Consider the following 56262-nt stretch of genomic DNA (forward strand, 5'->3'; position numbering starts at 1 on the left):
GATCGCGGTCGCCTCTTCGCTATCATGTTAGCGCTAACGTCGCAACCCGTTCTCTTTGTCGATTATCTGGGGCAGAGCGGGGATGCGGCAAGCGCGAGGGCTTTCGCGCACCGCCGCTTGGCGCTAGGAAGGCGGCGCTTGAGACAGCGCGCGCAAGGAGCATCCGATGAGCCAGTCCGAAGACACCGCCACCCGCCCGACCGTCCGGCTGCGCCCGAAGGCCGAGGCCCGCGCGATCCGCCACGGCTTTCCTTGGGTCTATGCCGATGAGCTGGTGACGGACCGGCGCACCAAGGCGCTGGCGCCCGGCACGATCGCGACGTTGGAGGATGGCGAGCGCCGTCCGCTGGCTACGGTGACGGTCAACCCGAACTCCAAGATCATCGGTCGTGTGATGAGCCGCGACGCGGAGGCGGTGATTGACCGCGACTGGATCGCGGCGAAGCTGTCCCGCGCGTTGGAGATGCGTGCGCGGTTGTTCGATGCGCCGTTCTATCGTCTGGTCCATGCCGAGGCGGACGGGCTGCCCGGCGTCATTATTGACCGTTTCGGCGATGCGGCGGTGATCCAGCCGAATGCGGCATGGTCGGAAATAATGATCGCCGATCTTGAGGCCGCGCTGGCCGAGGTCACGGGCGTCACGACGATCATCAAGAACGCGGCGGGGCGGGCGCGCACGCTCGAAGGGCTGGACGAGGAAATGGTCACGCTGCGTGGCGGTATCGAGGCGCCGGTCGAGGTGCCGATGAACGGCGCGATCTATCTTGCCGATCTGATGGGCGGGCAGAAGACGGGCCTGTTCTATGACCAGCGCCCGAACCACGCTTTTGCCGCAAGGCTGGCGGAGGGCGCGCGGGTCCTCGACGTGTTCTCCCATGTGGGCGGCTTCGCGCTGGCCGCGCTGGCAGGAGGTGCGACGTCGGCGCTGTCGGTCGATGCCTCGGCCCCGGCGCTGGATCTTGCGACCAAGGGCGCGGCCGCGATGGGCATGGCGGACCGCTTCGCCACGCGTCAGGGCGATGCCTTCGACACGCTTGATGCTTTGGGCCGGGAAGGGGAGCGCTTCGATCTGGTGATCTGCGATCCGCCCGCATTCGCGCCCGCCAAGCCCGCGCTGCAGGCGGGGCTGCGCGCGTATGAGCGGATCGCGCGGATGGCCGCGCCGCTGGTCGAGCCGGGCGGTTATCTGGTGCTGTGCTCCTGCTCGCATGCCGCCGATCTGTCGCAATTCCGCGCAGCCTGCACCCGCGGAATCGGCAAGGCAGGGCGGTCCGCGCAGCTTATCCACACTGGCTATGCCGGGCCCGATCACCCGATGCTGCCGCAGCTGGCGGAATCGGGCTATCTGAAATCGCTGTTCTTCCGGCTCGACTGATGCGGGTCGTGCTCGATGCCTGCGTGCTCTACCCGACGGTGCTGCGCGAGATCCTGATCGGGGCGGCCAAGGCGGGGCTCTACCGTCCGCTCTGGTCGGCGCGCATCCTGGAGGAATGGGCGCGCGCCGCAGCCCGCCGCGCGCCTGCCGACGAGGCCATCGCGCGCGGCGAGATCGCGCTCTTGCGCGCGGGGTTCCCGAAGGCCGAGATTTCCGCTCAGCCGGGGATCGAGGCGCGGCTGGTGCTCCCCGACGAGAATGACCTCCATGTTCTGGCGGTGGCGATTGCGGGCAGTGCCGATGCGATCCTGACCTTCAATGCGCAGGATTTTCCGCGCGGGACCTTGGCGGGCGAGGGGCTGGAGCGGCGCGATCCGGACGGCTTCCTCTGGCAGCTTCTCTCCGAGCATCCCGTGCAGATGGGCGCCATCACCGAGGCCGTGCGCGCCGAGGCCGAGCGCCTCTCGGGCGAGCCGCAGCCGATCCGGGCGCTGATGAAACGCGCGCGTCTGCCGCGCTTCGGCAAGGCACTGGCGGCGTGATCTCGCGCTGCCTGTCCGGGTGTCGCCCCTTGACCGCCCGCGAAAGCCTCGCCAAACAGGCGCAATGATCGGGTTCATCACATGCCAAGAGCGCGGCGCGGCCGACAAGCTCCTTGCCCAGCTCGCCGAAAGGCTGCTGTCGCAAGGGCGCGACGTGATCGGCATGGTGCGCGCCGAGGTGCCGCAGCGCTTCGAATGCGAGATGCATCTGCGCCTTTTGCCCGAGGGCGAAACCCGCACGATCTCGCAGGATCTGGGGCAGGGCGCGGGGGCCTGTTCGCTCGATGCGGGCGCGCTCGAAGAGGTCGTCGCCCAGGTCGGTCATGCGCTCGAAACGGCGCCACCGGGCGCCATCGTGATCCTCAACAAATTCGGCAAACAGGAGGCCGCAGGGCGCGGGTGTCGCGACCTGATCGCGCAGGCGATGGCCTCCGATTTTCCGGTCCTTCTGTCCGTTCCGCCCGAAACGCGAGCCGATTTCGCGATTTTCGCAGATGGTATGGCCGAAGAAATCGTGCCGGAAATTCAGGCGCTTGAGGCGTTTCTTTCGCGTGAGAGCGCTTAATCCGCGCCCTCGCGTTGTCTCGTGTCGCTCCCATGCTAGACTTGTTCAGGTAAGGTGAGTAAAAGGGGGTCGTTAGCGCTAACGGACCCCAAACACGGAGCAGCCCATGGTTTCGCGCGTCATTCCCGTCGATCGTTTCGACTTGGTGATTTTCGGCGCCACTGGCGACCTCGCCAATCGCAAAATTCTCCCCGGCCTGTTTCGTCGCTATTGCGCCGGTCAAATTCCCGAAGGATCCACCATTATCGGGGCCGCGCGCTCGGAGATGACCCCCGAGGAGTTCCGCGACCAGACCCGCGCCGCGATCGCCGAATTCGGCGGCAATAAATGCGACGACGAAGGCGCGCTGGACGGCTTCCTGCCGATGCTCGACTATGTCGCGATCGACGCGAAAGGCGATGGCGGCTGGGACGATCTGAAGTCGAAAGTGCGCGACGACACCGTCAATGCGTTCTACTTCTCGGTGGCACCGGCGCTGTTCGGCGATCTGGCCGAGCGCCTTCACACGCGCGGCATCGCGGGGCCGGAGGCGCGGATCGTGGTCGAGAAACCGTTCGGGCGCGACCTCGCCTCGGCCAAGGCGCTCAACGCGGCGCTGGCGGAGTATTTCGACGAAACGCAGATCTACCGGATCGACCATTACCTCGGCAAAGAGACCGTGCAGAACCTGATGGCGGTGCGCTTCGCCAACATCCTGTTCGAGCCGCTCTGGAACAGCCAATTTGTTGATCATGTGCAAATTACCGTGGCCGAAACGGTCGGTGTGGGCGGTCGCGGGTCGTATTATGACAAGTCGGGCGCGATGCGCGACATGGTTCAGAACCACATGATGCAGCTTCTGTGCCTGATCGCGATGGAGCCGCCCTACCACTTCGATCCAGACGCGGTGCGCGACGAGAAGCTCAAGGTGATCCGCGCGCTCCAGCCCGTTCAGCCCGCCGATATCGTGCGTGGCCAGTACGCGGCCAGCAAGGATGCGCCCGGCTATCTCGAAGATGCTGAGGATCCGGAGTCGACGACCGAGAGCTATATCGCGATGAAATGCCATGTCGCGAACTGGCGCTGGGTGAACACGCCCTTCTATCTGCGCACCGGCAAGCGGCTGCGCGCGCGCACCTCCGAGATCGCGATCACCTTCAAAGAGCCGCCGCACCAGATCTTCGACGAAGCCGAAGGCGAGTGGCGCGAGAACGTGCTGGTGATCCGGCTGCAGCCCAATGAGGGCATGAACCTGAAGATGATGATCAAGGAGCCGGGGCCGGGCGGGATGCGCCTCGTGCAGGTGCCGCTCGACATGTCCTTCGCGGAAGCTCTGGGCGACGAGGCCGACATCACCGACGCCTATGAACGCCTGATCATGGACGTGATCCGGGGCAACCAGACGCTGTTCATGCGCGGCGACGAGGTCGAGGCGGCCTGGGCCTGGACCGACCCGATCATCGAGGGTTGGGAGGCGCGTGGCGACAAACCTCAAACCTATGACAGCGGCGCGTCGGGGCCGGATGACGCGCTGATGCTGATGCATCGCGACGGACGCCGCTGGCGGGAGATTCGTGAATGAATTTTGAGAGTTATCCCGATCGCGAGATGCTGATGATGGGGCTTGCGGACCGCATCGCGAGCCAGTTGCGCGCGTCGATCAACAACGAGGGCCGCGCGACCTTGTCGGTGCCCGGCGGCTCCACACCCGGTCCGATCTTCGACATTCTTTCCGACATTGATCTGGACTGGTCCAAGGTCGCGGTGCTCCTCAATGACGAGCGTTGGGTGCCCGAGACCTCGGAGCGGTCGAACACGCGCCTGATCCGTGCGCGGCTCCTGAAGGGCCGCGCGGCGGCGGCGACATTGGTGCCCCTTTATGCCGAGGCGGAGCGCCCCGAGGACAAGATGGAAGAACTGGCCGAGGGCATCGCGCCGCATCTGCCGATCTCCGTCCTGCTTCTGGGCATGGGTGCGGATATGCACACGGCGAGCCTGTTCCCGGGCGCCGACCGGCTGAAAGAGGCGCTGTCGAACGATGCGCCGATCTTGCTGCCGATGCGGGCCGAAGCTGCGGGCGAGCCGCGTATCACACTGTCCGCACCCGTGCTGCGCGACGCGATGTATACGCATATCCTGATCACCGGCGCGGAGAAGCGCGCGGCGATCGAAGCGGCCGAGAAGCTCCCCGTGGAACAGGCGCCGGTGCGCGCCGTTCTCAAGGACGCGACCGTTCACTGGGCTGAATAACTGGGCAGAGCAAGCGATGACCATCTGGCAAGACCTCCTCGACAAGGCGCAATCCGTACAATCCCGCGGAATCGGAGAATTGTTCGAAAAGGACAATCGCGCAGGCGGTTTCAGCCGCGAAACCGGGCCGTTTCTGTTCGATTTCTCCAAGACCAATATCGATGTGGAGACGCTCGATCTGCTGGTGAAACTGGCCGAGGTGAAGGATGTCGCGGCCCGCGCCGAGGCGATGTTCACCGGTGAGAAGATCAACGACACCGAGGGTCGCGCGGTGCTGCATACCGCGCTGCGCAATCTCGACACGGATGTGTTCGTCGATGGCGAGAACGTCATGCCCGAGGTCCGCGCGACCTATGCCCGGATGGAAGCGTTTGCGCGCGATGTCCGCGAGGGCAAGTTCACGGGGCAGGGCGGCGAGATCACCGATGTGGTCAATATCGGCATCGGCGGCTCTGATCTGGGCCCGGCGATGGCGACGCTCGCGCTCGCGCCCTATCACGACGGGCCGCGCTGCCATTTCGTCTCCAACGTGGACGGGGCGCATATCCATGACACGCTGGCCGGTCTGAACCCGGAAACGACGCTGGTGATCGTCGCCTCCAAGACCTTCACCACGATCGAGACGATGACCAATGCCGAGACCGCGAAGCGGTGGATGGCCGAGAAGGTCTCGGACCCGGCGCAGCAATTCGCGGCGCTCTCGACCTCGGCTGAGAAGACCGCCGCCTTCGGGATCGATCAGGCCCGCGTCTTCGGCTTCGCCGATTGGGTCGGCGGGCGCTATTCGATGTGGGGGCCGATCGGGCTGTCGCTGATGATCGCGATCGGGCCGGAGGGTTTCGCGGGTTTCCTCAAGGGCGCCGCCACGATGGACGCGCATTTCCGCGAGGCCGAATTCAAGGACAACCTGCCGGTGCTGCTGGCGCTGGTCGGTATCTGGCACAACCAGTTCTGCGACTATGCTACGCGCGCAGTTCTGCCTTACGATCAACGGCTTGCGCGTCTGCCGGCCTACCTCCAGCAGCTGGAGATGGAAAGCAACGGCAAGCGCGTCAGCATGGATGGCAAGGATCTGCCCTACAATTCCGGCCCCGTCGTCTGGGGCGAGCCGGGCACCAACGGCCAGCACGCGTTCTATCAGCTGATCCACCAGGGCACGCGGGTCATTCCGTGCGAATTCATGGTCGCCGCCGAGGGGCACGAGCCCGATCTGGCGCATCAGCATACGCTGCTCGTGGCCAACTGTCTGGCGCAATCCGAGGCGCTGATGCGCGGGCGCTCGCTGGCTGAAGCGACTGAGATCATGCGCAAGAAGGGCTTCGAGGGAGACGAGCTGGACCGTCAGGCGCGGCACCGCGTCTTCCCGGGCTCGCGCCCGTCGACCACGCTGCTTTATCCGAAACTGACCCCCGAGGTCTTCGGCGGTATCGTCGCGCTTTACGAGCACCGCGTCTTCGTCGAGGGCGTGATCCTCGGTATCAACAGCTTCGACCAATGGGGCGTGGAACTGGGCAAGGAGCTGGCGCTGGCGCTGGCGCCGGTGCTGAAGGGCGAGGATGCGGGCGAGGGCAAGGACGGCTCCACCCGGCAGCTTGTCGCGCGGGTGCAATCGCTGCGCGGCTGAGCTTGCCACGTGGTAACGGTGTGGTAACGGTCGCGCCTGTGGCCGGAACCGCGCCGATCATCCTTCCGTTCAGCTTATAGGCGGGGCGCAGCGCCTCGCCTTTTGGTGTTCGAACAAAGGAATTCCACGATGATCGAGTCGATGGAGAAAAGCCCCGCAGGTGTGGTCGGTCTGATCGCCTCCGGCACTGTTCTTAAACATGATGTGACCGAGGCGATGCGCCTCGTCGGGGCCGCGGATCGGATGATGGTGGTCGTCGCGCCGCGCTTCGATGGCTACATGGCGGAACTGATCGGCGGGCTGCGTCAAAGCTGCGAAGACGGTCAGGCTGGGCGCTGTGCGCTGGTCGTGCCGGAGGATATGCGCTCCGAGGCGAGCATGCAGGGCGAGGGCGGCGCATTTCGCATCTTCACCGCGCAAGGAGAGGCGGAAAGCTGGCTCGCCTCTTAACGCAGGCCGATCTCGGACAGTGCCACGGCAAGCTCGCGGGGCAGGGCCTCTTCGCGGTCGCGACCTTTGGGCAGGTCGCGGGGCGCATCATCGGGGCTCAGGTAGCGCCAGCCCTGGAACGGGCGGCGCGACAGGGCCTCGGTGCGGACAACCTCGCGGTCGAGCACGATCGCGCAGCGCGCGATCCCGTCCGCGCCCATCACTTCGGACAGTTCCAGAATGCGTTGACGTGCCAGCACCGCGCCCTTGAAGACCCAGTATAGCGACCCGCCGTTCAGGATCTCGTCCGCGCGCTTCGGCCACATGCGCGTCACATGCATGGCCGGGCCTTTGCCATAGCGGCTGGCCTGCCACGCGATCAGGTCCTCGACCTTCTCGGCGCCGACGCACAGTTTGATCAGATTCACCACTTTGTCACCCATGCCCCTTAATTAGGTTTTCGGTCCCGCGACGGCAATGTCCGATTTGCGTCTGGTCATGCGAAGAGGCCTTAGGTATAGTGTCAGCCCGCCCCCGACGCACGATATGCGGAGGGGGCGCTCGATTTTTACCTCACTCGAACTGCTGCCAACGAGGACCTCATGAGCCGTTTTGCCGCCCCGATTGCCGAACAGATCTGGGACATGAAATACCGTCTGAAGGAACAGGACGGGACCCCGATCGACGCGACCGTCGAGGATAGCTGGCGTCGGATCGCGCGCGCCTTGGCCGAGGTCGAGGATAAGCCCGCGAAATGGGAAGAGAAATTCTACGGCGCGCTGGAAGATTTCAAATATCTCCCCGCAGGCCGGATCGCCGCAGGTGCCGGCACCGGCCGCGCGGTGACGCTGTTCAACTGCTTCGTCATGGGCACGATCCCTGACAACATGGGCGGCATCTTCGACATGCTGAAGGAAGCCGCGCTGACGATGCAGCAGGGCGGGGGAATCGGTTACGATTTCTCGACCATCCGTCCGCGTGGCGCCGAAGTGAAGGGCGTCGCTGCCGATGCGTCCGGCCCTCTGAGCTTCATGGACGTCTGGGACGCGATGTGCCGCACAATCATGTCGGCGGGTTCGCGTCGCGGCGCGATGATGGCGACGATGCGCTGCGATCACCCCGATATCGAGAGCTTCATCACCGCCAAGCAGGATTCGGCCCGTCTGCGGATGTTCAACCTGTCCGTGCTGGTGACCGACGCGTTCATGGAGGCCGTGAAGGCCGATGGTCCGTGGGATCTGAAATATGGCGACAAGGTCTATCACACGCTGAACGCCCGCGATCTGTGGAACAAGATCATGCGCGCGACCTATGACTACGCCGAGCCGGGCGTGATCTTCATCGACCGCATCAACAAGATGAACAACCTCAACTATGTCGAGCAGATCGCCGCGACCAACCCCTGCGGCGAGCAGCCCCTGCCGCCCTATGGCGCGTGCCTGCTGGGCTCGATCAATCTCGCGCGGCTCGTGACGAACCCGTTCGAGGCCGATGCGGGTCTGGACCCGGAGCAGCTCGACGAGATGGTGCGCCTAGCCATCCGCATGATGGATAACGTGGTCGATGCCTCGCGCTTCCCGCTGGAGCAGCAGCGCGAAGAGGCGCAGAACAAGCGTCGCATCGGTCTGGGCGTGACCGGTCTCGCCGACGCGCTTCTGATGCTGGGCCTGCGCTACGGCTCGGAAGAAGCGGCGGCGCAGACCGAAGCCTGGATGAAGCAGATCGCGCGGGCGAGCTATCTCGCGTCGGTCGATCTGGCCAAGGAAAAGGGGCCGTTCCCGCTCTTCGACGCAGAGAAATACCTCGCCTCGGGCAACATGATGCAGATGGACGATGACGTCCGCGAGGCGATCCGCGAGCACGGTATCCGCAATGCGCTGCTGACCTCCATCGCACCGACCGGGACGATCTCGCTTTACGCGGGCAACGTCTCCAGCGGTATCGAGCCGGTCTTCGCCTATGCCTACAAGCGCAAGGTGCTGCAGCCCGACGGCTCGCGCACCGAGGAAGAGGTTGTCGATTACGCGGTGCAGATGTGGCGCGACAAGTTCGGGGACAAACCGCTGCCCGACTATTTCGTCAACGCCCAGACCCTCGCGCCGATGGATCACGTCCGGATGCAGGCCGCTGCGCAGAAATGGATCGACAGCTCGATCTCCAAGACGATCAACTGCCCCGAGGACATCCCCTTCGAGGCGTTCAAGTCGGTCTATATGGAAGCCTGGGACACCGGCTGCAAAGGCTGCACCACCTACCGTCCGAACGACGTGACGGGCTCGGTTCTCAGCGTTTCCGAGAAGTCCGAAGACGCGCCGGAAGTCGATGAGGGCGCCGATGTGGTCTACCTGACCGAGCCGCTGGACCGTCCCGCGGCGCTGGAAGGCTCGACCTACAAGATCAAATGGCCGGGTTCGGAGCACGCGATCTACATCACGATCAACGACATCGTCCAAGGCGGCCACCGCCGTCCCTTCGAGGTCTTCATCAACTCGAAGAACATGGAGCATTTCGCCTGGACCGTGGCGCTGACCCGGATGATCTCGGCGGTGTTCCGGCGCGGCGGCGATGTGTCCTTCGTGGTCGAGGAGCTCAAAGCTGTGTTCGATCCGCGCGGCGGGGCCTGGATGCAGGGCAAATACATCCCCTCCATCCTCGCGGCGATCGGCGGCGTGATCGAGCGGCACATGATCTCGATCGGCTTCCTCGAAGGCGAAGGGCTGGGCCTGAAATCCGACCCCGAGGCCGACCGCATGGCCATCGGCGAAGCCCCCCGCGGCAAAGCCTGCCCGTCCTGCGGCTCCTACGCCCTGCGGATGGTCGAAGGCTGTATGACCTGCGCCGATTGCGGCCACTCCAAATGCGGCTGAGCCGGGTGAGTTGAAGCCAAAAAAAGTAAATGACTGCGCAGGCGAAAGCATAAGCCTGCCCACGGGCCGCCCAAGCTGGTCAATGAATGATCCCAGGGCGTCAGGCTGAAACAGGAACGGGGCGAGGATGCACATCCTCGCCCCGTTTGGTTTTCGCTTGTCTCCTGCGTCAGAACTGCTTGGACAGTCTCAGCGAGATACTGTTGCTGTGGCTGTTCGACCCCGAGGTGTTGCGCAGGTCGATGCTGAGCTGCGTGCCCCCCTCGAAGGCGATATTCGTGCCCAGCCCGATCGTCAGCAGGTCCTCATCGGATTGCGGCAGGTTCAGCACATATTGCGAGCCGTTCACCAGATCCGCATAGCTCATCCCCGCGGCGATATCGCGGTTCAGCACCCGGTTATATTCCAGCCGGAAGTTCGGCGAGACCGTCCCGAAGCTCGTTTTTCGGGTGAAGCCGCCGCGCAGGCCGAAGTCGAGCTGGGTCGAGCCGAAGCTTTGACGGTCGAAGCTCAGCGCATCGGCCGGGTCCGCAGTGCGCTCGGTAAAGGCATTCAGATGCCCCGAGATCACCTGCATCCCCGCATAGGGTGAGAGCATCCAGTTATCCTGCCGGAACTCCATCCCGGTGCGAACCTGTGCGAAGACCTGAGAACCCTCGCGCGAACCATAGGCCATATCCGGCCCGCCCGAGATCGCGCGGCGGCTGTCGAAGCCCAGCGTGCCATAGCCCGCCAGCACATCGACAAAGCCGCGTTCGCCGGTGCGGAAGGTCCCGTAGACCACCGCGTTCACGCTATGCCCGCTGGTCTTCGAGCCATCGCTGCCGATATCCGAACGCCCGTTGCCATAGCCAAGCCCGAGCCCGAGGATCGCGTCCGCGCTGGGTTGGTAGTCGAGACCCGCGCTGAGCCCGTTGCTATGGAGGTCGATCGCGCCGTCCTTCGTCAGGTTCAGCGTGCCCGCCGTCCAGATCGCGGTTTGCGGGCCGAACAGGTTTTCGGAGGTGCCGCTGGTCGAGACGGATGGGGTCGGCGTAGCAGCTGCGCCACGCGTAGCCCCTCGACTCGGCGCGGGCGTACCGCCCGTCTGGGTCTCGAACGGATCGACCGGGTCGGCAAAACCGCGCGCGCGGGTCACGCTGGGAATGCCGAGACGCGCGCCGAAACTGTCGCGCAGGCCATTGCCGTCGCGCAGCGCTTCGAGATGCGAGGAGAAGTTCCCGATCTGCGTGCGGGCGAATTGCATCGCCATCGTGTTCTGCGCGGTCACGATCCCGATCACATCCGGATCCTGTGTCGGATCGGGGGCCACCTCGACCAGAACCGTCAGCGTGGCGCTGCCCGGCGCGTAGCTCGCATTGCCGGCGGTCGTGCCGGTGATCTGGCAGCTACCCGCCGCGACCGGCGTGACCACGGCGCCGCTAAGCGTGCAGACCGAAGGTGTCGCGTTGCTCAGCGTCACGGTCAGGCCGGAGCTCGCCGTCGCGGTGGCTGCGAAAGGCGCACTGCCGATCCGCACCGGAGAGCTGACCGGGGCGAAGGTGATCGTATCGGTCTGGCGCGCCACGGTGGCGGTGATGGTGTAGCTTTGCGTCGCGATCCCATCGGCTGCGGTGGCTACCACGGTGATCGTGTTCGCCCCCGTCGCCAGCGAGACCGGCGCCGAGGCGCTGCCCGAGGCGGTCGCATTGCCGTTCACGGTGAGGCTCGCGCCGCTATCCGTGGCCGTCGGCGTGACGGTTATCGAGCCCGTGCCATAGGGCAGGTCCACCGAATAGCCGCTCGTGCCCGAACTGAACACGGGGCTCAACGTGCCCTGGCTCACGCTCAGCGCCGAGAGCGTCGCGACATTTGACAGATAGGCGAACTGATCCGCGCTGGTGGCGCTCGAGGTGCCGCCCGGCGCGGTCACGCTTACATGCACCGTGCCGGTGCCCGAAGGCGCGGTCGCGGTGATCTGGCTGTCGGAATTGACGGTGAAGCCGCTCGCGGCCTTCCCCCCGAAGCTGACCGCCGTCGCGCCGGTGAAATCGCTCCCCGTCAGCGTGACGGAGGTGCCGCCGCTGGCCGACCCCTGTGCCGGGCTGATCGCGGTGATCGTGGGGGCGGCGCGCTGGATCGCGATGGTGATCGTGGCGCTTTGGAAGCTCGCATTCGGTGTGCTTGAATCATGGCCGCTTACGGTGAAGCTGTAGCTGCCATTGGCGCTGGGCGTGCCGCTGAGCGTGCCGGTGGATGAGAGCGATAGCCCCGGCGGGAACGAGCCGGTCTTCGCGGCTGTGTCGAACGTGTAGGGCCCGGTGCCGCCCGAGACGCTCAGCGTGGCCGAGTAGCTCGTGCCGACCTGCCCATCCGACAGCGCGCCCGAGGTCACGGTGAAGGTGGGCGCCGAGACGGTGATCGTGACCGTCGCAGGGGCGGAGGTGCCCGTCGCGTTCGTGCCGGTATAGGTGAAGCTGTCCGCGCCGTGATAGCCCGCCGTGGGCGTATAGCTGATCGTGGTGCCGCTCACCTTGGTCGAGCCGTGGCTGGGCCCCGAGGCGACCGTGACCGATGTCGCCGCGCCGCCGGAGAAATTCAGCGGCACCGCGGTGTCGGTCGAGCCATATCCTACGGTGAGGCTCACGGCATTCGCGGTCGGCGCCGCCAGCGGCGAGACGCTGTTCGACGCGGCCGAGGCCGAGCCGGTGCCTGCAGAGTTGGTCGCGGTGACGGTGAAGCTGTAGCTAGTGCCGTTCGTGAGGCCCGACACGGTAATCGGCGAGCCGGTCCCGGTTCCGGTGAGCCCGCCCGGCGTGGAGGTCACGGTGTATCCGGTGATCGTCGCGCCGCCGTCGGAACCGGGTGGGGTGAAGCTGACCTCGGCTTGACTATCGCCCGCCTTCGCGGTGCCGATCGTCGGCGCGCCCGGTACGACCGCGTTCACGGCGAAGTTCTGCGTGACGGTCGGGGCGGGATTATAGGTGCTGTCGCCCGCCTGATCGGCGTCGATCGAGCAGGTGCCCCCTGAGACGAAGGTCAGCGCGCCACCTGCGGTGATCGTGCAGACTCCGGCGGTGGTCGAAGAGAAGCTGACCGGCAGGCCGGAGGACGCGGTTGCGCTCAGCGTCGGCGAGGTGCCGTAATCCTGCGCGCCCGGATTGGCGAAGGTGATGGTTTGGCCCGCCGTCGGCGTGACGCTGTTCGAGGGCGCTGAGAACCCGGCCGATCCGTAGCCGTTATCGGCGCTGACCGTGAACGTATAAGCCGTACCGGCGGTCAATCCGTTGACGGTGATCGACGTGCTGGTGCCATTCGCGGTTTTGTTTCCAGGTGAAGACACCACCGTGTAATCCAGGATCGGCGCGCCCCCGCTGTCGGTGGGTGGGGTGAAGCTGACGGTGGCGCTCTCGACGCCGGCGACGGCTGTGACATTCGTCGGCGGAGGGGTCGTGGTCGGGTTGACCGTGAAACTCTGCGTGACGGTTTGCGCCGCAAGATAGCTGCCATTGCCCGCCTGATCGGCGTCGATCGAGCAGGTGCCCGCCGAGACGAATGTCAGCGCACCGCCCGAGGTGATCGTGCAGACGCCGGTGGTGGTCGAAGAGAAGCTGACCGTCAGGCCGGACGAAGCGGTTGCGCTCAGCGTCGGCGAGGTGCCGTAGGTCCGCGCGCCCGGATTGGCGAAGGTGATCGTCTGCGCGGCCTTCGGGGTCACCGCGTTCGAGGCGCTGGAGGCCGGGCTCGTCCCGACGGAGTTCGCCGCTGTGACGGTGAAGGTATAGCTGGTGCCGTTCGCGAGGCCCGTTACCGTAATCGGCGAGCTAGCCCCGGTTCCGGTGAACCCGCCCTGCGTGGAGGTCACGGTGTATCCGGTGATCGTCGCGCCGCCGTCGGAGGCGGGCGGGGTGAAGCTGACCTCGGCTTGGCTATCGCCTGCCGTCGCGGTGCCGATTGTGGGTGCGCTTGGCACGACCGCGTTCACGGCGAAGCTCTGCGTGACGGTCGGGGCGGCGTTATAGGCGTTATTGCCCGCCTGATCTGCATCGACCGAGCAGGTGCCCGCCGAGACGAATGTCAGTGCACCGCCCGAGGTGATCGTGCAGACACCAGTGGTGGTCGACGAGAAGCTGACCGTCAGGCTGGACGAGGCGGTTGCGCTCAGCGTCGGCGAGGTGCCGTAGGTCCGCGCGCCCGGATTGGCGAAGGTGATCGTCTGCGCGGCCTTCGGGGTCACCGCGTTCGAGGCGCTGGAGGCCGGGCTCGTCCCGACGGAGTTCGCCGCTGTGACGGTGAAGGTATAGCTGGTGCCGTTCGCGAGGCCCGTTACCGTAATCGGCGAGCTAGCCCCGGTTCCGGTGAACCCGCCCTGCGTGGAGGTCACGGTGTATCCGGTGATCGTCGCGCCGCCGTCGGAGGCGGGCGGGGTGAAGCTGACCTCGGCTTGGCTATCGCCTGCCGTCGCGGTGCCGATTGTGGGTGCGCTTGGCACGACCGCGTTCACGGCGAAGCTCTGCGTGACGGTCGGGGCGGCGTTATAGGCGCCATTGCCCGCCTGATCTGCATCGACCGAGCAGGTGCCCGCCGAGACGAATGTCAGTGCGCCGCCCGAGGTGATCGTGCAGACGCTCGTCGTAGAGGACGTGAAGCTGACCGTCAGGCCGGACGAGGCGGTTGCGCTCAGCGTCGGCGAAGTGCCGTAGGTCTGAGCGCCCGGATTGGCAAAGGTGATTGTCTGCGCGGCCTTCGGCGTTACTGCGTTCGAGGGGTTCGAGGCTGGGCTCGTCCCGAAGTTATTCGTCGCGGTGACGGTGAAGGTATAGCTGGTGCCGTTGGTGAGGCCGTTCACCGTGATCGGGGAGGCGGTCGTGCCAGTGCCGGTCAACCCGCCCGGCGAGGAGGTCGCGGTATAGCCGGTGATCGGGTCGCCGCCATTCGAGGCCGGGGCAGAGAAGCTGACCTGCGCGCTGCTATCGCCGGCCGTGGCCGAGACATTCGTTGGCGCATCCGGCGCGGTCGCGGGGGCCGGGAAGGTGAAGGTGACGGTGTAGGTGGTATCGGTTGTGGTATTTCCGCCCGACGAGACGCCCGATGCATAATAGAGCGTGACCGGAACTCCGCTGGCCGGATAGGTCGTGGGGGGCGTGTCCAGAGTGACAGAGTAGGTGTTGAACACCAGATTGCCACCGAGGCTCGGATCGCTTGAAGAGGGGCCGGGAGTGATCGTGATCTTCGCCCCTGAGGCCGGATCCGAAAAGGTTTTAGGGGTTGGGCTATTGCCCGCCGCGATGGGTTGGGCCGTAATTGGGTAGAGGTTCGCGTTGAGGCCGCTGGCGTCGAACAGGCCCCAGCGGACATCGCCGCATTCCGCACTCACGTCGAGCGTCTTTGTCGAACCCTGCCCGCCATCCAATAACAGCGTCGTGCCGGTGCCGCAGGCGGCCAGAGAGGCGCTCGCCCCGGCGGTTGTCAGAAGCACGCCTGCCAGAAGTCGCAAAATGAAAATCCGGAGGGTCGAAATTCGCGTTATGCGAGAAAATCGGTTGGATGCCTGATTGACGGCGCATGCAATGCGACCGCTCAGCGTCAATGCCCTGAACATATCTTGTTGTCCCCACTGAAATTGCAGCGTGGCCCGGACGCATCAATGCAAATCGTCTGAAAATCCCCGTGGGGCAATTGGTAAAATAATGCGCGAGTCTCTGCTCCCTGATGTTGACGCTATGTCGCGTATTAATTTTCGTCAATCTTTAGCGCGTATTGCCGAGATCTTGCCGAAATGTGCCGACAGGGCTGTGGCGCGAAGAGCGCAGTCGCCGGGTGGCCAGGGACGCCATCTGCAGCGCTCTCGCGCGCGCATCGCGAGCTCCCGTTTGGGTAATTTGTCAATATAGGAACACAACACATAGTTGTAAGTTGTCGCAGGACATGTTCGCCCGTAGCCTCGCCTTAGAGGAGAATTCAAGGGAACAGTTCGATGGAACCATTTCTGGGCATGATCATGCCCGTAGCCTTCGATTTCGCGCCGCAGGGCTGGGCGTTGTGTAATGGACAGTTGATGAGCATCGCGCAGTATTCTGCGCTTTTCTCGCTTCTCGGGACCGAGTTCGGCGGGGACGGGCGGACCACGTTCGGCCTCCCGGATCTTCGTGGGCGCAGCCCGCGCGGTGCCACCATGCAGGCGCGCGGGCAAAAACTGGGAAGCGAGGCGGTCACGCTCACGGACGCCACGATGCCCAGCCACAGCCACCCTTTCGTGGCCTCGCAGCTGGCGATCGCGGGACGCGCGCCGATTGCGCCCGACGACATGGTGATCGCTTCGGGCAATATCCCCGCTGGCAATCTCTATGGCAGCGCCGAGGCGCCGGTCGCGCTGGCGCAGACCAATATCGGTCACACGGGCGGCGGCATCGCGCATCCCAACATTCAGCCCTCGCTTTGCGTCAATTACGTCATCGCCCTCCAGGGCATCTTCCCGCAGCGCGCGTAAAGCGCGCAACGGATCCGCCGGAACGGAGAGGATATATTCATGGACCCCATTGTCGGACAAATCACGCTGTTTGCCTTCCCGCGCACGCCGCGCGGCTGGCTCAGCTGTCAGGGGCAGTTGTTGCCCATCAACCAATATCAGATGCTGTTCTCGCTTATCGGAACCCAATATGGCGGCGACGGCGTCACGACTTTCGGCGTGCCGGATCTGCGCGGGCGTATTCCGCTCGGCATGGGACACGCGCCGGGGCTCTCGGTCTACAAGGTCGGCGACAAGGTCGGGGAGGAGACGGTCACGCTGAGCGTCGCGGAGATGCCGTCGCATTCCCACGCGATCCAGGCCTCGAGCCAGAGCCCGGCAGCCAACGCGACCGCCGTGCCCGGCCCGGAGGTCGAGTTCGCGACCGCAGATGGCACGGGTGTCACGCGCTACTCGGCCCAGCCCGGTGGCGCGCCCGCAACGCTGAATCCGGCCTCGATCGGGTCGAGCGGTGCGTCCCACCCGCACCAGAACATGATGCCGACCACGGTGATGAACTACTGCATCGCCTATGACGGTATTTACCCGCCGCGCTCGTAAGCGCGCCCGGTCTTTTCGGAAAGGACAGGATATGGAACCCATTCTTTGCACGGTTATGCCATTTCCCTACAACTTCATCCCTCAGGGCTGGATGCCGTGTGACGGTCAGCTTTTGCCGATTTCGCAATACCCGCCCGTGTTCTCGTTGATCGGGACGACCTATGGCGGGGACGGGCGCACGACCTTCGGGCTGCCCAATCTCAACGGAGGCAGTGGTTCGCCGTTGAGCGTTGTTGCCGGGCAGGGCGCAGGGCCGGGGCTTACCCCTCGCGCGCTCGGCCAGCATTTCGGCAGCGATACGGTGACGCTGACCGAAGCCGATCTGCCGCCGCATTCGCATTCGCTTTCGGTGTTTCCCGAAGGCGCGGATGCGAGTGCCGCGCCGACTGCGGGCGATACGTGGATCTCGACGGGGGCCAATGGCTATACCGGCACGCCGATCCAGGATGCGACCAGCTTCGCGCCCGGCGCGATCGCACCCACTGGCGGCAGCCAGCCGCATGAGAACGACCAGCCGACGCTAGGGCTCGTCTATTGCATCGCCATGCAGGGAATCTACCCGAGCTTCGACTGAAAACGCCGCGCGCCCCGCGAGGCGCGCGACCTGCAATTCAAAGGGGCGGCCGCAGCGCGGCGCGCCCCTTTTTGCTGGGATCAGGTGCCGTGAGAAATCGCGACGCGCTCCGACCTGATCCGAACCCCTTGCCGAAGCGGCTCAATCCAGCGTCTGCCGGTAGCGCAGCATCGAGATCAGCATGATCGCCGCGCCGATGATGAGGATCGCCCGCAAGTCGCCGGTAATGTCGGCCAGATGGGCGCCTTTGAGCATCACCTTGCGCACGATGCGCAGGAAATGCGTGGCGGGGATCGCCGAGCCGATCACCTGCGCCCAGCCGGGCATGCCGGCGTAGGGGAACATGAAACCCGAGAGCAGGATGGTGGGCAGGATTGTCATGAAGCTCGCCTGCATCGCTTGCATCTGGGTGCGCACGAGGGTCGAGATCAGGAAGCCGAGGGCGAGGTTCACCACTATATAGAGGTTGAAGCCGATGAAGAAGGCCAGCCCCGATCCGAGGAACGGCACCCCGAACAGAAGCTTCCCGGCGATCAGGAACACGACGGTCTGGATGTAACCGATCACGACATAGGGCAGGATCTTGCCCAGCATCACCTCGAGCGGCCGGACCGGCGTGGCGATCAGGGTTTCCATCGTGCCGCGCTCTGTCTCGCGCACGATCGCGATTGCGGTGATCAGCACCATCGTCATCGCGAGGATCACGGCGATCAGGCCGGGCACGATGTTCAGCGAGGTCTTGCTCGCCGGGTTGAATTGCTTGTGCACCACGACCGAGAAGGGCGGGGGCTGGCCTGCGACCGGGGCGAGGGGGCCTTGGAAGGTCTGTTTCACCGCAGTGTCGATGATCCCCGACAGCGCGCCGACTGCGGTGCCCACGGCCGTCGGATCGGACGCGTCGGCGCTGACGAGAAGCTTTGGCGACAGGCCCCGCACGATGTCGCGCTCGAAATTGGGTGGGATGACCACGACGAAATTCGCGGTGCCGTCGCGAAGCGCCTGATCGCCTTCCTCGGCGCTGGTGACGATGCCCTCAAATTTGAAGTAATCCGAGGTCTCCATGCCCGACAGCACCGCACGCGCCACCGGGCTCTCATCGGCCATCTCGATCAGGGTCGGCAGGTGGTGCGGGTCGGAATTGATGATGTAGCCGAACATCACCAGCTGCAGGATCGGGATGCCGATCATCATCGCGAAGGTCATCCGGTCGCGCCGCATCTGGATGAATTCCTTGTAGAGCACCGCTCCGAAACGCGATACCGAGAACCAGCTCATGCGGAGGGGCCTCCGTTGACACCGAAATTGTCGGCCGCTGTCGCCATCAGGTAGATGAAGACCTCCTCAAGCTCGGCCTCTTTCTTCTCCCATTTGCGCGCGTCGTTCTCTCCGCTCTTTTCAGCGACGACCGCGTCGAGCCCGGCGCTGTCGGTCGAGGACACATGAAGCTGGGCGCCGAAGCGCGCGACCTGCTCGACCCGCGGATCGGCGCGCAGCTCTTCCTCGAGCTGGATCAAGTCGGGGCCGGAGACCCGCCATGTGGTCAGGCCGACCTGATGCGGGATCTCGGTCGCCGGGCCGTCGATCAGCTTCTTCCCATAGGCGATATAGGCGATGTAATCGCATTGCACGGCCTCATCCATGTAATGCGTCGAGACCAGCACCGTGACGCCCTGTTTGCTGAGCTGGCGGATTTCGTCCCAGAAGTCGCGCCGCGCCTTCGGGTCGACCCCGGCTGTGGGTTCGTCGAGCAAGAGGAGCGCGGGCTTGTGCTGCATGCAGGCGGCCAGCGCCAGACGCTGTTTCCACCCCCCCGACAAAGTGCCCGCCAACTGCTTGCCGCGCCCTTCGAGGCCAAGGGTCCGCAGGGTCTCGTCCACCACCTTCTTGCGGTTCTTCACCCGATACATCCGCGCCATGAAGTCGAGGTTCTCGCGGATCGTCAGATCGCCATAGAGCGAGAACTTCTGGGTCATGTAGCCGACGTTTTCCTTGATCGCGCGCGCGTCCTTGTGGATGTCGTAGCCAAGGGTGTGACCTTCGCCGCCATCAGGGGTGAGCAGGGCGCACATCATCCGGATCGTGGTGGTTTTGCCCGAGCCGTTGGGGCCGATGAAGCCGTAGATCGCGCCTTTGGGCACCGACATATCGACCGCGTTCACCACCTTCTTGCCGTTGTAGATCTTCGTGAGCCCCTTCACGACGATCGCGGGCTCGCTCCGGTCGCTTACGCTGTCGGCGGGTGTCGTGCTCATTTCAACCGCCTCAGGCTGACCGGCTGGCCCGGCAGGAGCGACACGCCCGCCGGGATGCGCGCCTCGGCCCGGAATACGAGCCGCGAGCGTTCTTCGCGCGAATAGATGATCGGCGGCGTGTATTGCGGCTCGGAGGCCATCTTGCTGATCGTCACCTTGATGCCCGGATCGCAGCCGTCGCATTCCATCTCCAGCTGATCGCCAATGGCGAAATCCGCGCGCTCGGCCTCGGGCAGGAAGAACAGGACCTTGAGCGCGTTCGGCGGCAGGATCGACAGCACGGGCGCCCCGGCTGCGGCCACTTCCCCGGCCTTGTAATAGACCGTCTCGATCCGACCGGCCACGGGGGCGGTGACCGTCATGTCATCGAGCTGCGACCGGGCGAGATCGGCATCGGCCTGTGCCGCCTCAAGCGTTTTCTGGGCGGCCAGAACCTGCGCACTGCGCGCGGGCAGGGCGGCCACTTCGAGCTGGGCCTTGAGCTGGGCCACCTGCGCCTCGGCCTCTTCCAGAGCGGCGCGGTCGACATCCACCTTGGCCTGGGCGACGATCTCGCGGGCGAACAGATCCTCGGTGCGTTTCAGCGCGGATTCCGCGAGATTACGATGCGCGATGGCTTGCTCCAGCGAGGCCTTGATCACCTCGATCTCGGGGTCGCGCGAGCCGGTTTCGAGGTTGTTCAGATTGGCGCTCGCGGTCCCGATCTTGGCCTCGGCGGCGCGTACTGCCGCCTGCTGTTTCGTCGAATCCATATCAAACAGGAACTGATCTGCCTTCACGCTGTCGCCTTCGATCGCCGCCAGCGTTTTGATGCGTCCGGTGACCGAGGGGGCGACATAGACATATTCGCCCTCCACATAGCCCGAGTAATGCGGCACCGGGGCGTCCCCATAGCCGGGAATGATCGCGGTGAGCAGCGCGCTGATCCACGCAACAATGGTATCAAGCATCGGTCGAACCCTCCGGTGACAGGAAAACGCCGTGGAATAGAATGTCGAGGTGGTTCTCGATCAGCTGATCGAGCGACAGCCCGTCCTCCGGCACGACGTCGAAGATCTCCGCAAGAAGGAGATGGACGACGATCGGGCCTATGATCGAGCGCAGGGTCAGTTCGGGATCGACCGGGCGCAACTGGCCCGAGGCGATGCCCTGTCGGATGATTTCGGTGGCGGCGGGCAGGACGTGGTCGAACACCTCGCGCCGATACATCGCGGCGATCTCGGGGGCGACGACGGCCTCGCGGATCACGACCTTCGGGACCGCCAGAACCTTCGGATCCCCCAGCGAGGTCGCGATCAGCGAGAACAGCGCGCGCAGCGTGGCGCGCGCGTCTTCCGATGTCAGATCGACAAGCGCTTGCGCCCGCGTGGCGATCGGAGACACCGCCCGGCGCACCAAGCCTTCGAGGATCGCCTGTTTCGACGGGAAATAGAGATAGACGGCCCCCTTCGAGAGACCCGCCGTCTTGGCGATCTGCGCCACCGACGTATGGGCGTACCCCTTTTCATCGAACAGCGAGAGCGCCGCGTCGAGCACCTCGTCAGGCCGCGCCTCTGCGCGACGTCGAAATTTGGGCTCGGGCGAGTCGGGATCCGTCATGGGCAAAAAATAACTGACCGGTCAGTCAGTAGCAAGAATTTTGACTCAGCCCCCTATGTCTTTCGACAATTTCAAGGAAAAGGCGAGGGGCTAGGCCCGACGCCGTTGGTCTTTCGCGGAAGTTGAGGGAAAAATCGCTCAAGGCGAGCAGGCACGGTTGCGCCATGCTTCGCTCAGAGTTGCGCCGCCACGAGCTCGAGCGCCACGATGGCGCGCGGGGCTTTGGGGCAAGCCTGTCTCAGCTTTCCTTGGTCACACGGTGGCGAAGCCAGACGATCCCATTCTCCAGCGTCTCGGTCTGCACCAGCTCCAGAGATTGCACGGGGCCAGTGCCTTGTTCGTAGATCGCAGGCGCGCCGCTATTGCCGTCGATCACCGGCAGGATCAGGGTGCTGGTCGCGTCGATCAGCCCCTTGGCGAGGAAGGTGCCGTTCAGCGTGCCGCCGCCTTCCAGCAGCAGCCGGTCGATCCCGAACCCCTCGGCGATGCGGCTCAGCGCGCCCTCGATGTCGTCCCCGTCGGGACCGCTGAACACGACCGAGATTCCGCGCTCTATCAACCGTTCGACATGGGCCTGCGCGACGCGCTCGGAGAGCACGATCGCCAGATGGTCGCCCTCGAGTTCGTCCGTATCCGGCAAGAGTCGCCCCTTGCGGTCGAACACGACGCCGAGGGTGCGACCCGCCAGATCCGCCAGTCGATCGGGCCGTGCGGTGGGCGCGGGGTCGAGCATCGGCTCGACATGCGGCACCCAGCCTTCGAGCGAGGCGCGCCCGATGATCCAGCCTTGCCCCTCCAGACGCGCACCGACCGCATCGTAGATCTTCAGCAATTCGTCTTCGGAATAGGGCCACCCTTCGGTCTTCAATCGTCCGTCGAGCGTAGTGATCATATGGCAAGTGATATGCGGCCGGGGCATTGCGGGGCCTCGTGCTTTGAAAAAAATTGGGAAGACGAAAGAGAAGGCCGAGCCGCGCAGACCCGGCCCTCAAGGTCAGCCGTTATAGTCTTCGTCGGCGACTTTCTCGAGCCAGGTGACCGGCGAGCCGTCGATGCTCTCCTGCACCGCGATATGGCTCATCGCGGTCTCGGACGAGGCGCCGTGCCAGTGCTTTTCGCCTGCCGGGAACCACACGACATCGCCTTGGCTGATCTCTTCGACGGGGCCGCCTTCGCGCTGAACGCGGCCGCGCCCGAAGGTGACGATCAGGGTCTGGCCCGCCGGGTGGGTGTGCCATGCGGTGCGCGCGCCGGGCTCGAAGGTGACATGGCTGCCCGAGGTGCGGCCGGGCTCTTCGGCCTGAAACAGCGGATCGACGCGGACGGTGCCGGTGAACCAGTCTTCGGGGCCCTGCATCGAGGCGTTGGTGCCGGAGCGAATGATTTTCATGGGAAAACTCCTTTCTTGGGGTAGGGGCGCGCGGGCTTAGCCGCGCAGTTTTTCGAAACGATAGGTCAGGGCGGGACCGCCGGGTTGCCCATAGGCTAGCTCGGCGGTGACCATTGCAAAGGGTTCGACGAAACGCCCGGTGCGCAGCCCGCCCGCATCAACCGGCGTAAAGCCGATATCTTCGATCAGCCCGCGGGCGACGGATTTCGCGCCTTCGTCATCGCCGTAGAACAAAAGCTGTGGCGGGTCGGCCTGTCCCTTGCGGGCGAAGACCGGGGCGAAGCTCTCGGAGGGAGAGGTGTTGAATGTGGCCACCCAGCGCGCATCGGGGCGCATCGTGGCGAGTTGCTCGGCCCCGGAAGTCTTGGGGCCGAGCACGAGATCGCTATTGCTCGTATCGAGCGGAACACAGCAGTTGAGCACCACCTGGCCTGCCATGTCGCCAGCCTGAGACAGAACATTCTCGACCCGGCTCCAATGCACGGCGAGCAGGATCGCATCCGCATCCGCGACCGCCTCGGAGACGCTCGTCGCCCGCCCGCCGGTCTCGGCGGCGAGCCGGTCCAGCTTGGCCTGGCTGCGCGAATAGGCGAAGCGCAGCTCGTGGCCGCATTGCGCCCAGATCCGTCCGAGCTTCGCGCCCATCAGTCCAGATCCGAGAATGGCGATCTTCATGGCAAGGTCCTTTATTCGGCGCGTTTCTCGAAGACGTCCTTGGCCACCGGCAGGGCGGAGAAGACCTTGGGCCAGCCCGCGTAGAAGGCCAGATGCGAGAGCATCGCGCCCGCTTCCTCCTGCGTCAGCCCGTTATCCATCGCGCGGTTGAGGTGGAAGGTCATCTGCTCGGGCTGGCCCGCCGCGATCAGGGCCGCGACGGTGACCATCGACCGGTCGCGCGGCGCGAGGTCGGGACGCAGCCAGAGGTCGCGGAACAGAAGCTCGCGCGTGTTGTCGACCACGCCCATCGAGACGTCGCCATAGGTGCCGCGCACGAAACTCTCGCGCGATTCCTCGGCCTCCTCATCGAGCGGCAGCAGATCGACCTCTGCGCCGGGAAGGCTGTCCGCGGCGATCCCGCGCGCCTCATAGACCGGGGCCATCGCCTCGGCCGCGGCGGTCGCATTGCCCCAGCCGGTGTAGAAGGCGAGATGGGTGACGGTTTCCGACAGTTCGGCCGGCGTCACGCCGCTATCGAGCGCGAGTTCGACGAAACGCTGGAGGTTTTCGGTCTCGTGGCGGGTCATCAGCGCCGCGAAGGTCACGAGCAAACGGTCCCGCATGGACAGCTGTTCGCCGGTCCAGACCGAGCCGAGAAGGTCATTGGTGGAATAGGCCTCGAGGGCGGGGGCCGCGCGGCCAACGGCGTCGGGGATAGTGCGATCGAGCGCCTCGCCGGAGGCCGAGGACGCGATCAGAGCGAAAGCAGAAGCTGCAAAACGGGTTTTCATATCATCTCTCCTGTCGGGTTGATCTTGTCCTTCAGAGATGGGGGAGGCGGCGTTCAGGTTAATGCCGCATCAAGCCAAGTCACTCATGAGCGAGATTCATCGAAAGGCCTGAGAGGCACCGCCGGGACAGGCCCGGCGGTGCGATGGTCTGGTTTAAAGCTGCCCGCCATAGACGGGGAACATGCTCGCCTCGCCGTAATCCTTGATCTCCTCGATCGATTTCAGCGCCTCCATATCGGCGTCGGAAATCTCGAAATCGAGCGCCGCATTGGAGCGCATGTGATCGGGATTGGCGGTCTTCGGCAGCGCGACCATGCCCAGCTGCAGCACGTAGCGGATCGACAGCTGCGGGACGCTGACGCCGTATTTCTCGGCCATCGCCTTGATCTCGGCATTGTCGAGGATCTGGCCGTGACCGATCGGCGAATAGGCCTCGGCGACCATGCCGTTGCTCTGGATGTAATCGATCAGTTCGAAGGGTGTGTTCGACACGTGCGCGAGGATCTGATCGATCATCGGCTTGACCTTTGCATTGTCGAGCAGGTTGTCGAGATCCGACTTCTCGAAGTTCGACACGCCGATCGCGCGCAGCTTGCCTGCCTCGTAGGCTTCTTCCAGCGCGCGCCACGCCTCGAGGTTGCCCTCGAAATAGCCATCGTCACCGTGGAACTCGCTCCAGGGCTTCGGGCTGTGAATGATCATCAGGTCGATCTTGTCGAGTCCAAGCGTCTCGAGCGAGCCGTCGATCGCGGCTTTCGCGTCAGCATAGTTCTTGATGCCCGCGTCGAGCTTCGTGGTCAGGAAAATCTCGTCGCGCGGAACACCGCAATTGCGGATGCCTTCGCCGACGCCACGCTCGTTGCCATAGGCCTGCGCGGTATCGATATGGCGATAGCCCATCTCGACGGCGGCCTTCACCGCATCGGCCACCTTGTCATCGTCGATCATCCAGGTGCCAAGGCCCAGTTTCGGGATCTCGACGCCATTGGGGAGGGTAAGGGTTTCGTTCAGGATCATGTCTGGCTCCTTGCATTGGAGTGCGCCGCGCCCCTCATTTTTCAAGAGCACGGCTTCGGTTCATGTCCTGCAATCTATGGCGCACTGGGCCAGAGGATAATCGGCAGAATTTTTATAGCACTCATGAGCTGGAAACATGAATGCGCACGTTCATTCACCCAAGAGTGATAATAGGGGGCCGATCAGCTCCGCTCGCGCAGCGCTTCCAGCACAGCCCCGAAAGCCGAGGAGGGGCGTTGGCGGCTGGGGTAATAGAGGTGAAATCCCGGGAAATAGGGGCAATATTCCTCGAGGCAGGCTTGCAGGACGCCACTTTCCAGATGCGGGGCGGCCAGCCGGTCCGGCACCAGCGCCAGCCCGTGCCCATCCAGCGCCGCGTGCTGCACCAACCCGATCGTGTTGAAACAGGCCTGACCGGAGACCTTCACCCGGATCTCGTGGCCCTCGGCATCCTCGAATTCCCACGCATAGAGCGCGCCATGCGTCGCCAGCCGCAGGTTGATGCAATTATGTTCGCTCAGATCATGCGGGGTCTGGGGCACGCCCGCCGTTTCGAAATAGGACGGCGCGCCGACACAGAGCATCCGTTCGTCCGGGCCGATCCTTGTGGCGATCATCCCCTCGCTCACGCTGTCGCCATAGCGCACCCCGGCATCGCATTGCGCCGAGGCCAGATCGGTGAAGCCGTAATCCATCACCAGTTCGACATTGATCGACGGGTATTGCTTGAGCAGCGGCGAGAGCTTCGGCCAAAGCACCGTCTCGATCGCGTAATCGGTAGAGACGATGCGCACGGTGCCCGTGGGCTGGTCCTGCGCGTCATCAAGCGCGCGCAGCCGTGCCTCGATCATCTCGAAACAGGGGTTGAGCGTGGCCAGAAGATCCTCGCCCTCGAGCGTCGGCGCGACCGAGCGCGTGGTGCGCGTCAGCAGCCGCAGCCCCAGCCGCTGCTCCAGCGCCTTGATCGTGTGGCTCAGCGCCGATTGCGACACGTTGAGCCGCGCCGCGGCCTTGGTGAAGCTGCGCTCTTCGGCGACGGCGGCCAAGGCGATCAGATCGTTGATATTCTCGCGCAGCATGAGGGAGGCCTCGCTGAATGTTGGTGTCGCCATCGGGCGGGTCTCCCTCACGATATATGCGCGTGGTTCATGACGTCCACGGATTATTCAGCCGTGGATCACTCCAGATATTCCGCGTCGCTCACCTTCTCGCCCCAGGTCACGGCGGAGCCATCCACCACCTGCTGGATCGCGAAATGCGTCACATGGGTCGTGTCTGTCGCGCCATGCCAATGCTCGATGCCGGGCGGGCACCAGATGACGTCGCCTGCCTGCATCAGCTGCTTGGGCTGGCCGCGTTCCTGCACCCAGCCAGAGCCTGCCGTCACGACCAGTTTCTGCCCCGCCGGATGGGTGTGCCAAGCCGAGCGCGCGCCGGGAAGGAAGGTCACTTCGCCCGCGCTCACATCGCCCATGTCAGGGCCGAAGACGGGGGCGACGAGGGCGGTGCCGGTGAAGGTCTCAGAGCTGCCGATCGTGGCCGCGCGGCTCTCCGCCGGGGTCAGTTCCATCGACTGCGCAACGGCGGCGGGGGCGGCGAGAAGGACGGCGAGCGTCGTGAAGGTGCGGATCATCAGGGGTCTCCCTTGGATTGCGTTTCAATGGCAAGGCCGTGATCTCCCTGGCCTCGCTTTCATTGAGGTAAGGACCGCAGACGCGGGGTTAATGCCGCAAAAGCCGGAAAGCCTCATGAGCAGGATTCATGGATGCTGTGCGCAAAGCGGTGATTATCTGCGGCGCGTTTCGCGGCATGTTGAAAGGCAGGCGCCACCCTTGTTCCGGCGCTCTTCGTCAGTTCCCGAAAAAGGAGGCCCGAGATGTGCCAGTCCTGCAATGACACGTTCCAAACCTTGACCCGCGATGGCGAAAGCCGCCGCAATTTCCTGCGCAGCGGCGCCGCGCTGGCCGCGGCCCCCTTGGCGGCGAGCGTCGCCACGCAAGCGACCGCGCAAGAGGGCGGCGCATCGCTCGAAGCCTCCGAGGTGCAGGCTTGGGCGGCCTTCGACACGGAGGGCAGTTTCGCGCCCCATACGATCTCGCGCCGTGCCGCTGGCCCGAAGGATGTCGTGGTCGAGATCATGTATAGCTCGATCTGCCACTCGGACATCCACACCTACAAGGGCGACTGGGGGATGCCGCAGTTTCCGCTCGTTCCCGGTCACGAGATGGTCGGCCGGGTCGTCGGCATCGGCGCTGAGGTCACCAAGTTCCGCGAGGGCGATATCGCCGGGGTCGGCACGATGGTCGACAGCTGCGGCACCTGCGCCAATTGCCTGGCCGACCGCGAGCAGAACTGCCTCAACGGCACGACCTTCACCTATAATTCCGAGGACAAGATTTCGGGCGGGGTGACCTATGGCGGCTATTCCAAGAAGATCGTCGTGAAGGAAGACTTCGCGCTGCGCATCCCGCCTGGGGTCGATCTGGCCGGGTTCGCGCCGCTTCTGTGCGCCGGGATCACCACCTTCTCGCCGATCAATCACTGGGATCTGCAGCCCGGCCAGCGTTACGGCGTGATCGGCATGGGCGGTCTGGGCCATCTCGCGGTAAAGCTGGCGGCGGCGAAAGGGGCCGAGGTCGTCGTCTTCACCACTTCCGAGGACAAGATCGCCGATGCCAAGGCTTTCGGCGCCGCCGAGGCCTTTCTCTGGTCCGACGAGGCCGCGATGCGGAGCCAGATGGGCAGCTTCGACCTGATGCTCTCGACCGTTCCGGTGGCCTATCCGATGCAGCAATTCCTGAACCTGCTCAAGCTCGACAAGACGCTGGTCAATGTCGGCGCGCTGTTCCCGATCGAGGGGGCGCATGGGATGATGATGGGCTTCGGGCGTCAGAGCCTCGCGGGCTCGATGACCGGCGGCATTGCCGAAACCCAGCGCGTGATCGACTTCGCCGCGCATCACGGGGTCGCGGCCACCTACGAGATGATCACCCCTGAGCAGATCGGCGAAGCCTGCGAGAAGGTCGTGAACAAGCAGGCGCGCTATCGTTATGTGATCGACATGACCCAGGCCTGAAACGGCGACTGATGAGCGCGGCTCATCTGTGGCAGTATTGCGCGGCGGGTAATCCTCCCGCGCAATCGCGCTTAGATTTGTCTCCAGACAGCAGGAGGGCATCGGCCATGAGCGTCACGAAGTTTCTGACACCCGTCGCGGCGCTATGCGTCGCCGCCAGCATGGCCTGCGCTCAGGAGACGAAAGGAGACAGCATGATCCCGATCACCGTGACCGCAGGCGAGACGGTTCTGACTGCCAAGCTCGACGACACCCCTGCAGGGCGCGATTTCGCGGCGCTCATGCCGCTGGAGTTGACCTTGCGCGACTACCACGGCATCGAGAAGATCGCCGATCTGCCGCGCAAGCTCGACACGACCGGCGCGCCGCGCAGCTACGAGCCGAAGACGGGCGACGTCACGCTTTATGCGCCTTGGGGCAATCTCGCGATCTTCTACAAACCCTTTGCCAACTCGCCGGGCCTCGTGCGGCTGGGCGCGTTCGACGGGTCGCTCGAGGCGATGATGAGCAATCCGACGGTTCGGTTCGAGCGCGCGGAGTGATCGCATAGCCTCTCGGCGGCGTAATTCGGTAGCCCGACCCGGAAGGAGATGCCGTGACCGCCGCCGAGCCTTTGCCATTGCCTACAGCCACCCGCGCTGCGGGTGAGGGCCGTCTGACGCGGTTCGCCCCGAAGATGGGCGCGGATTACGCGCAGGGGCGCAATTTCGATCACGGGGCCGGTCGGCACTCGGGGGTGTCGCAACTTTCGCCCTATCTGCGCAGGCGTCTTGTGCTGGAGCGTGATGCGGTGGCGCGGGCTTATGAGGCCCATGGTGCAGGGGCTGCAGAGAAATTCGTGCAGGAGGTGCTCTGGCGGGGCTATTTCAAGGGCTGGCTGGAGCACCGACCTGAGATCTGGGCGCGCTATCGGGACGGGTTGGCGCAAGACCTCGCCGCGCTCGACGACGCGCCCGATCTGGCCGCGCGCGTGGCCGAGGCCGAGGCGGGGCGCAGCGGGATCGCCTGCTTCGACGCGTGGGCGTGTGAGCTGCGCGAGACCGGCTATCTGCACAACCATGCCCGGATGTGGTTCGCCTCGATCTGGATCTTCACGCTTCGGCTACCATGGCGGATCGGAGCGGATTTCTTCTACCGCCATCTGCTCGACGGGGATCCGGCCTCGAATACACTCAGCTGGCGCTGGGTCGCGGGGCTGCATACGCGGGGCAAGTTCTATGCCGCCGAGGCCGGAAATATCGCGCGCTATACCGGAGGGCGGTTCGCGCCCGATCCCGCGCAATTGGCGGAGGTGAGTGCGGGGTTGGAGGCGGAAGAGCCCGAGGGCCTGCCCGCGGTCGCGCCATTGCGCGTGCCGCGCGCCCCGCAGCCGGGGCTGCCCACGGCGCTTCTGATCACCGAGGAAGATTGCCGCGTCGAGGATTTCGATCTGAGCGCGTTCGATCTGCGCGGGACCGCGACTGTCACCGCAAGTCACCTTCGCTCACCGCGCAAGGTGGCGCCGCATGTCGCCCGGTTCGAACGGGACGCGCTCGCCGATGCTGCCGCGCGCTCAGGGTTCTCGGAAGTGCAACGCATGAGGGCCGAGGACTCGTCAGCACTGCTCGATTGGGCGCAAAGCCTCGGCGTGCAGCAACTCGTCACGCCGTATGTCCCGATCGGACCGCTCGGCGATTGGCGCGAGCGCGCGGAGGCGGCGCTGGGCGAGTATGACATCGCGCTGTGCGAGCTAACGCGGGAGTGGGATCGCGTGATCTGGCCCCATGCCACGGCCGGGTTCTTCAAGGTCAAAAAGAAACTCCCTCAAATCCTTGCAGAGCTTGGCTTGGCCTGAGGGCAGGGGGAATTGCGCGCGCCCTTGCCGATCATCGCCGAGTGATCGCGCTTCTTCGGAATTTTCCTAGTCATCTCAAAGCTTTTGGGCTACGATTCCGATCAGACCCGGAAAACGGGCGTATTCGAGGCAGTAACGGCAGTATAGCCCATGACAGAAATGGCATTCGGCACCGTCCCCGTGCGGGCCGGTGAACCCGTCTTACCGAAATGGTGGCGCACGATCGACAAATGGGCGCTCGGCGCCGTTTTGGCGTTGTTTGGCCTTGGCATGCTTCTGGGGCTGGCAGCCTCGGTGCCGCTGGCAGAGCGCAACGGCCTTGAGCCTTTCTATTACGTCAAGCGACAGGCCTTCTTCGGGGTGGTGGCGCTGGGCGTGATGCTGGGCATCTCGATGCTCGACCCGAAACAGGTGCGCAGGCTGGGCGTGATCGGCTTCGTCGGCGCCTTCGTCGCGGTGATGCTGCTGCCAGTGCTGGGCACCGATTTCGGCAAGGGCGCGGTGCGGTGGTATTCCTTCGGCTTCGCATCGATCCAGCCGTCCGAATTCCTCAAGCCCGGTTTCGTCATCATCTCCGGCTGGTTCATGGCCGCAGCCCATGACGTCGGGGGCCCGAAGGGGCGGCTCTATTCCTTCCTTCTGATGGTCATCATCGTGGTGGCGCTCGCCTTGCAACCCGATTTCGGGCAGGCCTCGCTGGTGCTGTTCGCATGGTCGGTGATGTATTTCATTTCGGGCGCGCCGATTGCGCTGCTGACAGGGATCGGGGCGCTGACCGTGGCGGGCGGCTTCTTCGCCTATAATTTCTCGGAACACTTCGCGCGCCGGATCAACGGCTTCCTGTCGACGGATGTCGATCCGCGCACGCAGATCGGCTACGCGACGAACGCGATCCAAGAGGGCGGGTTCTTTGGCGTCGGTGTGGGGCAGGGTTCGGTGAAATGGTCGCTGCCCGATGCGCATACCGACTTCATCATCGCGGTCGCGGCTGAGGAATACGGGCTGATCCTCGTCCTCGTGATAATCGCGCTCTACGCGACGGTCGTGATCCGGTCGCTGCTGCGCCTGATGCGCGAGCGCGATCCCTTCACCCGGCTTGCGGGCTCCGGTCTGGCCTGCGCCTTCGGCGTTCAGGCGATCATCAATATGGGCGTCGCGGTGCGCCTTCTGCCCGCGAAAGGCATGACTTTGCCGTTCGTCAGCTACGGGGGCTCTTCGGTCATTGCTTCGGGGATTGCGGTGGGTATGTTGCTCGCGCTGACTCGGACCCGGCCGCAGGGACAGATTTCGGATATTCTCGCCCGGCGCGGTCGCTAAAACCCTCAGGAGGGGGACATGGCCAAGGACACGACCCCGCTACTGCTGATCGCCGCTGGCGGCACCGGCGGGCATATGTTCCCCGCACAGGCGCTGGCCGAGGCGATGGTGCGCCGGGGCTGGCGCGTCAAGCTGTCCACGGATGCGCGCGGGGCGCGCTACGCGGGCGGCTTTCCCCATACGGTGACGGTCGAGCAGATCGCCTCGGCGACGTTCGCGCGCGGTGGTGCGCTCGGCAAGCTGGGCGTGCCGTTCAAGATCGCGGGCGGCGTGGCTTCGGCCATCCGCAAGAACCTGTCGGACAAGCCGACGGTGGTGGTGGGCTTCGGCGGTTATCCGACGATCCCGGCGCTGTCCTCGGCGGTGTTCCTGGGCATCCCCCGCGCCATTCACGAGCAGAACGGCATCATGGGCAAGGTGAACCGCGTCTTCGCCAAGAAGGTGAACCGCTTCGCCTGCGGCACCTGGCCGACCGATCTGCCCGAGGGCGTGCAGGGCGAGCATACGGGCAACCCGGTGCGCGCCTCGGTGCTCGAGCGTGCGGGCGCGGCCTATATCCCGCCGGGCGACTACCCGATGTCGGTCCTCGTGATTGGCGGCTCTCAGGGTGCGCGCATCCTGTCGGACACGGTTCCGGCGGCGATGGCGAGCCTTCCGGAAGCCGCCCGCGCCAATCTGCGCGTCTCCCATCAGGCGCGCCCCGAAGACCTCGACCGGGTCGTGGCCGCTTATGAAGCTGCAGGCATCAGCGCCGAGGTCGAGCCCTTCTTCAACGACGTGCCGCGCCGTCTCAGCGAATGCCAGCTGGTGATCTCGCGCGCCGGTGCGTCCTCGGTCGCGGATATCTCCGTCATCGGACGACCCGCGATCCTGATCCCCTATGCCGCCGCCGCGGGCGATCACCAAGCGGCCAACGCGCGCGGTCTTGCGAAGACCGGCGGCGCGATCACCATCCCCGAAAGCCAGCTCTCGACGGAGAGCCTCGCGGATCAAATTTCACTGGTGCTGGACAACCCCGAGGGCGCGCTGCAGATGTCGCGCGCGGCCCTCTCCTACGGGGTGCCGGACGCCACCGAGCGGCTCGTCGCCCTCGTCGAAGACCTAGCAGGAAAGACACAATGAACGCGACCAAACTGCCCGGAGAACTCGGCCCCATCCATTTCGTCGGTATCGGCGGGATCGGCATGTCCGGCATCGCCGAAGTGCTGATGACGCAAGGGTTCACGGTTCAGGGCTCGGATGCGAAATCCTCCAAGATCACCGACCGTCTGGCGAAGCTGGGCGCGACCATCTTCGAGGGCCAGCGCGCCGAGAATATCGGTGAGGCGGGCGTCGTGGTGATCTCCACCGCGATCAAGCCGGGCAATCCCGAGCTGGAAGAGGCGCGCCGCCGCGGTCTACCGGTCGTGCGCCGCGCCGAGATGCTGGCCGAGCTGATGCGCCTGAAATCGAACATCGCGATCGGCGGCACTCACGGCAAGACGACGACCACGACGATGGTCGCGACGCTTCTGGACAAGGGCAATTTCGACCCGACCGTGATCAATGGCGGGATCATCCACGCTTATGGCTCGAACGCGCGCGCAGGCGCGGGCGAGTGGATGGTGGTGGAGGCCGACGAGAGCGACGGCTCGTTCAACCGTCTGCCCGCGACCATCGCCATCGTGACCAATATCGACCCCGAGCATATGGAGCATTGGGGCTCCTTCGATGCGCTGCGCAAAGGGTTTTACGATTTCGTCTCGAACATCCCTTTCTACGGGTTGGCTGTCTGCTGCACCGATCACCCGGAAGTGCAGACTCTGGTCGGCAAGCTCAACGACCGCCGCGTCGTGACGTTCGGCTTCAACGCGCAGGCCGATATCCGGGCGATCAACCTGCATTACGATGCGGGCGTCGCGCATTTCGACATCGCGTTGCAGGGCGAAGAGGGCAAGCCGGTGATCGAGGGCTGCACGCTGCCGATGCCGGGCGATCATAACGTCTCGAACGCGCTGGCCGCCGTTGCGGTGGCGCGTCACCTCGGGATGAAGATGGGCGAGATCAAGGAAGCTCTGGCGAGCTTCGGCGGCGTCAACCGGCGCTTCACCAAGGTCGGCGACGTGCTGGGCGGGGTCACGATCATCGACGATTACGGCCACCACCCGGTCGAGATCGCCGCCGTGCTGAAAGCGGCGCGTCAGGCGGTGAAGCCGGGCGCACGGGTGATCGCGGTCCACCAGCCGCACCGCTATTCGCGCCTGCATTCGCTGTTCGACGATTTCTGCACCTGTTTCAACGAGGCTGACGTCGTCGCTATCGCCGAGGTCTTCTCGGCGGGAGAGGAACCGATCGAGGGCGCCACGCGCGACGATCTGGTCGCCGGGCTGATCGCGCATGGTCACCGTCATGCTCGTGCCATTTTGTCGGAAGATGATCTGGCTCGGCTGGTGCGTGAACAGGCGCGTCCCGGCGATATCGTCGTCTGCCTCGGGGCGGGGACGATCTCGACCTGGGCGAACAACCTGCCTGCGAAGCTGGGGGGCTGAGCAGGCGCCGGGGCGACCCGGCACGACATCGAAAAGACTTGCGGCGCTGCCACGTCGTCTCATGTGGGCAAGAAGGGCCGCGTCATGCGTGACGAGACGCATCTGAAACGCCGATTGGGTCCGTGGCTGATGACCGGCTACGGGGTCGGCGTCATGGTCGGTGCGGGCATCTATGTGCTGGTCGGCGCGGTCGCGGCTCAGGCCGGGATCTGGGCGCCGCTGGCCTTCGTGCTGGCGGGGCTGATCGCGGCGCCCTCCGCGCTGTCCTATGCCGAATTGTCCTCGCGCATCCCCGAAGCCGCCGGAGAAGCCGCCTTTGTCGAGGAAGGCCTGCGCAGTCACGCGCTGGCGCTGATCGTGGGGCTGGGTATCGTGGTCGCAGGCACAGTGTCGGCGGCGACGGTGCTGCGTGGTGGGGCTGGCTATCTGACACTGCTGGTGCCGCTGCCGGTCGAGGGCGTGATGATCGCCTTCGGGCTGGTGCTGATCGGCGTCGCCTGCCTAGGTGTGCTGGAATCCGTGGGGCTCGCCGTGGCGCTGACGCTTGTCGAAGTGGTCGGGCTGGTTTTGGTGATCTGGGCGGGACTTTCGACCGATCCAAGCCCCGATCTCACGCCGGTGCCCGCACCGCAATGGGCCGGCATCGCGGCGGCCGCCTCGCTCGCTTTCTTCGCGTTCATCGGCTTCGAGGATATGGTGAACATGTCCGAGGAGATGCGCGACCCGATCCGCGACATGCCGCGTGCGATCCTCGCCGCGCTCGCGATCACCGCCATCCTCTATCTGACCGTAAGCTACGCTGCCGTGCGCGCGGTGCCGCTGGCCGATCTCGCCCGCTCCGAGCAACCGCTGGCGCTGGTCTGGCAATCGGCGGGGCACGGGCCGGGCATCCTCGCCGCGATCGCGGTGGCGGCGGCGCTCAACGGAGTGCTTGCGCAGGTGGTGATGGCGGCGCGCGTGCTGTTCGGTCTGGGCCGCCGCAGTCCCGCGCTGTCCGTTTTTCATCAGGCGCATCCGCGTTTTGGCACCCCGGTCCTCGCGACTCTTCTTTGCGGTATGGCGATGATTGCGCTTGCGCTCGCTGCCCCGGTCGAGCAATTGGCCGGTATCACTTCGAAGGTGCTCCTGGGCGTCTTCCTTCTCGTTAACCTGTCGCTCGTCGCGCTGAAAAGCCGGTCCGACTATGCGCCGTTCAAGGTGCCTATGGCCGTTCCGGTCGTGGGCGCATTGGTCGCCGGAGCGGCCCTGATCGCAGCCCTGGGAGGTTTCTCATGACCGTCTCGCTCGTTCTTGCCTGTGTCTGGGCGCTCATTGCCACGCTGATCGCGATGGGACCGAGGCGGTTCCACTGGCCGGGCGCGTGGGGGCTGATCGCGTTGGGCGTGCCGCTGGTGGGCTGGGTGACCTATCAGAACGGCCCGATCATGGGGCTGCTGGTGCTGGCGGGCGGCATGTCTGTGCTGCGCTGGCCGGTCATTTTCCTTGTCCGTGCGCTGCGGGGTACGCGTGACCCCGCTGAATGAGATCGGGATCGCTTGCCTCGCCCTGCGCGCGGGGCTACGAAATGCGCCATGACTGATTGTCCTTCGACCTATACCCCGCGCGGCGCGCTAACGCCGAACCGTCCGCTCGACTCGCTGACCTGGCTGCGCGTGGGCGGCCCGGCGGATTGGCTGTTCCAGCCTGCCGACGAGGATGACCTTGCAGAGTTCCTCAAAGGGCTGCCCGAGGAGATCGCGGTCTTTCCGATGGGCGTAGGCTCGAACCTGATCGTGCGCGATGGGGGACTGCGGGCGGTGGTGATCCGCATGGGGCGGGGCTTCAACGGCATCGCCTGCGAGGGCGACACGGTCACCGCGGGCGCCGCGGCGCTCGACGCCCATGTCGCGCGCAAGGCGGCGCAGGCGGGGCTGGACCTGACTTTCCTGCGCACCATTCCCGGCGCGATCGGCGGGGCGGTGCGGATGAATGCGGGCTGCTACGGCTCTTACGTCGCCGATCACCTGATCGAAGCGCGCGTGATCACGCGGGCAGGGGAGCGGGTCACGCTCACGCCCGGGGATCTGAACTTCGCCTACCGTCAGAGCGATTTGCCCGAAGGCTGGGTGCTGACCGGCGCGACGTTCCGGGCGGAGGCCGGTGACCCCGACGCGCTTGAAGCGCATATGGCCGAGCAACTGGCCAAGCGCGACGCGACCCAACCCACCAAGGACCGCACCGCCGGATCGACCTTCCGCAACCCGGCGGGCTTTTCCTCGACGGGCCGGGCCGATGACACGCATGAGCTGAAGGCGTGGAAGGTCATCGACGACGCCGGAATGCGCGGCGCGCGCATCGGTGGCGCGCAAATGTCGGAAAAACACAGCAACTTTATGATCAACACTGGCGGGGCGACCGCGGCCGATCTCGAAAATCTCGGGGAAGAGGTGCGCAAAAAGGTTGTGCAATCGAGCGGAATTTCGCTAGAGTGGGAAATCATGCGTGTAGGAGAATTCGAGGCGTAAGACCTCTACCCTGCAACGCAATTACCGGACGGGGGTCAACCCCCGCATGAGGCGAAAGTAGCGGGTATGTCGAGCAGGGCATCCCACCGTGTGGCGGTTCTTCTGGGCGGCCCTTCTGCTGAGCGGGAGGTGTCTCTGTCCTCGGGGCGCGAATGCGCCAAGGCGTTGCGCACGGCGGGTTTCGAAGTGATCGAGATCGACGCGGGAGAGGATCTCCCGCAACGGCTGAGTGATGCCGCGCCCGATTGCGTTTTCAATGCTTTGCATGGTCGCTGGGGCGAGGATGGCTGCGTTCAGGGCATGCTCGAATGGCTCCGCATTCCTTACACGCACTCCGGTGTGCTGGCCTCGGCGCTGGCGATGGACAAGGCGCGCGCCAAGCAAGCCTATGCCGCCGCGAACCTGCCGATCGTGCAATCCGTGATCGCGACCAAGGACGACGTGATGGCGCGGCACGTGCTGCCCGCGCCTTATGTCGTGAAGCCGAATAACGAGGGCTCGTCGGTCGGCGTCTATCTGGTGATGGATGGCGCGAACTCGCCGCCGCAGCTATCGGCCGAGATGCCCGAAGAGGTGATGGTCGAGACCTACGCCCCGGGCCGTGAGCTGACGGTTTCCGTGATGGGCGATCGCGCGCTTTGCGTGACCGAGATCATCACCGAGGGCTGGTACGACTATGACGCGAAATACCGCCCCGGCGGCTCGCGCCACGTTCTGCCCGCCGAGATCCCCGTCGAGATCACCGAAGCCTGCCTCGATTATGCGGTCCGCGCGCATCAGGTGCTGGGCTGCCGGGGCCTCTCGCGCACCGATTTCCGCTGGGACGAGGGCAGGGGGCTCGCCGGTCTCGTGCTGCTGGAGACCAACACCCAGCCCGGCATGACGCCCACGTCGCTTTCGCCCGAACAGGCCGCGCATTGCGGCATCGATTTCCCCGAGCTTTGCGCTTGGTTGGTGGAGGACGCCTCATGCGGCCGCTGAACGGTGCCCCGCCGCGCGAAGCCCCCGGGCATCGCCAAGGCCCTTCGGGCGGTATGGCCCCTCGCGTTTACCAACGCTCCAAACGTCCCGCCCGCCGCGATCCCGCGCCGTCGCGGCTTGCTTTCAAACTCGAACGGCTGTGGCTCACGCCTGCGGTGCGCGCCTTCACCCGGATCGGCGTGCCGATTGTTCTGATCGTCGCGGGTCTCGGCCTGTGGCTGGGCGATCCGGGCCGCCGCGCCGATCTCGTCGCGCAGGTGCAGGATGTGAAGGACGCGATCGAACATCGCCCCGAATTCATGGTCAAGCTGCTGAAGATCGAAGGCGCGAGCCCCGAGGTCGCCCATGCCGTGCGCGCGATGCTGCCGGTGGGGCTCCCTGCGTCCAGCTTCGATATCGACCTCGACGCCTATCGCGACACGATCCGCCGCCTCGATGCGGTGGCCGATGCGCGGCTGGTGATCCGCCCGGGCGGCGTGCTTGAGGCCGACGTGACCGAGCGCGTCCCCGCGATCCTCTGGCGCCAGCCTGCGGGGCTTGAGATGCTCGATGCGTCTGGCCACCGGGTCGCCACGCTGATTTCGCGCGAAGCGCGCCCCGATCTGCCGGTGATTTCCGGCATGGGCGCGGATAAGGCGGTGCCCGAGGCGCTGGAAATCATTGCCGATGCCGGTCCGCTTCTGCCGCGTCTGCGCGGGCTGGAGCGGCTGGGCGAGCGGCGCTGGGATCTCGTGCTCGATCATAACCAGCGGATCATGCTGCCCGAGACAGATCCCGTCGCCGCACTCGACCGCATCCTCGCGCTCAACACCGCCGAGGATCTGCTCGCCCGCGATTTCACCGTGATTGATTTTCGAAACAAGGACCGTCCGACGATCCGGCTCAGCGATAACGCGCTCGCCGAATTCCGCCGGGTGCAGTCTGACATTCTCAAAGCGAGGGCCACGCAATGACCGATCTCTACGAGTTCCAGCGCGCAATGCGCAACATGCGTAAGGCAGCGATGCAACGGGGCGTGATCGCGCTTCTCGATATCGGCAGTTCCAAGATCGCCTGCCTCGTTCTGAAATTCGACAATCCGAACGGGTCCGAGGATGAGGACTCGCTGGCCGGGCACGCCTCGGTGCGGGTGATTGGGGCCGCGACGACGCGTTCGCGCGGGGTGCGCTTCGGCGAGATCGACGCGATGGCAGAGACCGAGCGCGCGATCCGGACCGCCGTGCAGGCCGCGCAGAAGATGGCCAATACCCGCGTCGATCACGTCATCGCCTGTTTCGCGGGCGCCGAGCCGCGGTCCTACGGGCTGGCGGGCGAGATCGAAGTGCAGGGCGATCAGGTCACCGAGGTCGATGTGAGCCGCGTGCTGGCATCGTGCGATATCCCGCCGCTCGGGGCAGGGCGCGAGGTGCTTCATGCGCAGCCGGTAAACTTCGCACTCGATCACCGCTCGGGTCTGGCCGATCCGCGGGGCCATGCGGGGCAGCGCCTCGCGGTCGACATGCATCTGCTGACCGTCTCCGACACCGCGATCCAGAACCTGATCTATTGCATCCGTCGCTGTGATCTCGAACTCGCGGGCATCGCCAGCTCGGCGTACGTTTCGGGCGTCTCCAGCCTCGTCGAGGACGAGCAGGAACTGGGCGCGGCCTGCATCGACATGGGCGGCGGCGCGACCGGCGTGTCGATCTTCATGAAGAAACACATGATCTATGCCGACGCGGTGCGGCTGGGCGGCGAGCATGTCACGCGCGACATCGCGGCGGGGCTGCGGGTGCCGATGTCGGTGGCCGAGCGGATCAAGACCTTCCACGGCGGCGTCGTCGCCACCGGCATGGACGATCGCGAGATGATCGAGCTGGGCGGCGACTCCGGCGACTGGGAGAAAGACCGCCGCCAGGTGAGCCGCGCCGAACTGATCGGAATAATGCGCCCGCGCGTCGAGGAAATCCTCGAAGACGTGCGCGCGATCCTCGATGCTGCGGGGTTCGAGCACCTGCCTTCGAAGCAGATCGTGCTGACGGGCGGGGCGAGCCAGATCCCCGGTCTCGACGGGCTGGCCGCGCGAATCCTCGGCCAGAATGTGCGGCTCGGACGACCGATGCGGGTGCAGGGTCTGCCGCAGGCCGCGACCGGGTCGGGCTTCTCTTCCGTGGTGGGTCTGTCGCTTTTTGCGGCGCATCCGCAAGACGAGTGGTGGGATTTCGAGATGCCCCCCGAAACGCTGGGCGGGCGCTCGCTGCGCCGGGCCATCCGCTGGTTCCGCGATAATTGGTGAAATGTTGCAAAAGTGAAAATCGACTGATCTCAGACGCCTGTCGCGCGAAGTTCAAGTTCGCGTAGCGGCGGCGGTCTGGCCGCATCATCCACACAATATGCTGACGTCTGCGCGAAATACCGCTGGTCACGGAATCTGGAGCTCCAGATTTTGTGGTCCGAAGCGGTTTTTTACGTGACGCTGCGGCGATTCATCGCTAAAATCGGTCTAATTTCCATTGAAATCGGCCTGGGACAGGGTCGGGCAGCAACAACAGGCGGACATACCACATGGCGTTGAATTTGATGATGTCAGAGCACGAGGACCTGAAGCCCCGGATCACCGTATTCGGCGTCGGGGGCGCGGGCGGGAACGCGGTCAACAACATGATCGAGCAGCAGCTTGAGGGCGTGGAATTCGTGGTCGCGAATACCGACGCTCAGGCGCTGCAGCAGTCCAAGTCGCAGGCCCGGGTCCAGATGGGCACCAAGGTCACCGAGGGTCTGGGCGCAGGCGCACGTCCCACGGTGGGCGCGGCCGCGGCCGAAGAAAGCATCGAGGCGATCGTCGATCACCTCGCAGGCGCGCATATGTGCTTCATCACCGCTGGCATGGGCGGCGGCACCGGCACCGGGGCTGCTCCGATCATCGCGCAGGCCGCGCGTGAGCTGGGTGTTCTGACCGTCGGCGTCGTGACCAAGCCGTTCCAATTCGAAGGCTCCAAGCGGATGCGTCAGGCCGAGCAGGGCCTCGAAGAGCTCCAGAAGGTCGTCGACACGCTGATCATCATTCCGAACCAGAACCTGTTCCGTCTGGCCAACGAGAAGACCACCTTCACCGAGGCCTTCTCGATGGCGGACGACGTTCTGTATCAGGGCGTCAAAGGCGTGACCGACCTGATGGTCCGTCCGGGCCTGATCAACCTCGACTTCGCCGACGTGCGTGCGGTGATGGACGAGATGGGCAAGGCGATGATGGGCACCGGCGAGGCGACGGGCGAAGATCGCGCGGTTCAGGCCGCCGAGAAGGCCATCGCGAACCCGCTTCTCGACGAGATTTCGCTGGCAGGCGCCAAGGGCGTGCTGATCAACATCACCGGCGGCTACGACCTGACGCTTTTCGAGCTCGACGAAGCGGCCAACCGCATTCGCGAAGAGGTCGATGCGGATGCCAACATCATCGTCGGCTCGACGCTGGACCCCGACATGGAAGGCGCGATGCGTGTCTCCGTGGTCGCGACCGGTATAGATGCGCTGGCCACCCCGGCGGAAGTCCCGGTGCCGCGTCGCTCGCTCGCCGAGCCGCTGAAGCCCGCGGAAACCGCAGCCGAAGCTACCATCGAGCATGCGCCCGCTCCGGCGCCGCAGCCCGCTCCGGCCCCGCAGCCCGCGCCGCAACAGGCACCGGCCGCTCAGGCAGCCCCGCAGCCCGCGCCGCAGCAGACCGCACAAGAGCGGACCCTGTTCGACGCGCCCGCAGCCCGCGCCACGATGGAGCAGCCGCGCGCTCAGGAAGCCGCTGACGACCTGCCGCCGCCGGCCTATCGTCCGCAGCCTGCGCCCGCGCAGGATCTGCATGTCGAAGACGGCGCGCATGACTATGTCGCACCGCGTCCGCGTCAGCCCGGCACCCCTTCGCCGGAAGCCCTGCGCCGTCTCGAGGCGGCGGTGAACAAGGCTCCGTCGAGCGCGCCCGCGCAGCGTCCGATGGCGGCGACTCGCCCGGCCGCACCGCAGCAGCCGCAACCGCAGCCGCAGGCAGAGCGTCCGCGCTTTGGCATCAACTCGCTGATCAATCGCATGACCGGCCACGGCCATGCCGAGCAGGGCCACGCGCCCCAGCAGCATGCTCCGCAGCAGCCCGCGCCGCAGCCCCAGCAGCAGCGTCCGCAGACTGCACAGCCGCGCGCCGAAAGCTATGACGACGAGCAATCCGATGATCAGGATCGCATCGAGATCCCGGCATTCCTGCGCCGTCAGGCGAATTAATCGCTCACAAAGACTTCACGAAACGTCGAAAAAGGCCTGCGAAAGCGGGCCTTTTTCTATTATAAATCAGGGCCTTATGTGCGTTTGCGCGGCGTTCCGCCCGATCGCGGACGCAATGTTTCAGGCCGTTACAAAGAGTGAATTGTTAACCCCGCCGTCTCTGACTAACTGATGCTGCGGCTCTCGGACCCGTGTGTTCGTGGATCGCCAGAGAAAAAAGTTGTGAGGTTATCGTGCAGACGACGCTTGCCAAATCCGTGGCCTTTTCCGGCGTTGGGCTCCATTCGGGCGCCCCGGTCGAGATGCATGTGCATCCGGCGCCTGCAGGCCATGGAATCGTGTTCCGTCGCACCGATGTGTCCGGCGTGAACCCGCGTGTGCCCGCTTTGTGGAGCAACGTGCCGAGCGCGACGCTCTGCACGCTGATCGAAAACGAGGACGGCGTTCAGGTCTCCACGATCGAGCACCTGATGGCGGCTCTCGTGGGCTCGGGCATCCACAATGCGCTGATCTCGCTGGACGGGCCGGAAGTGCCGATCCTCGACGGGTCTTCGGCCCAGTTCGTCGCGGCGTTCCGCGCGGCTGGTTTGCGTGAGCTTGCCGCTGAACTGCGCGCGATCCGCATTCTCAAGCCGGTCGAAGTGCGCAACGGTCAGGCCGTGGCGCGCATCGAACCTGCCGCGGGCCTCGAGATCGATTTTGCGATCGACTTCACCGACGCCGCGATCGGTCGTCAGAGCAAGCGCCTCAAGATGGCCAATGGCGCCTTCGTGCGCGAGTTGATGGACAGCCGCACCTTCTGCCGTCTCGCCGATGTCGACGCGATGCGCGAGAAAGGGCTCAGCCTCGGCGGCACTTTCGAGAATGCCGTGGTCGTCGATGGCGACAAGGTGCTCAGCCCCGGCGGTCTGCGTCACGCGGATGAACCCGTGCGCCACAAGATGCTCGATGCGCTTGGCGATCTCGCGCTTGCGGGCGCGCCGATCCTCGGTCGCTATCGTGGCAATCGCGCGGGTCACGCGATGACCAACCAGCTTCTGCGGGCGTTGTTCGAGCGCCCCGATGCGTGGTGCTGGGAAACCTGTTCGCCCGCGCAGGCTTACAGCTTGCCCGGCGCTGGTGTATGCTCGGCAGCGGCACTGGCATCGGCCTGAATGCATCGCGGCCCGGTCACGGGTTCGCGGGCATCGGGAAAAGGGGCGTCAAAACCCGCAAAGGCATTTTGCGCCCCGGATTTTTCTATGCTAGGACATGCCGAACGGCCTCCGAAACGGGGTAGTGATTGACGGGTCCGGGGCCTTTCTCCGGCAACGAAAGAGGGATGGGGCAGGGCATGGCGCGCGGCAAACTGGCGGCAGCGAAACTCGGGGCTCTTGGTCTTGTAATGGCGCTTTCCGCCTGCGGTACTGACCCGAACAAAGCACCGAACCTCGAAAACTTCACGGCGAAGCAAATCTACGAGCGTGGCGAATACGAGCTGGAGGTCGGCAATCCGCGCCGCCCCAATACCGCGCTGAAGTATTTCTCCGAGGTCGAGCGGCTTTACCCCTATTCGCAATGGGCCAAGCGCGCGTTGATCATGGAAGCCTATGCCCAGCATAAGGCGAAGAATTACGAAGAAGCCCGCGCTTCGGCGCAGCGATTCCTCGACACCTATCCGGGCGACGAAGATGCGGCCTATGCGCAATATCTTCTGGCGCTCAGCTATTACGATCAGATCGACGAGGTCGGCCGCGATCAGGGCCTGACCTTCCAGGCGCTGCAGGCGCTGCGCGACGTGATCGAGAAATACCCGGATTCGGAATATGCCCAGTCGGCGATCCTGAAATTCGACCTCGCCTTCGACCACCTCGCGGGCAAGGAGATGGAGATCGGGCGTTACTACCTCAAGCGCGGCAACTACACCGCGGCGATCAACCGCTTCCGCGTGGTGGTGGAGCAATTCCAAACGACGAGCCACACGCCCGAGGCGCTGGAACGTCTGGTGGAGGCTTATCTGGCACTCGGCATCACCGATCAGGCCCAGACCGCAGGCGCGATCCTCGGCCACAACTTCCAGTCCTCGCCCTTCTATCAGGACGCTTTCAACCTGCTGCAAAAGCGTGGGTTGAAGCCCGAGGCGAAGGGCAACGGATGGCTGTCCAGCGTGTATCGTCAGGTGGTTCAGGGCAAGTGGCTCTGATCGGGGCCCTCATGGTCTGAAATGCTACATTCGCTGGATATCCGCGACATTCTGATTATCGAGAGGCTGGAGCTGGACTTCGGCCCCGGCCTCAATGTGCTGACCGGCGAGACCGGGGCGGGCAAGTCGATCCTGCTCGATTGTCTGGGCTTCGTGCTGGGCTGGCGCGGACGGGCCGAACTGGTGCGTCAGGGCGCCGATCAGGGCGAGGTGACCGCGGTGTTCGAGCTGCCCTCCGATCACCCCGCGCGCGAGGTACTGGCCGAAGCGGGCATCCCTGTCTCGGACGAGTTGATCCTGCGCCGGGTGAATGCGCGCGACGGGCGCAAAACCGCCTGGATCAACGACCGCCGGGCGTCGGGCGACGTCCTGCGTCAGGTCTCCGCCTCGCTGGTGGAACTGCACGGCCAATCCGACGATGGCGGTCTGCTCAACGAACGCGGTCACCGGGCGCTGCTCGATGCCTTCGCGGGCCATTCCGATCTGCTGGAGGCCACCCGCACGGCGTGGAAAGCGCGGGCCGCGGCGGCGCGCAAACTGGAGGCGGCGCGGAGTTCTCTCGCGGCGGTGAAGGAGGAAGAAGAATTCCTGCGCTATTCGGTGAAGGAATTCGATACGCTCGATCCGAAACCCGGCGAGGAAGCCGAGCTCGACAGCCAGCGCCGCCTGATGCAGGGCGCTGCGAAAATCCGCGAAGATGTGTCGCGTGCCTTTTCCGCCCTCGGCCCGGAAGGGGCGGAGGGGATGATGCGTGACGCCGATCGCTGGCTGCAAGGTGCAGCGGACAGGGCCGAGGGGCGGCTCGATGCGCCGCTGGAGGCCTTGGAACGCGCCTTCCTCGAACTGGGTGAGGCCGCGCAGGGCGTCGAGACCGCGCTGGATGCGCTCGATTTCGATCCCCATGCTTTGGAGGCCTGCGAGGAGCGTCTGTTCGCGATCCGTGGCCTTGCGCGCAAACATGGTGTGCTCGCCGATGAGCTGGCCGATTTCGCTGAAGGCCTGCGCGAGAAGCTGACTGCCTTGGACGCGGGCGAGGAAGGGATCGGCGCGCTGGAAGCCGAGCTCGCCAAAGCAGGCGCGACCTATGACAAGGCCGCCGCTGCGCTGTCGAAGGCGCGTGCCGAGGCCGCAGGGCAACTCGATACCGCGATGGCGGGCGAACTGGCGCCGCTGAAGATGGATCGCGCCGTGTTCGAGACGCGGCTGTCGGAGGGCGAGCCCGGTGCCGAGGGCACCGACACCGTGCGCTTCACCGTCGCCACCAACCCCGGCGCGCCGGCAGGGCCGCTCAACAAGATCGCGTCGGGCGGCGAGCTGTCACGCTTCCTGCTGGCGCTGAAAGTCGTGCTCGCGCGCGGCGCCGATACGCTGACCCTGATCTTCGACGAGATCGACCGCGGCGTGGGCGGAGCCACAGCCGATGCCGTGGGTCGCCGTCTCGCGAAGCTCGCTGAGGGCGCGCAGGTCCTCGTCGTCACCCATTCCCCGCAGGTCGCCGCCCGCGGCGCGACCCATTTCCGCGTCGCGAAATCGGTCAACAACGACATGACCACCTCCGAGGTCCGCGCACTGGCCACAGCCGAGCGCACCGACGAAATCGCCCGCATGATCGCAGGCGCCGAAGTCACCGAAGCCGCCAAGGCTGCTGCGCTGGATCTGCTGAAGGGTTGAGCGTCGGTCGCGCGTGTTTCGTGGTGGTCTGCCTACCGGGCTTTCAGCCGGTTGCGCAGTGTCTTGCGATGCATCGAGAGATAGTAACGCGCGACCGAAAGCGCCCCGCCGGAGCGACCGCTGAAATGCGGCATCCGGATGAAATGCGGGTTCGGGTGACGGAAGGACCAACCCCACCGGTGGACCGATAGATCGACCTTTTGCAGTACCCACGGCAAGGCCAGCTGATCGCGCTTCGAGTTTTGACGATATTCCTCCCACCAGAGTTGCATCGCCGGCGCGAGGTTGGTGGCGCAATGGTTGCGGAAGATGATGCTGTTTTCGGAGAGCGGCACGCCGCACCCGGTCGGCATATCCTCGCGATACCGGTTTAGCTGCGCAAGCATCGCAGCCTTTTCCTCGGGCGAGAAGCGGGGGGAGTCGCACAGTTCGGTGCATTCCTCGTCAATGGTGGACCGCGTCGGGTGTTTGAACAGCCCGATCGCGGCATGCGAGGCGATGAATTCGTCGCGCAAAACCTTGAGGTTGCTGACGATCCGAATGTTCCCGTCGAGATAGACCGAATAGCCGTATTCAGGGAAAATCTCATGCGCGAACATTTTGCACCAGCGGTTCGCATCGCCCGAGGGCAGGTCACGGGCCGGTTCGGGAAGCGGCCGGACGGTCCAGCCACGCGCCTTGGGCATGGGGGTGTTGGACAGTAGAATATAGTCGACGTCCGGATCGGACTGGCGCGGAGGCAGGGGTAAGTCGTATTCGTCGATTATGGCAGTATAGACGACAACCCTTGGCCGATCTGAAGAGGATGAACTGGGGGTCATGATGTCTTCCCCCTTATCCAAAGCGCCACTCGGCTCAAAGTGAAAACACGCTCCCGCGCGCGATTTTCACGAGTTCTCTGAATCTTTGAGCAATGGCGGGGGCGGAAACACGCGCGGCCATCGCCTGTGTCGCGCTCAAGGCCTGTGTCCAGTTCGGCCGGCCGAACTCGGCGGCCATCTTCTGGAAAGCCGCTTCTACCGCCGTGTCGCTGTCGTCTTCGGTGAAATAGGGATAGTCCGCGCCAAGCAGCGCTTCGGCATCGGGCACCGAGCGGTTCACCAGCGGAACGGCTCCGCAGGCGGCGGCGATCATCCCCTTGGTGAATGGTTTCGTCACGCGGCCGCCTTGCGCGTCGGGGCGGACGCAGTAATGCGCGCTATAATCTCCAAGCGCTTCGAAAGTGGCCTCGAAATCTTCGGCATGGGCCGCGTTGAGCACGTCGATCTTGTCTCGCAGTGCCTCGCTCATTTGGCAGTTCAGCGGGTCGCCGAAATAGACCATGCGGAATGTGTCCTGCTGCGCGCGCACAGCCTGATTGGCAAGGCGGATGTCTGGGCCATGCAGGATCGTATGAACCTTGGGCGCGATATGCGGTCCATCGGCGTTCCGCTCAGCGATAAGGTCGACCAGCTGACGTTCGGATTGGTACGAGCTTGCGATATGCAGATCGGCGGCGGGCAACAAAAGCCGGTCGAGATCGCCATCGACATAGTCGGCACAAATTGTCCCCCCGCGTTTCTTCAGGATCGCGGCGACCTCGGGGCGCAGCACGGGCAGGGCGCTTTTCGTGACGAAGAAGATCGCGTCTTCAGGTTGGCGTGCAGCCCAGAGACGGCGCGCGATCTTGCCCCAAAGCTTCGACTTGCGCGGCGCGAGGGAAATGGAGAGATCGATCTCGTCGCCAAGCTCGGGCGAAATCAGTTCAATCAGCTGATGGGCGCGCATGAAGGTGCTGCCCAGCGAGAGGTGCCGGTCGCTGCAAACGAAGACGATTCTTGGTCTGATTTCTCCCATGTCGCAACCATAGGTTAAGCGGCTGGGAGCCGCCATACGGCGTCTTACCCCGCCTCCACCACGAATTGCGCGGCGACGATTTCCCAGCCCGCTGGCGTCAGCCCAAGCGTTGCGGCCAGCGTGCAGCCGATCCGGCCCGCATCCGCGCCGTTTTCGGTGATGATCCCGGTCAGGACGAAGCGTTGGAGGACGACCGCGGCCTCGGCGCCGACGGCGCGCGATTTGGCCTTGCCGGTCACCAGCCGCGCGCGCGAGAAGGCGCCGGCGAGTTCGCCTGCGAACAGTTCCGCGATCTGGGTGCGGCCCGAGGCGATCCCGCCGGTGAGCGAGATGAAATCGGCATCTTCCGCGAAGAAGCCCGCAAGCGCCTGCGCGTCGCGCGCGCCCCAGGCTTTCGCAAAGGCGCGCGGCAGCGCGTCCGGGGTCTCGAAGCTCATTCGTCCTGCTCCACCAGTTTGCCGGGATTGAGAATGTTCTGCGGGTCGAGCGCGCGCTTGATCTGGCCCATCACGTCCCAGCCTGCACCATGCTCGCCGCGCATATAGCCCATCTTGCCCATGCCGATGCCGTGCTCGCCGGTGACGGTGCCCTGCATCTCCAGCGCACGTTCGGCCATCTTCGCGGCCACCTGCTTGGCGCGTTTGAACTCGTCCTTATCCTCGGGATCGAGCAGCAGGACCGAGTGGAAATTTCCGTCGCCGACATGGCCCACAACGGGGCCGATCAGCCCGGCTTCGAGGATGTCATGCTTCGTCGCGGCCACGGCCTCTGCCAGCCGCGAGATCGGGACGCAGATATCGGTCACCAGCCCCATGCAGCCGGGGCGATGCGCGATCGTGGCAGGGTAGGCACCGTGGCGCATCTTCCACAGCTTGTTGCGGTCCTCGGTCGTCGTCGCCCATTGGAAATCGGCCCCGCCCATCTCGGCCACGACTTCGCCGAAGCGCTCGGACGCCTCGGCCACGCCGCTTTCCGAGCCGTGAAACTCGATCATCAGATGCGGTTTCGCGGGGAAATCGGTGCCGTTGGCCTCGTTGAAAATCTGCGCAGTCAGGTCGTCGACGAATTCGATGCGAGCCATCGGGATACCCATCTGGATCGTCATCTGCACCGTCTCGACCGCCGCTTCCAGCGTGTCGAAGGCACAGACCGCCGACGAGATCGCCTCGGGCTGGCCGTGCAGGCGCAGCGTCAGCTCGGTGATGATCCCGAGCGTGCCTTCCGAGCCGACCATCAGCGCGGTCAGATCGTAGCCCGCCGAGGATTTCTTCGCGCGGCTGCCGGTGCGGATGATGCGACCATCGGCCAGCACCACTTCCAGCGCCGCCACATTGTCGCGCATCGAGCCATAGCCCACCGTCGTCGTCCCGCTCGCCCGGGTCGCGGCCATGCCGCCAAGCGAGGCATTCGCGCCCGGATCGACGGGGAAGAACAGCCCCGTCGCGCGCAGGTCTTCATTCAGCGCCTCGCGGGTCACGCCGGGCTGGACGCGCACCTGCATGTCCTCGGCCAGAACGTCCACCACGCGATCCATCTTCATCAGATCGAGGCTGATCCCGCCGCGCACCGGCACGGCATGGCCCTCCAGCGAGGTGCCCGTGCCATAGGGCGTGATCGGCACGTCATGGGCGGCGCAGGTTTTCACGATCGCGCTGACTTCCTCGGCGCTGATCGGATAGGCCACCGCATCGGGCGGCGCGAAAGCGAACCATGTCTCGTTGCGGCCGTGCTGGTCGCGCGCGCCTTTCGAGGTGTCGAGCCGGTCGCCCAGCAAAGTTTCGAGTTCCGCCAGCGCCTCTGCCAATGCCATGCACGCCTCCCATTTTTGCTGCCCAAGCTTTAGGCTCAGCCGCGCGCGAGTGAAAGGGTTCCTGCGGTTTGTCGGCGGTTTTTGTCTCGGATCAAGGATTTGTCGCGAATCTCTGCCTAGCTAGCAGCGCGCGGGTCCGGCAGACTTGCGCCGCAGGCAATGAAGAAGGAGCGCGCAATGATTTTCGAGAGCCGGAAATGGGACGAGATCGAGGTCGGTCAATCGGCCGAGTTGAAGCGGCTGTGCACGGCCGATGATTTCTACGTCTTCGCGGCGGCTTCGGGCAATCACAACCCGGTTCATCTGGAGGCCGAGGACGGCGATGGCGACGGCCAGAAGGAGGCCTATGCGCCGGGCATGTTCGTGGCCTCGCTGATCACCGCCGTGCTAGGTAATCTGCTGCCGGGGCCGGGGACGCTCTATCGCTCGCAAAGCCTGCGCTTCCACGATCTCGCGGCCGCCGGGCAGGAGCTCTGCGCCCGCGTCGAGGTGCTCGAGAAGCTGCCTGGCGATCTTCTGCGGATGAAGACGGAAGTGCGCCGTGTGGGTGACGACGCGCTGATCGTCGAGGGCGAGGCCGAGGTTCATGCCCCGCAGAAACATTTGAAATTCGATGCGCTCGAAGTGCCGGGACTGATCTCGCAGCGCCATCGCCATTTCGAGAAACTGCTGGAGAAGGCCGAGCCGCTGCCCGATCTGGTCACCGCCGTCGTCTGCCCCGAAGAGCCGGTGTCACTCGACGGTGCGCTCCTCGCCGCCGAACATCACCTGATCGAGCCGCTGCTGATCGGCCATCCCGAAAAGATCATGTCCGTCGCGAAGGAGCTGGGCCGCGACGTGACCAAGTTCGAGATCCTGCCCGCCGAGACCGCCCGCGATGCCGCGCGCATGGCGGTGCAGCTGGTCAACGAGGGGCGCGCGGGCGCAGTGATGAAGGGCCACCTGCATACCGATGCGCTGCTGAAGCCGATGCTCGACAAGGCGACGGGGCTGCGGGTCGGCAAACGCTTCACCCATGTCTTCGTGATGGATGTGCCCGGCGTCGTGCATCCTCTGATCGTCACCGATGCCGCGATCAACATCGCGCCCGATCTCGAGACCAAGGTGCATATCGTGCAAAACGCGATCGACGTGGCGATCTCGATCGGGATCGAGGTGCCGAAAGTGGGCGTGCTGTCTGCGGTCGAGACCGTGACGCCCGCGATCCCGTCGTCCCTCGATGCGGCGCTCTTGTCGAAGATGGCAGAGCGCGGGCAGATCACCGGAGGCGAGGTCGATGGGCCGCTCGCGATGGACAATGCCGTCGATCTGGCCGCCGCGCGTACCAAGGGCATCCGCTCGGCCGTGGCGGGCCGGGCCGAGGTGCTGGTAGCACCCGGGATCGACTCCGCAAATATGCTGGCCAAGCAGCTCGCCTATATCTCCCATGCGGAAGGGGCGGGGCTGATGCTGGGCGCGAAAGTGCCGGTGATCCTGAACTCGCGCTCCGATAGCGGTATGGCGCGGCTGGCCTCCGCCGCCGTGGCCTCGATCCACTACCACCGGACCTGCGGGGATCGCGCATGAGCACCCGCGCGATCCTGACGCTGAACTCCGGCTCCTCCTCGCTGAAACTGGGGCTGTTCTCGGAAGACCTCGACACGCTCGCACTTGGACATGTCGACCGGATCGGGCGGCGCGAGGCAGCGATGAAACTCAGCGGCCCCGATGGCGCGCCGCTACCGCTGCCCGCCTCCGCCCCGGACGATTTCGCGACCAATGCGGCGGCGCTCCACACCGCGCTCGCGGCGTTTCAGGCGGCCTTTCCGGGACTGGAGGTGATCGCGGTCGGCCACCGGATCGTGCATGGCGGGATCGACCATGCCGCCCCCGAGCCCCTGTCCGAACCGCTGATGAAGGAGCTCGCTCAACTCGCTCCCTTCGCGCCGCTGCACCAGCCGCATAACCTCGCGGGCGTCCGCGCGGCGGTCGATACCTTCCCCGGCACGCCGCAGGTCGCCTGCTACGACACGGCCTTTCATCGCGGCCATCCCTTCGTCAGCGACACCTTCGCCCTGCCGCGCCGCTATTACGAGAAGGGCGTGCGCCGCTACGGCTTTCATGGGCTGAGCTATGATTTCATCAATGGCGAGCTGACCCGCACCGAGCCCGACTTGCACAAAGGGCGGATGATCGTCGCGCACTTAGGCTCGGGCGCGTCGATGTGCGCGATCGAGAACGGCCAGTCGGTCACCTCGACGATGGGGTTTTCCGCCCTCGAAGGGCTGCCGATGGGCACGCGTCCGGGCGAGCTCGACCCCGGCATCCTGCTCTACATGATGGATCAGGAGGGGATGAGCGCGTCCGAGATCTCGACGCTGCTCTACAAGGAATCCGGGCTTCTGGGCATGTCCGGCATCTCCAACGATATGCGCACGCTGGAAGGATCAGGCGACCCCAAAGCGAAAGAAGCGATCGACTATTTCTGCTTCCGCATCAAGCGTCAGATCGGCGCGATGGCGGCGGCGATGGGCGGCCTGGACGGGATCGTCTTCACCGGCGGGATCGGAGAGAATTCGTCCCGCGTGCGCGCGCAGGCCTGCGACGGTCTGGGATTCCTCGGGGTCGCGGTCAATCCTGCCGCCAATGCCGAGAATGCGCGCGAGATCGGGGCGGGCGCGGTGCGGGTGCTCGTGATCCCGACCAATGAGGAAATCGTCATCGCGCGGGCGGCAAAGGCCGTGCTGGACCTGTAGGCGACGGCGCTTGCGGCCCCTGCGGAACGCTCCGCGGGGGATATTTGGAGCAGTTGGAAGCAGAGCGCAGGCTTCCCTTCCAATTGCCCTAAATATCCCCGCCGGAGGCATCCGACGGCTTGCTGCGCGCGCCCCCTCAGATCGGCGCGCAGGCGGTTTGCAGCCACGCCTTGGCGCGCTCGCTGACCTTCGGCGCGATCCGCTCCAGCACCTCCGCGTGATAGGCGTTGAGCCAGTCGCGCTCCTCGGGGCCGAGCAGATCGACGTCGATCAGGCGGCGGTCGATCGGCACCCAGGTCAGCGTCGAGAAGGAGAGCTGGTCGCGATTGTCGCCCTTGGCCTCGGCCTCTTCGGTGAGGATCAGGTTCTCGATCCGGATGCCGAATGCGCCCTCGCGGTAATAGCCCGGCTCGTTCGACAGGATCATTCCGGGTTCGAGCGGCAGGGTCGACACGCGGGAAATCCGCGCGGGGCCTTCGTGCACGCAGAGCGCAGCGCCGACGCCATGGCCGGTGCCGTGATCGTAATCCCAGCCCTCGGCCCAAAGCGGCGCACGGGCGAGCGCATCGAGATGGGCGCCTGCCACGCTGCGCGGGAAGCGCGTGCGCGATAGCGCGATCATGCCTTGCAGTACGCGGGTGAAGGGGCGTTTGGCGTCTTGTGGCACGTCGCCAACGGCCACGGTGCGGGTGATGTCGGTGGTGCCGTCGACATATTGGCCGCCCGAATCCACCAGCAGCAATTCACCCGGTTTCACGGGGCGATTGGTGTCCTCGTTCACGCGGTAATGGACGATCGCGCCATTGCCGCCCGCGCCGCAGATCGTCTCGAAGGAGATGTCGATCAGCGCGTTGGTGTCGCGGCGGAAGCCCTCAAGGGCGGTGACCACGTCGATCTCGGACAACTGGCCTTTCGGGGCTTCCGTGTCGAGCCAGCTCAGGAATTCGACCATAGCGGTGGCGTCGCGCAGATGGGCTGCCTCCATGCCCGCGACTTCGGCGGCGTTCTTGCGCGCCTTCGGCAGGATGCAGGGATCGCGCGCCTCATGGATCTTGGTGTCGTGATCGGCCAGCAGCAGCGAGACGGCGAGCGGCGCGCTGTCGGGGTCGACCAGCACCGGGCCTTCGATCGCCTCCAGCGCGGCGGTCAGGCTGTCGGGCGGCAGGATCGAGACCTCATCACCCAGATGGGCGCGCAGGTCGGCGTCGAATTTCGCGTCATCGGCAAAAAGCTTAACCGCGCCATCGTCGAAGAGCACCGCGAAGGATTGCACCACCGGGTTGCGGGGAATGTCGGAGCCGCGAATGTTCAGCAGCCAGCAGATCGAGTCCGGCAGGGTGAGCACGGCGGCCGCGATATCGTCGTCGCGCAGCGCCTTTGCCAGACGGGCGCGTTTCTCCGCCGCCGTCTCGCCCGCGAATTCCGGCGGGTGAATGCGGGCCGGTTCGGCGGGCGGGGCAGGGCGGTCCTCCCAGACGCGGTCCACGAGGTTCTCGCTCTCGATCAGCGCGATGCCGGTGCCTTCCAGCCCCTCGCGAATATTCGCGATCTCGGATTTGGTATGCAGCCATGGGTCGAAGCCGATCTTGGCGCCGGCATGGGCGTTTTCCGTCAACCACTCGGCCGGTTTCACCTCGGGCCAGTTCACCGGGGTGAAATGGTCGAGCGAGACCTCGGCGCGCACTTGCACCCGGTAGCGGCCATCGACGAAGACTCCCGCGATCTCGGGCAGGGCGATGCAGAAGCCTGCCGATCCGGTGAAGCCCGTCAGCCAGCCCAGCCGCGCATCGCAGGGCGCGACATACTCGCCCTGATGCGCATCGGCGCGCGGGATGATGAAGCCGTCGAGCCCGGCGGCAGACATGGCTTCGCGCAGCGCCGCCAGCCGGGGCGGGCCCAGTTCGGGGCGCGATTGCACCGAGAAATCCTGAAACATTAGATAGCCTTCTTGATCCCGAGGAAGCGGGCGCGCGCCCGCGGATCGCTGTCGAAGAGGGAGGCGAGCTGTTCGGTCATGGCGCCCGCCAGTTGCTCCACATCGGTGATCGTCACCGCGTGCTGGTAATAGCGCGTCACGTCATGGCCGATGCCGATGGCGATCAGTTCCACCGCGCGGCGGCGTTCCACCATCGCGATCACGTCGCGCAGGTGTTTTTCCAGATAGATCGCGGGGTTCACCGACAGCGTCGAGTCGTCCACCGGCGCGCCGTCCGAGATCACCATCAGGATCTTGCGCTGCTCCGAGCGGGCCAGCATCCGGCGATGCGCCCATTCCAGCGCCTCCCCGTCGATGTTCTCCTTCAGCAGGCCTTCCTTCATCATCAGGCCCAGATTGGTCCGCGTCCGGCGCATGGGCGCATCGGCGCGTTTGTAGATGATGTGGCGCAGATCGTTGAGGCGACCGGGGCTTTGCGGGCGGCCATCGGCGAGCCATTTCTCACGCGATTGCCCGCCCTTCCAGGCGCGGGTGGTGAAGCCGAGGATCTCGACCTTCACGTCGCAACGCTCGAGCGTGCGGGCGAGCACGTCGGCGCAGATCGCCGCGATCGAGATCGGCCGGCCGCGCATCGAACCGGAATTGTCCAGCAGCAGCGTCACCACCGTGTCGCGGAACTCGGTGTCCTTCTCGACCTTGAAGCTGAGCGGCGTCGTCGGGTTCGCGACGACACGGGCGAGGCGGCCCGCATCGAGCATCCCTTCCTCGCGGTCGAATTCCCACGACCGGTTCTGCTGCGCCTGCAGACGGCGTTGCAGCTTGTTGGCGAGCCGCGAGACCGCGCCTTTCAGCGGGTCGAGCTGCTGGTCGAGATAGAGGCGCAGACGCTCCAGCTCGGCCGGTTCGGCGAGGTCCTCGGCGGCGATCTCCTCGTCGAATTCGGTCGTGTAGACGGCGTAATTCGGATCGGCCTGCGAATGCGGCGGGGGCGGCGGCGGCTCCAGCGGCGCATCGGCCTGCGGCATGTCCATCTCGTCGCTCATTTCCTGATCGGCGAGATCGTCGGAGCTGACGGAGGTCTGGGTCTGGTCGTCCTGCGCTTCCTGGCTGGATTCCGGCGTGGCCTCGGCCTCGTCGTCCTCCTGCTCGTCGCGGGCCTGATTTTCGCCCTGTTCTTCGTCGGCGTTCTCTTCCTGCTCGTCCTCGGACTCGTCGCCCATATCCTCGTCGGGATCGTCGCCCAGCTGATCGGCATAGCCGAGATCGGCGATCACCTTGCGGGTAAGACGCGCAAAGGCGGCCTGATCCGCGAGGACGTGATTGACGTTCTCCAGATCGTCGCCCGCCGATTGCTCGATGAAGGGGCGCCAGAGGTCGAGCACGTTATCCGCGCCGGGCGGCAGTTTCCGGCCCGTCGCCAGTTCGCGCACGAAATAGCCCGCGGCGACCGAGAGCGGCGCCTCTTCGGGGGCGCGGATCTGGGCATAGCCCTTGCGCTCGGCCTCATGGGCGATCTTGGCGTCGATATTGCTGAGCGTGCCGGGCATGTCGCGCGCGCCCAAAGCTTCGCAGCGCGCGGTCTCCATCGCCTCGTAGATCGCGCTCGCCAGATCGCCCGAGGGCGCATAGCGGCTGTCGATCGCGGCATCGTGGTGGCGGCGGCGCATCGCCATCGCATCGGCCGTGCCGCGCGCCAGCAGAACCTCGTCACGCGTCATCCGGCGCGAGACCTGCGGCAGGCGCATCGTGTCGGCGGTCATACCCGAAGGGTCGACCGAATAGCTCACCGTCATATCGGGCGCGTCGGCCATCGTCTTGGTGGCCTCGGCCAGCGCCTTTTTGAAGGGATCCGCGGGGTTGTCGGAAGGCTTGCTCATAGCCTCAGATAAAGCATCGCGCGCGTCCGCCCGCAAGAGCCGATCGCGCGAGACGCGCGCGGCGGATCGGCCCGGTTTGCGCGGGGCGGGGGGCTGGGAAAGTTCCCGCTGCTGGCGCGCGGCATCCGTTCACCTGTGCACATAGCGGACGGGTTGGATGGGCCGGAACATAGCTTACGTAGAGTTGAACACGAGACGCACGCCTCCCCCTGTGGCCCGACTTCCCCAATCGAGGGCCCCGTGCGACACACCGGACGACATACCCGAAAGGAGTTCGACATGAGCGAGACTTTGAACATCGGCCTGATCGTCGGCACGACGCGCGAAGGGCGCTTCGCTGACCGCGCACTCGAATGGTTCGAGACCAAGATCGATGCGCGCGACGACATGTGCTACGAGGTTCTGGATCTGCGCGAAGCCGCGCTGCCCTTCTTCGACGAGGTGGCTCCGCCTGCAGCGAAGCCCGTGACCAGCGAGAAGGCGCAGGCCTGGGGTGAGAAGCTCAAGGAATTCGACGGGTTCATCGTGGTGACGGCGGAGTACAACCACTCGATCCCGGCCACGATCAAGAACGCCTTCGACTATGCGTTTGAGGGCTGGCGTCGCAAGCCGCTGGGCACCGTGGGCTATGGTGGCGTGGGCGCTGCCCGCGCGGTCGAGCATCTGCGGCTCGTCGCGATCAACTTCGGCATGGTCCCGGTTGCGGGCGCGGTCAGCATCGGCGGTGCGGATTTCGTGAAGGCCGCGCAAGGCACGCCGATCGCGGAGCTGGGC

General features: G+C 65.3%; 49 protein-coding genes (1 of these 49 only partly in view). 30 read left to right on the top strand and 19 right to left on the bottom strand.

The window, feature by feature from the left end:
• Positions 1 to 166: 166 nt before the first annotated feature.
• The 7 genes from BMI85_RS14305 (at position 167) to BMI85_RS14335 (ending at position 6785) form a co-directional block, all read left to right on the top strand.
• Positions 167 to 1375: a class I SAM-dependent rRNA methyltransferase gene (locus tag BMI85_RS14305; RefSeq protein ID WP_078601748.1), complete on the top strand. Its 1209-nt coding sequence runs from the start codon at positions 167 to 169 to the stop codon at positions 1373 to 1375.
• Positions 1375 to 1917, top strand: a complete 543-nt coding sequence (locus BMI85_RS14310) for a PIN domain-containing protein (RefSeq protein ID WP_078601749.1) — start codon at positions 1375 to 1377, stop codon at positions 1915 to 1917. Before BMI85_RS14305 ends, BMI85_RS14310 begins: the two co-directional genes overlap by 1 nt.
• Positions 1918 to 1981: 64 nt before the next feature.
• Positions 1982 to 2482: a DUF2478 domain-containing protein gene (locus BMI85_RS14315; protein ID WP_078601750.1), complete on the top strand. Its 501-nt coding sequence runs from the start codon at positions 1982 to 1984 to the stop codon at positions 2480 to 2482.
• A gap of 106 nt (positions 2483 to 2588) precedes the next feature.
• Positions 2589 to 4043, top strand: a complete 1455-nt coding sequence (gene zwf, locus BMI85_RS14320; protein ID WP_078601751.1) for a glucose-6-phosphate dehydrogenase — start codon at positions 2589 to 2591, stop codon at positions 4041 to 4043.
• Complete coding sequence (pgl, locus tag BMI85_RS14325; RefSeq protein ID WP_078601752.1) at positions 4040 to 4711, top strand: 6-phosphogluconolactonase; 672 nt, start codon at positions 4040 to 4042, stop codon at positions 4709 to 4711. Before zwf ends, pgl begins: the two co-directional genes overlap by 4 nt.
• Before the next feature lie 16 nt (positions 4712 to 4727).
• Positions 4728 to 6335 carry a glucose-6-phosphate isomerase gene (gene pgi, locus BMI85_RS14330; protein ID WP_078601753.1) on the top strand — a complete coding sequence of 536 codons (1608 nt, stop codon included), beginning with the start codon at positions 4728 to 4730 and terminating at the stop codon, positions 6333 to 6335.
• 129 nt (positions 6336 to 6464) lie between these two features.
• Positions 6465 to 6785, top strand: coding sequence for a hypothetical protein (locus BMI85_RS14335; protein ID WP_078601754.1), 321 nt, complete (start codon positions 6465 to 6467; stop codon positions 6783 to 6785).
• Here BMI85_RS14335 and BMI85_RS14340 read toward each other — a convergent pair.
• Positions 6782 to 7207 (bottom strand): DUF1489 domain-containing protein, encoded by a 426-nt coding sequence (locus tag BMI85_RS14340; RefSeq protein ID WP_078547697.1) that lies wholly within the window; start codon positions 7205 to 7207, stop codon positions 6782 to 6784. The two genes, BMI85_RS14335 and BMI85_RS14340, sit on opposite strands and share 4 nt — an antisense overlap.
• A 159-nt stretch (positions 7208 to 7366) precedes the next feature.
• On the opposite strand from BMI85_RS14340, the gene BMI85_RS14345 reads away from it, so the two are divergent.
• Complete coding sequence (locus BMI85_RS14345) at positions 7367 to 9631, top strand: adenosylcobalamin-dependent ribonucleoside-diphosphate reductase (protein WP_078542871.1); 2265 nt, start codon at positions 7367 to 7369, stop codon at positions 9629 to 9631.
• A gap of 169 nt (positions 9632 to 9800) precedes the next feature.
• Here BMI85_RS14345 and BMI85_RS14350 read toward each other — a convergent pair whose 3' ends face one another.
• On the bottom strand, positions 9801 to 15089 hold the full coding sequence (locus BMI85_RS14350; protein ID WP_210402361.1) for a fibronectin type III domain-containing protein: 5289 nt from the start codon (positions 15087 to 15089) through the stop codon (positions 9801 to 9803).
• A 498-nt stretch (positions 15090 to 15587) separates the two neighbouring features.
• On the opposite strand from BMI85_RS14350, the gene BMI85_RS14355 reads away from it, so the two are divergent.
• The 3 genes from BMI85_RS14355 to BMI85_RS14365 are packed head-to-tail and all read left to right on the top strand — an operon-like array spanning position 15588 to position 17253.
• Positions 15588 to 16100: a tail fiber protein gene (locus BMI85_RS14355; protein WP_078601756.1), complete on the top strand. Its 513-nt coding sequence runs from the start codon at positions 15588 to 15590 to the stop codon at positions 16098 to 16100.
• Between the two features lie 39 nt (positions 16101 to 16139).
• On the top strand, positions 16140 to 16679 hold the full coding sequence (locus BMI85_RS14360; RefSeq protein ID WP_078601757.1) for a tail fiber protein: 540 nt from the start codon (positions 16140 to 16142) through the stop codon (positions 16677 to 16679).
• 31 nt (positions 16680 to 16710) lie between these two features.
• Positions 16711 to 17253, top strand: a complete 543-nt coding sequence (locus BMI85_RS14365; RefSeq protein ID WP_078601758.1) for a tail fiber protein — start codon at positions 16711 to 16713, stop codon at positions 17251 to 17253.
• A 141-nt stretch (positions 17254 to 17394) separates the two neighbouring features.
• On the opposite strand, the gene BMI85_RS14370 is transcribed toward BMI85_RS14365, so the two are convergent.
• The 11 genes from BMI85_RS14370 to BMI85_RS14420 form a co-directional block, all read right to left on the bottom strand.
• Positions 17395 to 18528: an ABC transporter permease gene (locus BMI85_RS14370; protein WP_078601759.1), complete on the bottom strand. Its 1134-nt coding sequence runs from the start codon at positions 18526 to 18528 to the stop codon at positions 17395 to 17397.
• Positions 18525 to 19505: an ABC transporter ATP-binding protein gene (locus BMI85_RS14375; RefSeq protein ID WP_078601760.1), complete on the bottom strand. Its 981-nt coding sequence runs from the start codon at positions 19503 to 19505 to the stop codon at positions 18525 to 18527. The genes BMI85_RS14370 and BMI85_RS14375 overlap by 4 nt, the downstream gene beginning before the upstream one ends.
• Entirely contained in the window at positions 19502 to 20455 is a 954-nt protein-coding gene (locus tag BMI85_RS14380) for an HlyD family efflux transporter periplasmic adaptor subunit (protein WP_078601761.1), read from the bottom strand. The genes BMI85_RS14375 and BMI85_RS14380 overlap by 4 nt, the downstream gene beginning before the upstream one ends.
• Positions 20448 to 21104, bottom strand: coding sequence for a TetR/AcrR family transcriptional regulator (locus tag BMI85_RS14385; RefSeq protein WP_078601762.1), 657 nt, complete (start codon positions 21102 to 21104; stop codon positions 20448 to 20450). The genes BMI85_RS14380 and BMI85_RS14385 overlap by 8 nt, the downstream gene beginning before the upstream one ends.
• 238 nt (positions 21105 to 21342) lie before the next feature.
• Positions 21343 to 22023 carry a dihydrofolate reductase family protein gene (locus BMI85_RS14390; protein WP_078601763.1) on the bottom strand — a complete coding sequence of 227 codons (681 nt, stop codon included), beginning with the start codon at positions 22021 to 22023 and terminating at the stop codon, positions 21343 to 21345.
• A 75-nt stretch (positions 22024 to 22098) separates the two neighbouring features.
• The gene (locus tag BMI85_RS14395; RefSeq protein ID WP_078601764.1) at positions 22099 to 22494 is read right to left on the bottom strand and encodes a cupin domain-containing protein; all 396 of its coding nucleotides are present in this window, start codon (positions 22492 to 22494) and stop codon (positions 22099 to 22101) included.
• A gap of 36 nt (positions 22495 to 22530) precedes the next feature.
• A complete protein-coding gene (locus tag BMI85_RS14400; RefSeq protein WP_078601765.1) occupies positions 22531 to 23169 on the bottom strand; it encodes an NAD(P)-binding domain-containing protein in 639 nt (212 codons plus the stop codon).
• 11 nt (positions 23170 to 23180) lie between these two features.
• Positions 23181 to 23942 (bottom strand): carboxymuconolactone decarboxylase family protein, encoded by a 762-nt coding sequence (locus tag BMI85_RS14405; protein WP_078601766.1) that lies wholly within the window; start codon positions 23940 to 23942, stop codon positions 23181 to 23183.
• 153 nt (positions 23943 to 24095) lie between these two features.
• Positions 24096 to 24959: an aldo/keto reductase gene (locus BMI85_RS14410; protein ID WP_078601767.1), complete on the bottom strand. Its 864-nt coding sequence runs from the start codon at positions 24957 to 24959 to the stop codon at positions 24096 to 24098.
• Between the two features lie 182 nt (positions 24960 to 25141).
• Positions 25142 to 26071 (bottom strand): LysR family transcriptional regulator, encoded by a 930-nt coding sequence (locus tag BMI85_RS14415; protein ID WP_246832565.1) that lies wholly within the window; start codon positions 26069 to 26071, stop codon positions 25142 to 25144.
• Positions 26072 to 26136: 65 nt separating this feature from the next.
• A complete protein-coding gene (locus BMI85_RS14420) occupies positions 26137 to 26592 on the bottom strand; it encodes a cupin domain-containing protein (RefSeq protein WP_078601769.1) in 456 nt (151 codons plus the stop codon).
• A gap of 243 nt (positions 26593 to 26835) precedes the next feature.
• Between BMI85_RS14420 and BMI85_RS14425 the strand changes: the two genes are divergently transcribed.
• The 16 genes from BMI85_RS14425 to recN all read left to right on the top strand — a co-directional run bounded on the left by BMI85_RS14425 (position 26836) and on the right by recN (position 45294).
• On the top strand, positions 26836 to 28035 hold the full coding sequence (locus tag BMI85_RS14425; protein ID WP_078601770.1) for an NAD(P)-dependent alcohol dehydrogenase: 1200 nt from the start codon (positions 26836 to 26838) through the stop codon (positions 28033 to 28035).
• A gap of 107 nt (positions 28036 to 28142) precedes the next feature.
• Positions 28143 to 28577, top strand: coding sequence for a cyclophilin-like fold protein (locus BMI85_RS14430; RefSeq protein WP_246832566.1), 435 nt, complete (start codon positions 28143 to 28145; stop codon positions 28575 to 28577).
• Between the two features lie 53 nt (positions 28578 to 28630).
• Positions 28631 to 29869: an FAD-binding domain-containing protein gene (locus BMI85_RS14435; protein ID WP_246832567.1), complete on the top strand. Its 1239-nt coding sequence runs from the start codon at positions 28631 to 28633 to the stop codon at positions 29867 to 29869.
• A 150-nt stretch (positions 29870 to 30019) separates the two neighbouring features.
• Positions 30020 to 31186: a putative peptidoglycan glycosyltransferase FtsW gene (locus BMI85_RS14440; RefSeq protein WP_078523003.1), complete on the top strand. Its 1167-nt coding sequence runs from the start codon at positions 30020 to 30022 to the stop codon at positions 31184 to 31186.
• A gap of 18 nt (positions 31187 to 31204) precedes the next feature.
• Positions 31205 to 32308 (top strand): UDP-N-acetylglucosamine--N-acetylmuramyl-(pentapeptide) pyrophosphoryl-undecaprenol N-acetylglucosamine transferase, encoded by a 1104-nt coding sequence (locus BMI85_RS14445; protein ID WP_078601772.1) that lies wholly within the window; start codon positions 31205 to 31207, stop codon positions 32306 to 32308.
• On the top strand, positions 32305 to 33714 hold the full coding sequence (murC, locus tag BMI85_RS14450) for a UDP-N-acetylmuramate--L-alanine ligase (RefSeq protein WP_078523001.1): 1410 nt from the start codon (positions 32305 to 32307) through the stop codon (positions 33712 to 33714). The genes BMI85_RS14445 and murC overlap by 4 nt, the downstream gene beginning before the upstream one ends.
• Before the next feature lie 84 nt (positions 33715 to 33798).
• The gene (locus BMI85_RS14455) at positions 33799 to 34989 is read left to right on the top strand and encodes an APC family permease (RefSeq protein WP_078601883.1); all 1191 of its coding nucleotides are present in this window, start codon (positions 33799 to 33801) and stop codon (positions 34987 to 34989) included.
• The gene (locus BMI85_RS14460; RefSeq protein WP_078601773.1) at positions 34986 to 35237 is read left to right on the top strand and encodes a DUF2484 family protein; all 252 of its coding nucleotides are present in this window, start codon (positions 34986 to 34988) and stop codon (positions 35235 to 35237) included. The genes BMI85_RS14455 and BMI85_RS14460 overlap by 4 nt, the downstream gene beginning before the upstream one ends.
• A gap of 48 nt (positions 35238 to 35285) precedes the next feature.
• A complete protein-coding gene (murB, locus tag BMI85_RS14465) occupies positions 35286 to 36218 on the top strand; it encodes a UDP-N-acetylmuramate dehydrogenase (protein ID WP_078547622.1) in 933 nt (310 codons plus the stop codon).
• A 66-nt stretch (positions 36219 to 36284) separates the two neighbouring features.
• Positions 36285 to 37199 carry a D-alanine--D-alanine ligase gene (locus BMI85_RS14470; RefSeq protein WP_078601774.1) on the top strand — a complete coding sequence of 305 codons (915 nt, stop codon included), beginning with the start codon at positions 36285 to 36287 and terminating at the stop codon, positions 37197 to 37199.
• On the top strand, positions 37187 to 38152 hold the full coding sequence (locus BMI85_RS14475; RefSeq protein WP_078601775.1) for a cell division protein FtsQ/DivIB: 966 nt from the start codon (positions 37187 to 37189) through the stop codon (positions 38150 to 38152). Before BMI85_RS14470 ends, BMI85_RS14475 begins: the two co-directional genes overlap by 13 nt.
• Positions 38149 to 39474, top strand: a complete 1326-nt coding sequence (ftsA, locus tag BMI85_RS14480) for a cell division protein FtsA (protein ID WP_078522995.1) — start codon at positions 38149 to 38151, stop codon at positions 39472 to 39474. Before BMI85_RS14475 ends, ftsA begins: the two co-directional genes overlap by 4 nt.
• 269 nt (positions 39475 to 39743) lie before the next feature.
• Positions 39744 to 41441: a cell division protein FtsZ gene (ftsZ, locus tag BMI85_RS14485; protein ID WP_078601776.1), complete on the top strand. Its 1698-nt coding sequence runs from the start codon at positions 39744 to 39746 to the stop codon at positions 41439 to 41441.
• 233 nt (positions 41442 to 41674) lie between these two features.
• Positions 41675 to 42595, top strand: a complete 921-nt coding sequence (gene lpxC, locus BMI85_RS14490) for a UDP-3-O-acyl-N-acetylglucosamine deacetylase (RefSeq protein ID WP_078522993.1) — start codon at positions 41675 to 41677, stop codon at positions 42593 to 42595.
• Positions 42596 to 42774: 179 nt separating this feature from the next.
• On the top strand, positions 42775 to 43623 hold the full coding sequence (locus BMI85_RS14495; protein WP_078523038.1) for an outer membrane protein assembly factor BamD: 849 nt from the start codon (positions 42775 to 42777) through the stop codon (positions 43621 to 43623).
• Positions 43624 to 43644: 21 nt separating this feature from the next.
• Positions 43645 to 45294, top strand: a complete 1650-nt coding sequence (gene recN, locus BMI85_RS14500; protein WP_078601777.1) for a DNA repair protein RecN — start codon at positions 43645 to 43647, stop codon at positions 45292 to 45294.
• A 32-nt stretch (positions 45295 to 45326) separates the two neighbouring features.
• Here recN and BMI85_RS14505 read toward each other — a convergent pair whose 3' ends face one another.
• The 4 genes from BMI85_RS14505 to BMI85_RS14520 form a co-directional block, all read right to left on the bottom strand.
• Entirely contained in the window at positions 45327 to 45980 is a 654-nt protein-coding gene (locus BMI85_RS14505; protein WP_210402362.1) for a glycosyltransferase domain-containing protein, read from the bottom strand.
• A 169-nt stretch (positions 45981 to 46149) separates the two neighbouring features.
• Positions 46150 to 47061: a hypothetical protein gene (locus tag BMI85_RS14510; RefSeq protein WP_078601779.1), complete on the bottom strand. Its 912-nt coding sequence runs from the start codon at positions 47059 to 47061 to the stop codon at positions 46150 to 46152.
• Positions 47062 to 47174: 113 nt separating this feature from the next.
• The gene (locus BMI85_RS14515) at positions 47175 to 47567 is read right to left on the bottom strand and encodes an SgcJ/EcaC family oxidoreductase (RefSeq protein ID WP_078542649.1); all 393 of its coding nucleotides are present in this window, start codon (positions 47565 to 47567) and stop codon (positions 47175 to 47177) included.
• Entirely contained in the window at positions 47564 to 48940 is a 1377-nt protein-coding gene (locus tag BMI85_RS14520) for an FAD-linked oxidase C-terminal domain-containing protein (RefSeq protein ID WP_078547608.1), read from the bottom strand. The genes BMI85_RS14515 and BMI85_RS14520 overlap by 4 nt, the downstream gene beginning before the upstream one ends.
• A gap of 177 nt (positions 48941 to 49117) precedes the next feature.
• On the opposite strand from BMI85_RS14520, the gene BMI85_RS14525 reads away from it, so the two are divergent.
• Together BMI85_RS14525 and BMI85_RS14530 are read left to right on the top strand one after the other, a co-directional pair.
• Positions 49118 to 50506: a bifunctional enoyl-CoA hydratase/phosphate acetyltransferase gene (locus tag BMI85_RS14525; RefSeq protein WP_078547606.1), complete on the top strand. Its 1389-nt coding sequence runs from the start codon at positions 49118 to 49120 to the stop codon at positions 50504 to 50506.
• Positions 50503 to 51675 carry an acetate/propionate family kinase gene (locus BMI85_RS14530; protein WP_078601780.1) on the top strand — a complete coding sequence of 391 codons (1173 nt, stop codon included), beginning with the start codon at positions 50503 to 50505 and terminating at the stop codon, positions 51673 to 51675. The genes BMI85_RS14525 and BMI85_RS14530 overlap by 4 nt, the downstream gene beginning before the upstream one ends.
• Before the next feature lie 136 nt (positions 51676 to 51811).
• On the opposite strand, the gene BMI85_RS14535 is transcribed toward BMI85_RS14530, so the two are convergent.
• Positions 51812 to 53611, bottom strand: a complete 1800-nt coding sequence (locus BMI85_RS14535) for an aminopeptidase P family protein (RefSeq protein ID WP_078601781.1) — start codon at positions 53609 to 53611, stop codon at positions 51812 to 51814.
• The gene (gene cobT, locus BMI85_RS14540; protein ID WP_078601782.1) at positions 53611 to 55488 is read right to left on the bottom strand and encodes a cobaltochelatase subunit CobT; all 1878 of its coding nucleotides are present in this window, start codon (positions 55486 to 55488) and stop codon (positions 53611 to 53613) included. Before cobT ends, BMI85_RS14535 begins: the two co-directional genes overlap by 1 nt.
• Before the next feature lie 279 nt (positions 55489 to 55767).
• On the opposite strand from cobT, the gene BMI85_RS14545 reads away from it, so the two are divergent.
• Positions 55768 to 56262 carry the 5' portion of an NAD(P)H-dependent oxidoreductase gene (locus tag BMI85_RS14545; protein WP_078601783.1) on the top strand. 105 nt of this gene lie beyond the right edge of the window, so only the first 495 of its 600 coding nucleotides appear in the window; the start codon lies at positions 55768 to 55770; its stop codon lies off the right edge, out of view.

Origin of the sequence: Thioclava sp. DLFJ4-1, assembly GCF_002020145.1 — a bacterium.
Classification (GTDB): Bacteria; Pseudomonadota; Alphaproteobacteria; order Rhodobacterales; family Rhodobacteraceae; genus Thioclava; species Thioclava sediminum.

What these genes read in the sequence shown, in the direction of transcription:
- BMI85_RS14305 (WP_078601748.1), top strand. Translation starts at nt 167, where the DNA reads ATGAGCCAGTCCGAAGACACCGCCACCCGCCCGACCGTCCGGCTGCGC.
- BMI85_RS14310 (WP_078601749.1), top strand. Translation starts at nt 1,375, where the DNA reads ATGCGGGTCGTGCTCGATGCCTGCGTGCTCTACCCGACGGTGCTGCGC.
- BMI85_RS14315 (WP_078601750.1), top strand. Translation starts at nt 1,982, where the DNA reads ATGATCGGGTTCATCACATGCCAAGAGCGCGGCGCGGCCGACAAGCTC.
- zwf (WP_078601751.1), top strand. Translation starts at nt 2,589, where the DNA reads ATGGTTTCGCGCGTCATTCCCGTCGATCGTTTCGACTTGGTGATTTTC.
- pgl (WP_078601752.1), top strand. Translation starts at nt 4,040, where the DNA reads ATGAATTTTGAGAGTTATCCCGATCGCGAGATGCTGATGATGGGGCTT.
- pgi (WP_078601753.1), top strand. Translation starts at nt 4,728, where the DNA reads ATGACCATCTGGCAAGACCTCCTCGACAAGGCGCAATCCGTACAATCC.
- BMI85_RS14335 (WP_078601754.1), top strand. Translation starts at nt 6,465, where the DNA reads ATGATCGAGTCGATGGAGAAAAGCCCCGCAGGTGTGGTCGGTCTGATC.
- BMI85_RS14340 (WP_078547697.1), bottom strand. Translation starts at nt 7,207, where the DNA reads ATGGGTGACAAAGTGGTGAATCTGATCAAACTGTGCGTCGGCGCCGAG.
- BMI85_RS14345 (WP_078542871.1), top strand. Translation starts at nt 7,367, where the DNA reads ATGAGCCGTTTTGCCGCCCCGATTGCCGAACAGATCTGGGACATGAAA.
- BMI85_RS14355 (WP_078601756.1), top strand. Translation starts at nt 15,588, where the DNA reads ATGGAACCATTTCTGGGCATGATCATGCCCGTAGCCTTCGATTTCGCG.
- BMI85_RS14360 (WP_078601757.1), top strand. Translation starts at nt 16,140, where the DNA reads ATGGACCCCATTGTCGGACAAATCACGCTGTTTGCCTTCCCGCGCACG.
- BMI85_RS14365 (WP_078601758.1), top strand. Translation starts at nt 16,711, where the DNA reads ATGGAACCCATTCTTTGCACGGTTATGCCATTTCCCTACAACTTCATC.
- BMI85_RS14370 (WP_078601759.1), bottom strand. Translation starts at nt 18,528, where the DNA reads ATGAGCTGGTTCTCGGTATCGCGTTTCGGAGCGGTGCTCTACAAGGAA.
- BMI85_RS14375 (WP_078601760.1), bottom strand. Translation starts at nt 19,505, where the DNA reads ATGAGCACGACACCCGCCGACAGCGTAAGCGACCGGAGCGAGCCCGCG.
- BMI85_RS14380 (WP_078601761.1), bottom strand. Translation starts at nt 20,455, where the DNA reads ATGCTTGATACCATTGTTGCGTGGATCAGCGCGCTGCTCACCGCGATC.
- BMI85_RS14385 (WP_078601762.1), bottom strand. Translation starts at nt 21,104, where the DNA reads ATGACGGATCCCGACTCGCCCGAGCCCAAATTTCGACGTCGCGCAGAG.
- BMI85_RS14390 (WP_078601763.1), bottom strand. Translation starts at nt 22,023, where the DNA reads ATGCCCCGGCCGCATATCACTTGCCATATGATCACTACGCTCGACGGA.
- BMI85_RS14395 (WP_078601764.1), bottom strand. Translation starts at nt 22,494, where the DNA reads ATGAAAATCATTCGCTCCGGCACCAACGCCTCGATGCAGGGCCCCGAA.
- BMI85_RS14400 (WP_078601765.1), bottom strand. Translation starts at nt 23,169, where the DNA reads ATGAAGATCGCCATTCTCGGATCTGGACTGATGGGCGCGAAGCTCGGA.
- BMI85_RS14405 (WP_078601766.1), bottom strand. Translation starts at nt 23,942, where the DNA reads ATGAAAACCCGTTTTGCAGCTTCTGCTTTCGCTCTGATCGCGTCCTCG.
- BMI85_RS14410 (WP_078601767.1), bottom strand. Translation starts at nt 24,959, where the DNA reads ATGATCCTGAACGAAACCCTTACCCTCCCCAATGGCGTCGAGATCCCG.
- BMI85_RS14415 (WP_246832565.1), bottom strand. Translation starts at nt 26,071, where the DNA reads ATGGCGACACCAACATTCAGCGAGGCCTCCCTCATGCTGCGCGAGAAT.
- BMI85_RS14420 (WP_078601769.1), bottom strand. Translation starts at nt 26,592, where the DNA reads ATGATCCGCACCTTCACGACGCTCGCCGTCCTTCTCGCCGCCCCCGCC.
- BMI85_RS14425 (WP_078601770.1), top strand. Translation starts at nt 26,836, where the DNA reads ATGTGCCAGTCCTGCAATGACACGTTCCAAACCTTGACCCGCGATGGC.
- BMI85_RS14430 (WP_246832566.1), top strand. Translation starts at nt 28,143, where the DNA reads ATGAGCGTCACGAAGTTTCTGACACCCGTCGCGGCGCTATGCGTCGCC.
- BMI85_RS14440 (WP_078523003.1), top strand. Translation starts at nt 30,020, where the DNA reads ATGACAGAAATGGCATTCGGCACCGTCCCCGTGCGGGCCGGTGAACCC.
- BMI85_RS14445 (WP_078601772.1), top strand. Translation starts at nt 31,205, where the DNA reads ATGGCCAAGGACACGACCCCGCTACTGCTGATCGCCGCTGGCGGCACC.
- murC (WP_078523001.1), top strand. Translation starts at nt 32,305, where the DNA reads ATGAACGCGACCAAACTGCCCGGAGAACTCGGCCCCATCCATTTCGTC.
- BMI85_RS14455 (WP_078601883.1), top strand. Translation starts at nt 33,799, where the DNA reads ATGCGTGACGAGACGCATCTGAAACGCCGATTGGGTCCGTGGCTGATG.
- BMI85_RS14460 (WP_078601773.1), top strand. Translation starts at nt 34,986, where the DNA reads ATGACCGTCTCGCTCGTTCTTGCCTGTGTCTGGGCGCTCATTGCCACG.
- murB (WP_078547622.1), top strand. Translation starts at nt 35,286, where the DNA reads ATGACTGATTGTCCTTCGACCTATACCCCGCGCGGCGCGCTAACGCCG.
- BMI85_RS14470 (WP_078601774.1), top strand. Translation starts at nt 36,285, where the DNA reads ATGTCGAGCAGGGCATCCCACCGTGTGGCGGTTCTTCTGGGCGGCCCT.
- BMI85_RS14475 (WP_078601775.1), top strand. Translation starts at nt 37,187, where the DNA reads ATGCGGCCGCTGAACGGTGCCCCGCCGCGCGAAGCCCCCGGGCATCGC.
- ftsA (WP_078522995.1), top strand. Translation starts at nt 38,149, where the DNA reads ATGACCGATCTCTACGAGTTCCAGCGCGCAATGCGCAACATGCGTAAG.
- ftsZ (WP_078601776.1), top strand. Translation starts at nt 39,744, where the DNA reads ATGGCGTTGAATTTGATGATGTCAGAGCACGAGGACCTGAAGCCCCGG.
- BMI85_RS14495 (WP_078523038.1), top strand. Translation starts at nt 42,775, where the DNA reads ATGGCGCGCGGCAAACTGGCGGCAGCGAAACTCGGGGCTCTTGGTCTT.
- recN (WP_078601777.1), top strand. Translation starts at nt 43,645, where the DNA reads ATGCTACATTCGCTGGATATCCGCGACATTCTGATTATCGAGAGGCTG.
- BMI85_RS14505 (WP_210402362.1), bottom strand. Translation starts at nt 45,980, where the DNA reads ATGCCCAAGGCGCGTGGCTGGACCGTCCGGCCGCTTCCCGAACCGGCC.
- BMI85_RS14510 (WP_078601779.1), bottom strand. Translation starts at nt 47,061, where the DNA reads ATGCGCGCCCATCAGCTGATTGAACTGATTTCGCCCGAGCTTGGCGAC.
- BMI85_RS14515 (WP_078542649.1), bottom strand. Translation starts at nt 47,567, where the DNA reads ATGAGCTTCGAGACCCCGGACGCGCTGCCGCGCGCCTTTGCGAAAGCC.
- BMI85_RS14520 (WP_078547608.1), bottom strand. Translation starts at nt 48,940, where the DNA reads ATGGCATTGGCAGAGGCGCTGGCGGAACTCGAAACTTTGCTGGGCGAC.
- BMI85_RS14525 (WP_078547606.1), top strand. Translation starts at nt 49,118, where the DNA reads ATGATTTTCGAGAGCCGGAAATGGGACGAGATCGAGGTCGGTCAATCG.
- BMI85_RS14530 (WP_078601780.1), top strand. Translation starts at nt 50,503, where the DNA reads ATGAGCACCCGCGCGATCCTGACGCTGAACTCCGGCTCCTCCTCGCTG.
- BMI85_RS14535 (WP_078601781.1), bottom strand. Translation starts at nt 53,611, where the DNA reads ATGTTTCAGGATTTCTCGGTGCAATCGCGCCCCGAACTGGGCCCGCCC.
- cobT (WP_078601782.1), bottom strand. Translation starts at nt 55,488, where the DNA reads ATGAGCAAGCCTTCCGACAACCCCGCGGATCCCTTCAAAAAGGCGCTG.